This window comes from Streptomyces sp. NPDC046557, from assembly GCF_040645975.1.
GTDB lineage: Bacteria > Actinomycetota > Actinomycetes > Streptomycetales > Streptomycetaceae > Streptomyces.
In genome coordinates, this window is sequence record NZ_JBEYZH010000004.1 from 1 (window position 1) to 57,671 (window position 57,671).

Annotated in this window: 48 protein-coding genes and 3 pseudogenes (1 of these 51 running past the window's edge); 32 read left to right on the forward strand and 19 right to left on the reverse strand. The window is 71.4% G+C overall.

The features are described 5' to 3' along the window. Positions 1 to 437: 437 nt before the first annotated feature. Positions 438 to 1,028, reverse strand: coding sequence for a TetR/AcrR family transcriptional regulator (locus ABZ934_RS11095; RefSeq protein ID WP_361311414.1), 591 nt, complete (start codon positions 1,026 to 1,028; stop codon positions 438 to 440). A 234-nt stretch (positions 1,029 to 1,262) separates the two neighbouring features. Next, positions 1,263 to 2,101: pseudogene (locus ABZ934_RS11100) on the reverse strand (NAD(P)H-binding protein). Positions 2,102 to 2,182: 81 nt separating this feature from the next. On the opposite strand from ABZ934_RS11100, the gene ABZ934_RS11105 reads away from it, so the two are divergent. Continuing rightward, entirely contained in the window at positions 2,183 to 2,836 is a 654-nt protein-coding gene (locus ABZ934_RS11105; RefSeq protein WP_361311416.1) for a maleylpyruvate isomerase N-terminal domain-containing protein, read from the forward strand. Positions 2,837 to 2,932: 96 nt separating this feature from the next. On the opposite strand, the gene ABZ934_RS11110 is transcribed toward ABZ934_RS11105, so the two are convergent. Both ABZ934_RS11110 and ABZ934_RS11115 read right to left on the reverse strand, forming a co-directional pair. Continuing rightward, complete coding sequence (locus ABZ934_RS11110; RefSeq protein ID WP_361311418.1) at positions 2,933 to 4,018, reverse strand: LuxR C-terminal-related transcriptional regulator; 1,086 nt, start codon at positions 4,016 to 4,018, stop codon at positions 2,933 to 2,935. A 411-nt stretch (positions 4,019 to 4,429) separates the two neighbouring features. Further along, complete coding sequence (locus ABZ934_RS11115; RefSeq protein WP_361311421.1) at positions 4,430 to 5,197, reverse strand: DeoR/GlpR family DNA-binding transcription regulator; 768 nt, start codon at positions 5,195 to 5,197, stop codon at positions 4,430 to 4,432. A gap of 170 nt (positions 5,198 to 5,367) precedes the next feature. Here ABZ934_RS11115 and ABZ934_RS11120 point away from each other — a divergent pair, with 170 nt between their 5' ends. From ABZ934_RS11120 to hisC, 17 genes are all read left to right on the forward strand, one after another. After that, the gene (locus ABZ934_RS11120) at positions 5,368 to 6,600 is read left to right on the forward strand and encodes an MFS transporter (RefSeq protein WP_361311423.1); all 1,233 of its coding nucleotides are present in this window, start codon (positions 5,368 to 5,370) and stop codon (positions 6,598 to 6,600) included. A gap of 49 nt (positions 6,601 to 6,649) precedes the next feature. After that, complete coding sequence (locus tag ABZ934_RS11125) at positions 6,650 to 7,252, forward strand: HAD family phosphatase (protein WP_361311425.1); 603 nt, start codon at positions 6,650 to 6,652, stop codon at positions 7,250 to 7,252. Beyond that, positions 7,249 to 7,863: a GPP34 family phosphoprotein gene (locus ABZ934_RS11130; RefSeq protein ID WP_361311428.1), complete on the forward strand. Its 615-nt coding sequence runs from the start codon at positions 7,249 to 7,251 to the stop codon at positions 7,861 to 7,863. Before ABZ934_RS11125 ends, ABZ934_RS11130 begins: the two co-directional genes overlap by 4 nt. Before the next feature lie 282 nt (positions 7,864 to 8,145). Beyond that, positions 8,146 to 9,414: an aspartate aminotransferase family protein gene (locus ABZ934_RS11135; protein ID WP_361311431.1), complete on the forward strand. Its 1,269-nt coding sequence runs from the start codon at positions 8,146 to 8,148 to the stop codon at positions 9,412 to 9,414. Beyond that, a complete protein-coding gene (locus ABZ934_RS11140) occupies positions 9,411 to 10,382 on the forward strand; it encodes an inositol monophosphatase family protein (protein ID WP_361311433.1) in 972 nt (323 codons plus the stop codon). Before ABZ934_RS11135 ends, ABZ934_RS11140 begins: the two co-directional genes overlap by 4 nt. Then, positions 10,379 to 11,416 (forward strand): alcohol dehydrogenase catalytic domain-containing protein, encoded by a 1,038-nt coding sequence (locus ABZ934_RS11145; protein ID WP_361311435.1) that lies wholly within the window; start codon positions 10,379 to 10,381, stop codon positions 11,414 to 11,416. Before ABZ934_RS11140 ends, ABZ934_RS11145 begins: the two co-directional genes overlap by 4 nt. Continuing rightward, positions 11,413 to 13,347: a beta-galactosidase gene (locus ABZ934_RS11150; protein WP_361311437.1), complete on the forward strand. Its 1,935-nt coding sequence runs from the start codon at positions 11,413 to 11,415 to the stop codon at positions 13,345 to 13,347. Before ABZ934_RS11145 ends, ABZ934_RS11150 begins: the two co-directional genes overlap by 4 nt. Positions 13,348 to 13,506: 159 nt before the next feature. Next, positions 13,507 to 15,708: an aminotransferase class III-fold pyridoxal phosphate-dependent enzyme gene (locus ABZ934_RS11155; RefSeq protein WP_361311440.1), complete on the forward strand. Its 2,202-nt coding sequence runs from the start codon at positions 13,507 to 13,509 to the stop codon at positions 15,706 to 15,708. Then, complete coding sequence (locus ABZ934_RS11160; protein WP_361311443.1) at positions 15,705 to 16,130, forward strand: nuclear transport factor 2 family protein; 426 nt, start codon at positions 15,705 to 15,707, stop codon at positions 16,128 to 16,130. Before ABZ934_RS11155 ends, ABZ934_RS11160 begins: the two co-directional genes overlap by 4 nt. After that, entirely contained in the window at positions 16,127 to 22,321 is a 6,195-nt protein-coding gene (locus ABZ934_RS11165) for an amino acid adenylation domain-containing protein (protein ID WP_361311445.1), read from the forward strand. The genes ABZ934_RS11160 and ABZ934_RS11165 overlap by 4 nt, the downstream gene beginning before the upstream one ends. Then, entirely contained in the window at positions 22,311 to 23,579 is a 1,269-nt protein-coding gene (locus ABZ934_RS11170) for a cytochrome P450 (protein WP_361311448.1), read from the forward strand. Before ABZ934_RS11165 ends, ABZ934_RS11170 begins: the two co-directional genes overlap by 11 nt. Before the next feature lie 99 nt (positions 23,580 to 23,678). Next, positions 23,679 to 23,891: a ferredoxin gene (locus tag ABZ934_RS11175; RefSeq protein ID WP_361311451.1), complete on the forward strand. Its 213-nt coding sequence runs from the start codon at positions 23,679 to 23,681 to the stop codon at positions 23,889 to 23,891. Next, complete coding sequence (locus ABZ934_RS11180) at positions 23,888 to 25,300, forward strand: FAD-linked oxidase C-terminal domain-containing protein (protein ID WP_361311454.1); 1,413 nt, start codon at positions 23,888 to 23,890, stop codon at positions 25,298 to 25,300. The genes ABZ934_RS11175 and ABZ934_RS11180 overlap by 4 nt, the downstream gene beginning before the upstream one ends. Next, a complete protein-coding gene (locus ABZ934_RS11185; protein WP_361311457.1) occupies positions 25,290 to 26,555 on the forward strand; it encodes an MFS transporter in 1,266 nt (421 codons plus the stop codon). The genes ABZ934_RS11180 and ABZ934_RS11185 overlap by 11 nt, the downstream gene beginning before the upstream one ends. Further along, entirely contained in the window at positions 26,537 to 27,376 is an 840-nt protein-coding gene (locus ABZ934_RS11190; RefSeq protein WP_361311460.1) for a TauD/TfdA family dioxygenase, read from the forward strand. Before ABZ934_RS11185 ends, ABZ934_RS11190 begins: the two co-directional genes overlap by 19 nt. Before the next feature lie 56 nt (positions 27,377 to 27,432). Further along, positions 27,433 to 28,710 (forward strand): phosphoribosylglycinamide synthetase, encoded by a 1,278-nt coding sequence (locus ABZ934_RS11195; protein ID WP_361311463.1) that lies wholly within the window; start codon positions 27,433 to 27,435, stop codon positions 28,708 to 28,710. 76 nt (positions 28,711 to 28,786) lie between these two features. Beyond that, positions 28,787 to 29,866, forward strand: a complete 1,080-nt coding sequence (gene hisC, locus ABZ934_RS11200) for a histidinol-phosphate transaminase (protein ID WP_361311466.1) — start codon at positions 28,787 to 28,789, stop codon at positions 29,864 to 29,866. A gap of 50 nt (positions 29,867 to 29,916) precedes the next feature. Here hisC and ABZ934_RS11205 read toward each other — a convergent pair whose 3' ends face one another. Together ABZ934_RS11205 and ABZ934_RS11210 are read right to left on the reverse strand one after the other, a co-directional pair. Continuing rightward, positions 29,917 to 30,042, reverse strand: a complete 126-nt coding sequence (locus tag ABZ934_RS11205; protein ID WP_361311469.1) for a hypothetical protein — start codon at positions 30,040 to 30,042, stop codon at positions 29,917 to 29,919. Positions 30,043 to 30,178: 136 nt separating this feature from the next. Beyond that, entirely contained in the window at positions 30,179 to 31,807 is a 1,629-nt protein-coding gene (locus ABZ934_RS11210; protein ID WP_361311472.1) for a putative glycoside hydrolase, read from the reverse strand. A 204-nt stretch (positions 31,808 to 32,011) separates the two neighbouring features. Here ABZ934_RS11210 and ABZ934_RS11215 point away from each other — a divergent pair, with 204 nt between their 5' ends. Next, on the forward strand, positions 32,012 to 33,022 hold the full coding sequence (locus ABZ934_RS11215) for a polysaccharide deacetylase family protein (protein WP_361311475.1): 1,011 nt from the start codon (positions 32,012 to 32,014) through the stop codon (positions 33,020 to 33,022). Between the two features lie 25 nt (positions 33,023 to 33,047). On the opposite strand, the gene ABZ934_RS11220 is transcribed toward ABZ934_RS11215, so the two are convergent. From ABZ934_RS11220 to ABZ934_RS11230, 3 genes are all read right to left on the reverse strand, one after another. After that, positions 33,048 to 33,383 (reverse strand): YnfA family protein, encoded by a 336-nt coding sequence (locus ABZ934_RS11220; RefSeq protein ID WP_361311478.1) that lies wholly within the window; start codon positions 33,381 to 33,383, stop codon positions 33,048 to 33,050. Positions 33,384 to 33,477: 94 nt separating this feature from the next. Continuing rightward, positions 33,478 to 35,559: a SpoIIE family protein phosphatase gene (locus ABZ934_RS11225; protein ID WP_361311481.1), complete on the reverse strand. Its 2,082-nt coding sequence runs from the start codon at positions 35,557 to 35,559 to the stop codon at positions 33,478 to 33,480. Positions 35,560 to 35,706: 147 nt separating this feature from the next. Further along, positions 35,707 to 35,988: an alpha/beta hydrolase fold domain-containing protein gene (locus tag ABZ934_RS11230; protein ID WP_361312176.1), complete on the reverse strand. Its 282-nt coding sequence runs from the start codon at positions 35,986 to 35,988 to the stop codon at positions 35,707 to 35,709. 2 nt (positions 35,989 to 35,990) lie between these two features. Here ABZ934_RS11230 and ABZ934_RS11235 point away from each other — a divergent pair. The 5 genes and pseudogenes from ABZ934_RS11235 to ABZ934_RS11255 form a co-directional block, all read left to right on the forward strand. Next, positions 35,991 to 36,278 (forward strand): annotated as a pseudogene (locus tag ABZ934_RS11235) (RNA polymerase subunit sigma-24); the annotation flags it as partial. Positions 36,279 to 36,342: 64 nt separating this feature from the next. After that, on the forward strand, positions 36,343 to 37,407 hold the full coding sequence (locus tag ABZ934_RS11240) for a hypothetical protein (RefSeq protein WP_361311484.1): 1,065 nt from the start codon (positions 36,343 to 36,345) through the stop codon (positions 37,405 to 37,407). Between the two features lie 28 nt (positions 37,408 to 37,435). Next, complete coding sequence (locus ABZ934_RS11245) at positions 37,436 to 37,945, forward strand: hypothetical protein (RefSeq protein WP_361311487.1); 510 nt, start codon at positions 37,436 to 37,438, stop codon at positions 37,943 to 37,945. Positions 37,946 to 38,076: 131 nt separating this feature from the next. Next, positions 38,077 to 39,249, forward strand: coding sequence for a UDP-N-acetylglucosamine--N-acetylmuramyl-(pentapeptide) pyrophosphoryl-undecaprenol N-acetylglucosamine transferase (locus ABZ934_RS11250; protein ID WP_361311490.1), 1,173 nt, complete (start codon positions 38,077 to 38,079; stop codon positions 39,247 to 39,249). Between the two features lie 667 nt (positions 39,250 to 39,916). After that, a complete protein-coding gene (locus ABZ934_RS11255; protein ID WP_361311493.1) occupies positions 39,917 to 40,537 on the forward strand; it encodes an NAD(P)H-dependent oxidoreductase in 621 nt (206 codons plus the stop codon). 39 nt (positions 40,538 to 40,576) lie between these two features. On the opposite strand, the gene ABZ934_RS11260 is transcribed toward ABZ934_RS11255, so the two are convergent. From ABZ934_RS11260 to ABZ934_RS11275, 4 genes are read right to left on the reverse strand one after another with little or no spacing between them, the layout of a single operon-like run. Then, positions 40,577 to 40,924 carry a hypothetical protein gene (locus tag ABZ934_RS11260; RefSeq protein WP_361311496.1) on the reverse strand — a complete coding sequence of 116 codons (348 nt, stop codon included), beginning with the start codon at positions 40,922 to 40,924 and terminating at the stop codon, positions 40,577 to 40,579. 35 nt (positions 40,925 to 40,959) lie between these two features. Then, complete coding sequence (gene xdhC / locus ABZ934_RS11265; protein WP_361312178.1) at positions 40,960 to 41,769, reverse strand: xanthine dehydrogenase accessory protein XdhC; 810 nt, start codon at positions 41,767 to 41,769, stop codon at positions 40,960 to 40,962. Between the two features lies 1 nt (position 41,770). Beyond that, entirely contained in the window at positions 41,771 to 44,155 is a 2,385-nt protein-coding gene (xdhB, locus tag ABZ934_RS11270) for a xanthine dehydrogenase molybdopterin binding subunit (protein ID WP_361311499.1), read from the reverse strand. Beyond that, entirely contained in the window at positions 44,152 to 45,627 is a 1,476-nt protein-coding gene (locus ABZ934_RS11275; protein WP_361311502.1) for an FAD binding domain-containing protein, read from the reverse strand. The genes xdhB and ABZ934_RS11275 overlap by 4 nt, the downstream gene beginning before the upstream one ends. A 1,135-nt stretch (positions 45,628 to 46,762) precedes the next feature. On the opposite strand from ABZ934_RS11275, the gene ABZ934_RS11280 reads away from it, so the two are divergent. The 6 genes and pseudogenes from ABZ934_RS11280 to ABZ934_RS11305 all read left to right on the forward strand — a co-directional run. Beyond that, the gene (locus tag ABZ934_RS11280) at positions 46,763 to 47,176 is read left to right on the forward strand and encodes a phage holin family protein (protein WP_361311505.1); all 414 of its coding nucleotides are present in this window, start codon (positions 46,763 to 46,765) and stop codon (positions 47,174 to 47,176) included. Then, a complete protein-coding gene (locus ABZ934_RS11285; protein ID WP_361311508.1) occupies positions 47,173 to 47,571 on the forward strand; it encodes a DUF3618 domain-containing protein in 399 nt (132 codons plus the stop codon). The genes ABZ934_RS11280 and ABZ934_RS11285 overlap by 4 nt, the downstream gene beginning before the upstream one ends. Positions 47,572 to 48,105: 534 nt before the next feature. Beyond that, positions 48,106 to 48,537 carry a GNAT family N-acetyltransferase gene (locus ABZ934_RS11290; protein ID WP_361311511.1) on the forward strand — a complete coding sequence of 144 codons (432 nt, stop codon included), beginning with the start codon at positions 48,106 to 48,108 and terminating at the stop codon, positions 48,535 to 48,537. Positions 48,538 to 48,847: 310 nt separating this feature from the next. Next, positions 48,848 to 49,651 (forward strand): methyltransferase domain-containing protein, encoded by an 804-nt coding sequence (locus tag ABZ934_RS11295; RefSeq protein WP_361312180.1) that lies wholly within the window; start codon positions 48,848 to 48,850, stop codon positions 49,649 to 49,651. Between the two features lie 96 nt (positions 49,652 to 49,747). Then, entirely contained in the window at positions 49,748 to 50,188 is a 441-nt protein-coding gene (locus ABZ934_RS11300; protein WP_361311513.1) for a glutaredoxin domain-containing protein, read from the forward strand. A 384-nt stretch (positions 50,189 to 50,572) separates the two neighbouring features. Then, positions 50,573 to 50,827, forward strand: a pseudogene (locus tag ABZ934_RS11305) (DUF4188 domain-containing protein); the annotation flags it as partial. A gap of 25 nt (positions 50,828 to 50,852) precedes the next feature. Here the strand turns inward: ABZ934_RS11305 and ABZ934_RS11310 are convergent. From ABZ934_RS11310 to ABZ934_RS11325, 4 genes are all read right to left on the reverse strand, one after another. Continuing rightward, positions 50,853 to 52,352, reverse strand: coding sequence for a protein kinase (locus tag ABZ934_RS11310; RefSeq protein ID WP_361311516.1), 1,500 nt, complete (start codon positions 52,350 to 52,352; stop codon positions 50,853 to 50,855). 314 nt (positions 52,353 to 52,666) lie between these two features. Further along, complete coding sequence (locus ABZ934_RS11315; protein ID WP_361312182.1) at positions 52,667 to 53,146, reverse strand: flavodoxin family protein; 480 nt, start codon at positions 53,144 to 53,146, stop codon at positions 52,667 to 52,669. Between the two features lie 156 nt (positions 53,147 to 53,302). Further along, positions 53,303 to 53,692 carry a GNAT family protein gene (locus ABZ934_RS11320; RefSeq protein ID WP_361311518.1) on the reverse strand — a complete coding sequence of 130 codons (390 nt, stop codon included), beginning with the start codon at positions 53,690 to 53,692 and terminating at the stop codon, positions 53,303 to 53,305. A gap of 122 nt (positions 53,693 to 53,814) precedes the next feature. Next, the gene (locus ABZ934_RS11325) at positions 53,815 to 54,459 is read right to left on the reverse strand and encodes an Hsp20/alpha crystallin family protein (RefSeq protein ID WP_361311520.1); all 645 of its coding nucleotides are present in this window, start codon (positions 54,457 to 54,459) and stop codon (positions 53,815 to 53,817) included. A 231-nt stretch (positions 54,460 to 54,690) separates the two neighbouring features. Between ABZ934_RS11325 and ABZ934_RS11330 the strand changes: the two genes are divergently transcribed. Continuing rightward, positions 54,691 to 55,140: a hypothetical protein gene (locus tag ABZ934_RS11330; protein ID WP_361311522.1), complete on the forward strand. Its 450-nt coding sequence runs from the start codon at positions 54,691 to 54,693 to the stop codon at positions 55,138 to 55,140. A 1,036-nt stretch (positions 55,141 to 56,176) separates the two neighbouring features. On the opposite strand, the gene ABZ934_RS11335 is transcribed toward ABZ934_RS11330, so the two are convergent. Both ABZ934_RS11335 and ABZ934_RS11340 read right to left on the reverse strand, forming a co-directional pair. Continuing rightward, a complete protein-coding gene (locus ABZ934_RS11335; RefSeq protein ID WP_361311525.1) occupies positions 56,177 to 56,758 on the reverse strand; it encodes a DUF3291 domain-containing protein in 582 nt (193 codons plus the stop codon). 32 nt (positions 56,759 to 56,790) lie between these two features. Beyond that, positions 56,791 to 57,468, reverse strand: a complete 678-nt coding sequence (locus ABZ934_RS11340) for a transcriptional regulator (protein WP_361311527.1) — start codon at positions 57,466 to 57,468, stop codon at positions 56,791 to 56,793. 180 nt (positions 57,469 to 57,648) lie between these two features. Here ABZ934_RS11340 and ABZ934_RS11345 point away from each other — a divergent pair, with 180 nt between their 5' ends. Continuing rightward, positions 57,649 to 57,671, forward strand: partial view of a hypothetical protein gene (locus ABZ934_RS11345; protein ID WP_361311530.1) — the 5' portion only. 445 nt of this gene lie beyond the right edge of the window; the window shows 23 of its 468 coding nt (coding positions 1-23); it begins with the start codon at positions 57,649 to 57,651; the stop codon falls past the right edge of the window.

Sequence of the window (57,671 nt, forward strand, 5' to 3'; positions counted from 1 at the left end):
ACTAACGATGTCCTGCGGTACCCGGGCCCTCATGCTCACGCCCGGGCGATCCTGATGGCGCTCGTCCCTCCGCTCTTCCCTCTTGATCAACTACTTACCTGCGGGAACTGCGTACTGCTCTACTGCGGGTACTGCTCACGGCGGCCCCTGATCACTGCGGGCCACCCGGTCCGGTCGCCGGTCCCGTCGCCGTCCTGCACAAACCCTGGCTTCGAAACCCCACCACCGCACCGTCCTGCTGTACTGCACTCGCGGGTACCACCGCCCGGCAGTTCGTCTCTGCCGGGCCCTTCGACCTTGCTGATTACGAGAGAAACCATAACCACACCGCCACGCAATGTCTACTCCGAGCACCACAGATTTCTGGGTGTTCGACAGGGAGGTAATCGGACTCGAACAGTGGCGGGCCCCCACCTGGAAGAGTTTCGGGACTGTCGTCAGGCGGCGTCGGCGCTGTTGCCGAGCACGTTGTCGAGGTAGGCCGCGAGGGAGGCGCGCAGGCTTTCCGGCGTCTTCTTCCGATCGTCCAGCAGGTAGGCGACCAGATCGGCGCGGATGGCCGCCAGCAGGGCATGGGCGGTGTAGTCCGGATCGTGGGTGCCGGGCACTTGGGCCAATGCGGCGCGGAGGTTTTCGTGCCACCAACCGTAGTGCTCGGCCCGGTAGGGGCTGCTGCTGAGCCCGGCGTCTTCTGCCGCGGACATCAGGTTACGATTCTCGATCTTGAAGCGGAGCGAGATGTCGAGGAGGTCCAGCACCCGCTGCCGCGGTGACGCACCGGCCTCGTCCCACACTTCCCGCACGGCGTGCCGCAGGGGTTCCAGACGGGAGGCGATCACGGCGCCGATCAGGCCCGCCCGGTCGCCGAAGTGACGGAAGAGCGTGCCTTTGCCCACGCCCGCGGCCGCGGCGATGTCGTCCATCGACACGGTGTGGGGGCTGCCGCTGGTGGCGAAGAGGGCGTCCGCGGCCGCCAGGACGGCCTCTCGGTTGCGCAGGGCATCCGCTCGCTCCGGGCGCTGGGTCACGGGTCCTCCTCTTGGTCCGCCTGGCGGGTTCGCGCGGCCGGCGGCTCGCGCCCGGCAGCGCCGCTCTCACCCGGCCACCCGGCCAGGCGTCCCGGGTCGCGTAGAGACGGGTCGGGGTGGTGTCGTCGAGCCAGTCGAAGATACGCGTTGTCGTGGGGCGGATCGCGCCGGGGTGGAGTGATCGCATCATGGATACGGGCCGGCCCACGCGCGTAGGAGTGGAGCACAGCCGCGTCATACCACCTCCCTTTCCACGAACGCGCGGAACGTGCCCGCTCGGCGGCCGGTGAAGCGCTCGACCGTGTCCGAGACCCGGTCCTCGGCGCCGGCGGCGATGCGGCGGTCCATGCCGGCAAGCATGGTGGCGAACTCCAGCGGTAGCTCGGCGCCCAACGGTCGCGCAGTTGCTCGAACGTCAGATGACGGTGCACCACGGGTCGGACGGTGATCTCGGTGATGATCGTGGCGACCTCGGCGTAGCTCAGTGTTTGTGGCCCGGTCAGGATGAGGTCGCCGTTGGCAGCCTGCCCGTCGGTCAGGGCGCGTACCGCGACTGCGGCGATGTCCTGCGCGTCGACGAACCCGACGCGCCCCTCCCCCGAGGCCGACCAGATGGCGCCGTGGGCGCGGATGCTGCGGGCGTGAGGGCTGTGGCCGACGAAGTTCTGCATGAACCAGGACGGCCGCAGGACCGCCCACTCCTCGAACAGGCCGGGTAGCGCCTGGTGGACCTGGCCCACGACCGGACCTCCGGAGGGTATCGCCGCGGAGCTGAGGAGCACCGCGCGGCGCACACCCACGTCGCGGGCCCGGCGAAGGAAGGGCAGCATGGCCGCGGCCGGGTCGGCGGAGCCGATGGGCGGGACGAGGTAGACGCGGCCGGCGCCGGCCACAGCCTCGCCCCAGGTATCGGGCTCGTTCCAGTCGAAACGGACCGCCTGCGCCCCTTCGACGGGGCCGGCGGTTCGACTGGCGGCTTTGACGCGGCCGCCTTCGGCGACGAGACCGGCGGTCACCCGGCTGCCGGTGGTGCCGGTGGCCCCGATGACCAAGGTGGTGTTCAGGTCGGCCATCGGTTCGTTCCGGTGTTCGGACCGACGGTCCGCTTTGCAGCCTGCGAGGTCGGGGCCGGCAGTTCGCGGTACGGTCCTGCCATGTCCCGATCAGCTGAGAACAGCCTCCCGGCCCCCGTCACCCCGGACGATCTCGACTTCGCCCTACAGCTCGCCGTGGCGGTCCTGCGCGAGGCGCCGCCATCGGCGTGGGACGGAAAGGCGGGTTCGCTGGAGTGGGACTGTTGGGAGACCGTCGAGCACCTCAGCGACGACCTCTTCGCCTACGCCGCCCAACTGGGTCCCAAAACACCGCCCTTGGACGGCGACGTGCCATTCGTGTGGCTGAGTCGGCGGCCCGGCGGCCCGGCGAACGTCATCCACGCGGACCGTACGGCGGGGCCCAGCGGCCTGCTGCAGGTACTGGAGGCCAGTGGCGCGCTGCTGGTCGCCATGGCACGCGCGACGCCCCCGCGGGTTCGGGCCCACCACGTCTTCGGCGTCTCCGATGCCGAAGGCTTCGCCGCCATGGGGATCGTGGAGACCCTGGTGCACACCCACGACCTGGCCCAAGGGCTCGGCCTTGCCTGGAGCCCGCCCGCCGATCTGTACTCACGGGTGCTCGGCCGACTGTTTCCGAACGCCCCGGCAGCCACGGATCCTTGGCCCACCCTCCTGTGGGCCACCGGACGCGCCGAACTGGACGGGCACCCTCGTCTGACCACCTGGCGCTGGGACGGCACGCCCCGTACATAGCGGGCCGGGTGCCTGCGGCGAAGTGCCGGACGGCGGACGGCGGACGGCGGCGGACGATGGCGGCAGGCGGACCATACCGGCAGGCGCCTGGCGGGTTCACGCCGGCCGGAGAGTGGGTTCGGGCCGCGGGGGTGCCGATGGGGTGAGGGCAGAGGGCGCCGGGGTCGGGCCGTCGTATGCGAGCAGGCCGTGGCGGTGGGCCAGGTAGCCGAGTTGGAAGCGGCTCGTCGCGCCGAGCTGACGCATGAGGGCGGAGACGTGGCGCTGGCAGGTGCGTATGGAGATGCCCAGGGCGCGGGCCGTGGCCCGGTCGTCATCGCCCTGGACCAGGTGCTGCAAGATGGAACGTTTCGCCTGGTCCGCGACGTCCTGGATGAATGCCTTTTCGCGCGGCTTGCTGAGGTGCTCTCCCATGGCCCAGAGCAGTTCGATCATCTCGGCCACGAACGCGACCAGGTCCGGGCTGCGTACGAGCAGCGCTCCACCCGTCGCGTCCTGGAGGGGGAGGACGAGCAGGGTCCGATCGAAGACGAGGCAGCGGAGCAAGCCTCCGGAGACCGTTCTCGCCTCGGCTCCGAGATCCGCCATCTCCGCTTCGTACCGCACGGTCGCCGGGTCGAAGCGGGCCGAGTGCTGGTAGAGGGTGCGGACACGGACGCCGCGAGTCAGCAGGTTCCGGTTCCGTTCGCGCGCACGGCGCAGGGAGGCGGTCGACTGGGGGCCGCCGGGTTGGGCGCCGAGCATTTCCTGGGCGCATTCGGCGGCCTGTTGGTCGAGTATGCGTTGCAGTTCGGCTGGAGACTCGATCCGTTCCAACGGCGGTCCCTGGAGGGTGCGTTGGCGGGCGGCGTGAACGATCGCGAGTTCTGCCAATTGACCCCGCATGCGGAGCAGGTCGAGTTGGGCCCCCTGGACCCGCTCCTCCCAGCGTTTCAGTAACTCCTCCGACACGTCCGTAGGGTTGGCTGCTGCGAAGCAGTCGGGCCCGATCTGCTGGACCAGGCCGGCGGCGAGGAGTGCCTCAAGGGTCCGGGGATAGCTGTCGGGAGCGTGGTTGGTGAACAACTGGCTGGTTCGGAGGGGGCCTTGTTCAGCGAACTCACGATAGAGGTTCATCTCCTCGGCGGTCAGTTCTCTGGGCCGGTCGCGGTCCTGCGGGCGCTGCAGTGCGGCTGTTTCCATGTCGCTGCTCTCTCGTTCGCATCCGTCGCGACCGCGATGCTAGAAGACTCCCGGCCATCGCGCCCGCCCCGGGAACATGTATCGGACACACTTCCCCAGGCGTGGCGGCGAGCCCCCTACGGACCCGCATCGGCTCCCCGCAGGGGAATTGAGGGGGCCTGCGCTGCGGATCACCGGACGTCGCGCCTACGCAGGATTGGCCGGGATGCGCGGAAATGCGGCTGAAATTTTCTGCAAGTCCTTGCCGTCGTCTTTCCGACAGTCCACAACACGACGGTCGAACACCGTTGGCGACGGGCGGCCGCTCCTGAATGCTGAACACGGCGCACCGATCCCGGATGTGCGCCGCGCACGAAGGGCATACCGACGTGAACCCCAGACGTCCGGCCGGACCCGTTCCGGCGCCACCGCTCAGTCGTTCCCCGGATGGACCACCTCGACCCCCTGATCCCGCAACACCTCGACGGCGGGAGAGTCGGCGGGGGCATCCGTGACGACGAGGGCGATCTGCTCCATCGAGCAGATCCGCCCCAACGCGCTACGGCCGATCTTGTCGGCGGTGGCCACGAGGATCACCCGCTGCGCCGCGGCCACCGCGGCCCGCTTCACCTGGACGTCGTCGAGGTTGTAGGCCGTGGCGCCGTGGACCGGGTCGACGCCGCAGCAACCCAGGATGAACGTGTCGAAGCACAGGTCCTTGAAGGTCTGCACCGGGGCGTGGCCGTAGAACGAGAGCTCCTCGGGCCGCACCTGTCCCCCGGGCATCACCATCTGGATACCGGACTGCCCGGAGAGGGCGAACGCGGCGTGCAGGGAGAGGGGGGCGACCGTGAACTGGCGGCCGGCCATGGCCTTGGCTACGGCCACGGCGGTGGTGCCGGTGTCCAGGGCCACGGTCTCGCCGTCGGTAAGGAGCGCGACCACGGCGCGGGCCAACCGCTCCTTGGCGTGCGCCCCGGACATGGCCCGGATCGCATAGGGCGGCTCGACGCCACCGGGCAGGCTGCTCACGGCGCCGCCGCGCACCCGGCGCAATGCCCCCCGGGACTCCAGGACCTCCAGGTCGCGCCGGATGGTCATCTCGGACGCCCCGGTGGCCTGGGCCAGCTCGGCGACGGTCGCACGGTTCTGCTTCACGAGCAGTCCCACTACGAACTTGTGCCTCTCCATCACGTTCATGTGTCTGCTTTTAGCACAGACGGGGCACCGAAGGGCTTCGGATGTGCGTTACGGACAGGCGATCTGTTGAAACGAACACGCTGTCTGCGTATGGTGAGCGGAGCAGTGTGAACTTCAGGCCGTTATGAACGTGGATCGTGTTCATGCGAATCCGAACGATGAGGAGAGCGATGTCCGCCACCACTGAGGCCGACCCGCCGGGAACGGGAAAGCCTCTCCTCACCAACCTCGCGATCGTCGCCTCGTGCGTGGCGTTCGTGGTCATCGGTGCCCTACAAGCGCTGTACGGACCCGCGATCCCGGCCCTGCGGGAGGAGTACGGCATCAGCCCCGCCGTGGCCGGGCTCAGTCTGAGCGCCCACTTCATCGGCGCGCTGGCGGGTGTGCTGATCTACCACCTCCTGCGGGGCCGTCTGAACAACCGGGTGCTGCTCGGCGGCTCCTACGTGCTCATGGCCGCCGGCGCGGCGGCCTTCGCGTTTTCGCCGAACTGGATCCTGGCCCTCGTCGGCACGTTCGTGATCGGTCTCGGCTTCGGCGGCATCGACTACGGCCTCAATCAGCTTTTCGCCGTCGGCTTCGGCCGCCGCAGCACCGCCATGCTCAACCTGCTCAACGGCCACTTCGGCATCGGCGCCATCGCCGGACCGGCCCTGATCGGATGGCTCGGGGCGGACAAGTACCCGCAGATCTTCCTCGGCATCGGCGTGGTCAGTCTGCTGATCATGGTCACCCTGGGCGGGGTGGCCGCCCGGGAGCCGCAGCCGGCCCCGGCAGCGGGCGCCACGACCACCGGACCCCGCGTGCTCCCGATCATCGCGGTGTTCATCGGGATCTACGTCCTGCACGTCGCCATCGAGACCGGCGTCGGCGGTTGGGAGCCCACCCATCTCGAAGCCGTCGGATACGGCGCAGCCACCGCCGCCACCGCCACATCCGCCTACTGGGCGGCCATGACCATCGGGCGCTTCGTCGTCGCGCCCCTCAGCCTCCGCTGGTCCGCGCCCTCGATCCTGATCGTCTGCTGTGCGGGCATGGCCGGCTTCCTCCTCCTCGCGACGATCCCCGCCGTCGCCCCCTACGCGTACTTCGGCGTCGGCCTGATGATCGCGCCGATCTTCCCGACCTGCCTGCCCTGGCTCAACCGCGCCGTCCCCGGCGTCGCCGCGGCCGGCGCCTATGTGATCGCCGCCTCCATGATCGGAGGCGTGGCCTTCCCGCCGCTGCTGGGAGGAGTCATCGACACGATGGACGTGAAGACCGTGCCGCTGGTCCTGTTCGTCCTCGCCCTGCTCTGCGGCGTCCTGAGCCTGTGGCTGCGGCGCAACGCCCCCGATCCCGGCGGGGTGGAAGCGCCCCGCGAGACGGGTCACGCCGACGCCGTCGCCACCCCCCGAACCTGACGAAGACGAGGAACACGATGAAGGTGAGGAACGTGAGGAAGCCCAGCTCATGAAAGCCGTTCTCTTCGACCTGTTCGGAGTCATAGCCCGCGTCCAGTCCGCCGAGTCGCAAGCAGTGCTGGAACGCACCGCCGGCGTCGATCCCGAGCGCTTCTGGGAGGCGTACTGGTCGCAGCGCGCACCCTACGACCGTGGCGAGGTGACGGGACCCGGCTACTGGCAAAAGGTATCCGCCCAGCTTGGAATCCCACTCGACGCCCGCTTGACCGCGGACCTGATCTCCGCCGATCTCGACAGTTGGAGCGAGATCGACCCGCACGCCGTGGAACTGCTGGATCACCTCGTCGACCGGGGGCTCGTCCTGGGGCTCCTCTCCAACATCCCCGAGGAACTCGCCGCCCGGTACGAGGCCACCCAGCCCTGGCTGGAGCGATTCGCCGTCCGCTGCCTCTCCTGCCGCATCGGCAGCGCCAAACCCGAGCCGGCCGCCTACCAGTGGTGCGTCCGCGCCCTTGAACTCGCCCCCGAGGACATCCTGTTCGTCGACGACCGGGCCGACAACGTCCGGGCGGCACGCGAACTGGGTCTCCAGGGGCATCTCTTCACCTCCCCAGAGGAACTGCGCGCCGCGCTGGAGGCGGCGTCGCCGTGACGGCGACACCCCGGCTGTACACCCTGTGTGCCGCCGCCGTGGACGGCCACTTCCCGCCGGCGCGCCGGGAGATCGAGGCCGGCCGGGGGCTCGTCGGCGCCCTGCTGGTGCAGGGCGCGCTGGCGGGTCGGCTGGAACTACGTCGGGACCGCGTCCGATTGACCGGTCGCGGCGGATCGGGCGATCCGGCGCTGGACGAGTTCCTGGACCGTCTCCGCTCTTCCTCCCCCGGCTACCGGACACCGGCCGACTGGGTGCGCGCGCTGGGCCTTTGGGCCCTCGCCGCCCTGCACCCCGGGTCGCGTCCACCAGGCCGTCCGGCGCCCCCCAGCCACCTGCGCATGCGACCCGGGGAGGCGCTGCGCACGGTGCGTACGGCCGTCGAGGAGCCGGGCCCCGACGTCCTGACCGCGGTGGCCGCGGGCGCCCTGCTCACCGCCACCGGCCTGCACGGGCCGGCCTGGCCGGACCTCGCCCGAGCCGAGGCGGCGCGCCGCTCCCTCCGGTCCGCGGCCGCTCTCGGGCCCGCCGGAGTGCCCGTCGCCCTGGCCGCGACCGCGGTCTCGGACTCGCTCAGATCCTCGGCCACCGCCTTGGCCTTTCCAGGTTAGGGCCTTTCCCGGTCCGTCTTTCCGGTGCGGCATGTCCCGGTGGGGTCATGTCCCGAGCGCGAAGTGATTCACATCCCCAAAAGCCCCACTTGTCAGGGGCCGTTGGAATGTGATCGTATGAATCCGAAGGCGCTGCCGCGAGATCCCTGTCTGAAACGGGTGAAGTATTCCGGGCCGCCCCCACCGACATCAAGCCGATTCCCATCCCCGACCTGTCGGACGTGAGTTGTCTTTCGCCGTCCACCCCGTGATGTTTTTCAGTGACCCGCGTGAGAGGGACCGATGGAAACCAAGGATGTTACCGAGCACATCTATTACCCCGTCAGTGACTACAAAATGGCGCGGGGTGAGGGTGTCTACCTCTACGACGAGGACGGGAAGAGTTACCTCGACTGCGCATCGGCGACGTTCAATCTGAGCCTGGGTTACTCCCACCCGGCCGTTGTCGCCGCCATGAAGGACCAGCTCGACAAGGTGATCCACATCACCTCCTCGTACCAGAGCGACCCGGTGAACGGACTCGTCCAGCGACTGGTGGAGGTCTCCCCCGCCAGCCTGACCAAGGTGCACCCGAAGGTGTCCGGTGGCTCCGTCGCCAATGAGGGCGCCATCAAGATGGCGCAGCTCGCCACCGGGAAGTCCGAGGTCATCACCCTCTTCCGCAGCCACGTGGGCCAGACGATGATGATGACATCGATGTCGGGCAACTCGTTCCGCCGGGAGCCGTTCCCGACCCTCTTTCCCGGCAGCCTCCAAGTGCCCGACCCGTACTGCTTCCGCTGCTTCTACGGGCAGGAGAGGGAGACCTGCGGACTGATGTGCGTGGATCGCCTCGAGGACTTCGTCGATTACGCGAGTTCCGGCCGCGTCGCCGCCGTCCTCATCGAGCCGATTTCCGGTAACGGCGGCAACATCGTGCCGCCGGACGGCTACATGCAGAAGTTACGCGCCTTCTGCGACGAGCAGAACATCGCCCTCATATTCGACGAGATCCAGACGGGTATCGGCCGGACCGGTCACATGTTCGCGGCCCAGTATTTCGGTGTCGAACCCGATGCCATCACCACGGCCAAGGGGCTCGGCGGGTCGGGCGCCCAGGTGGCGGCGATCCTCACCAATGAGCGGCTCGCCGGTCTTCCCGCGAGCCACCATTCCTTCACTTACGGCGCCAATCTGCTGGCCGCCGCGGCGGCGAACGTCACCCTCGACATCGTTCGACAGCCGGAATTCCTGGCGAACGTCACGCGAACCGGCGATTACATCATGGAACGCCTCGCGGACATGAAGCGCCGTTATCCGGCCATCGTCGACGTCCGCGGCGTCGGCCTCATGATCGGTTTCGAGATCGCCGAAGCGGACGGCAAGCCGGCCGTGAAGCTCACCAACCACCTGGCCGCCAAGGCCATGGACCACGGCCTGATCCTGCGCACCTCGCGCTACGGCTACGGCAACGTCCTCAAGATCCGCCCGCCGCTGATCCTCACCATGGACCAGGCAGAGGAGATCTGCGACAAGCTGGAGAACCTCTTCCTCGCGGAGCTGGCCCGATGACCGCCGCCAACCCGATGAAGCAGCTCCTCACGTCCCTCGGCCAGTACGTCCGCTCCGAGCTGCTGGCCTACGAGGCCGGTGGCCGTGAGCGACAGGTCCACGGCGACTCCCCGGGCGGTGACGCCCAGTTCGACGTCGACGAGGTGGCCGAGAAGGCCGTACTGGACTACCTCCGCGCCCACGCCGACGTACCGACGGCGCTGTACACCGAGGACGGCTCCTACGTCGAGCTCGCGCCGGACCCGCAGATCCTCCTCGTCGTCGACCCGATCGACGGCACCCGCCCCACCTCGGCCGGGTTGGAGATGGGCATGGTGTCCATCGCGGCCGCCCCCTACGGCGACGGGGCGCCCACCCTCGCCGATGTCGACGCCGCATGCCTGGTGGAGATCAAGAGTGGTGCGTGGCTCTACGGGGACGACGCCGAGGGACTCGACAGCGGGGGGTTCGCCGCCCCGGTGCCGCGACTGAGCCGCAACACCGACCTGACCCGGATGTTCTGGTCGATCGAGTTCAACGGCCACCCCATGGACCTGATGACCGAGGCGTACGGTCACCTCGTCGACCGGTCGGCGAACACCGGCGGCATCTTCGTCTTCAACAGCAGCACCTTCTCCATCTCCCGGATCATCACCGGCCAGCTCGACGCGTACGCCGACATCGGCAACCGCGTCCTGCGCGACCACCCGGACACGGAGGAGGAGTTCCTTCGGGCGGGCCGCGGCTCGATCCTGCACCTGTTCCCCTACGACATCGCCGCCGTGGTGTACCTCGCCCGGCTGGCCGGCGTCGTCATCACCGACGCCTACGGTGACGACCTCGGCAGCACCTCCCTGGTGGACCTCGGCCCGATGAACCAGAAGTCCTGCATCGCGGCGGCCACCCCCGAACTCCACAAGCAGCTGCTCGAATCCATCCGCTGGGACCTCGGCCGCGGAACCGACGCGTCCGCGAGGGAGGAATCATGAAGGCCCTGACGCTCACCGCCGAACGCACGCTCGCCCTCGTCGACCACCCCAAGCCCGAACCCCTGGCCGCCGACGACGTCATCATCCGCGTCACCCAGAGCGGCATCTGCGGCACCGACCGCAGCGTGCTCGTGGGCAAGTTCCCCGCCGAGACCGGCGTGGTGATGGGCCACGAGGCCGTCGGCGTCGTCGACGCCACCGGCCCGGGCGTCACCCGCTTCGCCGTCGGTGACCGGGTCATCGTCAACCCGACCCTGTACTGCGGCAGCTGCCCCAGTTGCCTGGAGGGCCACTGGAACTTCTGCGGCCACAAGGCTGGCACCGAGGTCGGACTGGACTACGACGGCTCCTTCGCCGAGTACATACGCCTCCCCGAGCTCTTCTGCCACGCCGTACCCGAGGGCATGAGCTTCGACCGCGCCGTCGTCGTCGAGCCGCTCGCCTGCGCCCTCAACAACATCGAGGCCGGCCGCCTCGTGGCGGGCGAGACCGCCGTCGTCGTCGGTGGCGGCCCGATGGGCGTGGTCACCGCCATGGCCGCCCAGCTCCACGGGGCCACGGTCCTCCTCGTCGAGCCCGACCCGGTCCGACGCAAGCTGGCACAAGAGGTCTTCGACGCACCCGACTTCGGCGACCGGGTCACCGTCCACACCCCCGACGACCCGGCGCTCGTCGAACGCGGCGACCTGGTCGTCGACTCCGTCGGCAACCTCCTGGAGCAGAGCATCGGCTACGCCGCCGTGCGCGGCCGGGTCGTCATCATGGGCTTCAACAGCAACGCGTCCGCCACGGTCCGTCCACTGGCCCTGTTGCAGCGCGGGCTGCAGATCATCGGCGCGGGCGACTACAACAGCATGATCTTCCCCAAGGCCGTCGAGCTGGCCCGCAGGCTGCCGCTGGAGCGCGTGGTCACCCACCGCTTCGCCCTCGCGGACCACGAGGAGGCGTTCAAGGCACTGGCGGCCGTTCCCGGCGCCGAGTACGCGGCGCTGAAGGTCGTCCTCGTACCGCCGCACGCAGGGGAGGACGCATGAGCCCGTCCCCTCCCACCGCGCTGGCCGAGGCGCTGGTTCCGGGCACCACCCGCCCGGTCGTCGTGGGCGAGTACCCCTACTACCGGGCCGACCCCGCCAAGTGGGCGTCCAACCTGCGCGAACTGCGCGGCCTCGGCGTGGACGTGGTGTCCTGCTACCTGCCGTGGCGGTTCCACGAGATCGGTGAAGGCGCCGACCGCTCCTTCGACTTCACCGGCAAGACCGACCCCCAGCGCGATGTGGTCGGGCTGCTGGAGCTGGCCGCCGACGCCGGGCTGGGCGTCCTCCTCAAGCCCGGCCCGTTCATCCACGCCGAGGTTCAACTCGGCGGCCTGCCCGACCGGCTGTGCGGCCCCCCGCACACCCCGTACCGGGGCCTGGACGGCACGGTCCTGACCTCCCAGGGCAAGCCGCTGCCCAGCCTCCTCGATCCGAAGGTGCAGGCCGAGACGGAGGCCTGGCTGCAGGCCGTCGCCGACGAGGTCGTCGCCGGGGCCGTCGCCCCCGACGGCCCCGTGGTCGCCCTCCAGCTCGGCAACGAGGGCACCTCTGGAGACGCCCACCTGCCCGTGGACGCGCAGGACGCCTCACCGGCCGCCCGTGAGGCGTTCTCCCGCTGGCTTACCGGGCGCGGTCTGCACGACGAGGCCGCGCGCACCGGCGATGACGTCGCCCGGTGGACCAGTGCCCTGCGGCAGTTGTGGTCGCAGTGGTCCGGCTACGCCATCGTCGGCCTGTGGGACAGGATCTCCGCCCTGTTCCCGGCGGGACCGGTCCGGCTGGTCAACGTACCCCTGACCGGTCTCACCGCACCGCGCGCCGCCCTCGACGCCTGGGCCGCCCGGCAGCGCGCCATCCGGGGCTCCGGCCACCTGATCGGCCACACGGAGTGGGTCGGCAACCCGGCCCGGGACACCACCGCGTTCGGCTCCCACCTGGCCGGGATCCTGCTCGGCGGCACCGACGTGGTCGAGGCCAACTGGGGCTTCACCTGGACCGACGAGACCTTCGCCGAGCCGGCCACCCCGGTCTTCAACGCCCTTCTGGCGCTCCTGCTGGGCTCCACCACCCTCAGCGTCTACACGGCCTGCGCCACGGGCAACTGGGGCGATCTGGTGGACATGGACGCCGACGGGCTGCGCTCCGAAGGAGTCGACCCGGCCCTGCACGCGCCGCCGTACAGCCCCGGGGCGCCGCTCGCCGAATCCGGCGCCCACCAGGCCAACGCCGAAGGGCTGCGCCTGCTGTCCCGGTTCCTGGAACGTTTCGGCGACCTGCTGATGACCGGCACGCCGGACCACGACGCGATGGTTCTCGTCGACCGGACCCTGCCCGAAGCGGGAGCCTGGCAGCGCACCGGCCGCACCGTCCTCGCGGAGGTCGCCGACGCCGTGCACGAGCAGTTGACCGGTTCCGGCCGGCAGCTCGGCCTGGGCTGGCTCGACGGCCACTCCGAGCCGGCCGCCGAAAGGGACGGACTCCCCGTCGCCGTCCTGCGCGCCGGACAGCCCGACAGCCCCGACGGCCCCGACGAGTTGACGGTGCCGGCCGGGAAGTCGGCCGACGGAGCGGTCTCGGCCTTCGTCGCCTCGTTCGCCGCCACACTGCCCGTCCCGGACGGGCCGCGCTGGACGACGGCGCACGGCAGGGCGCGCGTACTGAGCCGCTCCGGGCCCGGGGGCGTCCGTATCGTCGGCGCCTTCAACCCCACCGACGGCGATGAGCGGGTCACCGGGGCCAGTACCGGCACAGGAGGCGGCACCGGAGGCGGCTGGACCCTGGACCTCCCCGCCGGGACCGCCGCCGTGACCGTCACCCGCGACGGCGAACTCCTGGGCTGGCTGGCCACCCCGGAGTCGGCGTCCACCTCCCCCGTCGTCCTCACCTGGGACGGCGCACAGGCCGACGCGACACGCGTGAGGGCCTCCTGAGAACGCGGGCGGCGGGAGAACGTACCTGACAGCGCGCCTCCCGCCGCCCGCTCCCCCGGGCTCACCGCCCGCCCCCTTGCCTTCCTGGCCTGCTTCCTGCCCTTCTGCACCCCGCGGACCACCTTCCCGCCGGGCCCCTCCCACGAGCGAGACGGCACCATGCCCCCGAACCCTCCCGCCACCACCGGCCCCGAGCCGCACCTGCGCCCGGCCGGCCCGCAGACCCTCGGCATCCTGGCCGAACTCATCGCCCAGGAACAGCCGGTGTTCGCGATGCCCTCCTGGTTCGTGACCACAGAGGCCGCCCAAGCCGGCCATCTCATCAGCGAGTTCGTCGGGGAGTTGGGCATCCGCCCCGCCGGCGCCGACGCCGACTACCGCAGCTTCTTCGCCAACTCCCGCTACGAGGCCCTGCACGGCGCCGTCAAGCTCCTGCGCCACCGGGCCGCCGCGACATCGGCCACCCACCGGGGTCGCGTCCTGGTCCTGGACCCGGACGGCACGCTCACCCGCCGCGCCGACCCGCTCGGCGAAGGCCCCGACCGCGCCCTCGTCCCCGGCCTCCTGACCCACGCCACCGTCGCCGAACTGGGCGCGGCCCTACGCGGTACGGCGGTCTGCGGGCTCGTCGTACGGGCCCCCGAACGGCTCGACCAGAGCGCCCTCGACGCCGTCACGGAGGTCGCCCGTCGCGCCCGGGCCACCGGGGCCCGGATCGTGGTGGACCTCAGCGACATCGCCCCCGACAGCCCGGCCGTCCCCGCCGTCACCGCCCTGCGCCCCGACCTCGTCGTCCTCGGCGAGTCCCTGACGGGCTACGAGGTCCCCTTCGGCTCCTTCACCGGCACCCACGACACGTTCGCGCCGTGGACCACGCCGAAGACCGGCTTCCTGCACTCCAACACCTACGGCGGCAACACCGTCGCGATGCGCGCCGTCATCGCCCGGCTGCTGCCCCGCTGGGACGACGGCGCCCCCGTACACCGCCGGCTCGCCGAGGCCGCCGCCGACCGCCGGGCCACCCTCGACCTCTACGCCCGGCACGTGAACCCGATGACGGTCCGCATGCACCGCAAACTGCACGGCGCCCTGAATGTCGTACGCGCCAAGGGCTCCCGGCTCACCGTCCGCCTCGACTCCGGCCGCGAACTGGACCTGGTGGACGGGTTGTGCGGGGCCGGGCTCGGCGTGGCCGGCCACAACCCCACCGACGCGCTGACCGAGGTCGTACGCGGCCACGACCCCGCCCGCGACCACGTCCGCGAGCTGGAAGAGGTCCTGGCCGAAGAGACCGGTCTGCCCCGCGCCTTCCCCGCCGTCAGCGGAGCCTCGGCGGTGGAGAGCGCGCTCACCCTGGCCCGCCTCGCCCGCCCCCGGCAGCGGCGCATCGTCGTCTTCAAGCACAACTACGGCGGCAAGACGCTCGTCTCCCTGCTGGCCACCGCCGCCGAGCGCACGCGCGCCCCCTTCGGGCCCCTCTACGACGACATCCGCTACATCGACCCCTTCACCCCGCACGCGGTGGACGAGTTCCGCGCGGAGGTGGCCGGCGGCGCCGTCGCACTGGTGTGGATCGAGCTGGTCCACGGCAGCTCCGACGCCTACGCGCCGATCCCGGGGCCGCTCCTGGACGCCGTCACCGAGGGCCGGGCCGCCCACGGCTACCTCATCGGCGTGGACGAGGTCCTGACGTCGTACTACCGCTGTGGCACCCGCTTCGCCCACCACGGCCGGCTCCCCCACGTCGACCTCATGAGCCTGTCCAAGGCGCTGAGCTACGGCTGCTTCCCCACCGGCGCCGCCCTCGTCTCCCAGGAGGTGTACGACGCCGCCCGCGCGAGCAACCCGCGGCTGGTCGAGGAGCTGCGCGCCCACCACGCCCACGCGCTGGGCGCGCACTTCGCCCTCCAGGCCATCGCCCAGGTAGACGCGCTCGGCCTGCCCGAACGCGTCCGCGCCCTGTCCCGGACGGTGCGCACCGGGCTCGCCGCCCTGGACACCGGCCCGCGCGGCGTCGTCGGCCGCCGTTTCGCCGAGGGCCTGCTCGGCAGGCTGGAGCCGCGGGTGCCCGGGCCGCTCGGCCGCTTCGTCGACCCCGAGGGCGAGTGGATGACGTACGCGTTCATCGTGTGGTGGATCACCCGCGCCCGTGCCTTCGTCGTCTACGACGTCTTCCTGCTGCCGCTGACCGCGACGGAGCGGGAGATCCGCCAGGTCATGCTCGGCGCCCGCCGGCTCTCCCGCACCGGGCCGGTCCGCCTGCTGGGCCGGGCGGCGCTGTTCCGCCTCGGACAACGCCTGTCCCGGCGACCGGCCCCCCACCCGTCCCGCATGCCCGCGAACCCGAGGAGCACGACATGAGCACGCAGAACGTCGAAGTGATCCGCCGTTTCTTCCGGCTCTTCGAAGAGGGTCGGCTGGGTGACATCGAGCCGCTGCTGGCCCCGGACTTCGAGTGGGTCTACCACGGCCCCGCCTCGCTGCCCTGGGCCGGTGTGTACCGCGGTGTCGCGGGCTTCCGGAAGTTCTTCGCCATCGTCCGCGAGCTGATCGAGGTGCAGGAATGCACGGCGTACGACTACCTCGACGCCGGGGACCGGGTCGTCGTGCTGGGCCTGAGCCGGACCCTGGTCCTGGCCAACGACGCACGCTATGAGGCCCAGTGGATGAACGTCTTCACCGTCCGGGACGGGCTCATCTCGCGCTACCTCGACCTCTACGACACCGCCGGCGTCGTAGAGGCCCTGCAACGCGCGCCGCTGGAGGTGACCTCGACGCCGTGAACGCTTCCGCCACCTCCTCCGGCGCCACCTCCCTCGGCGCGGCCTTCACCGCCGTGGCCCGGGCCCACCCCCACCGCATCGCCCTCGTCCAGGGCGACCTCCGGATCGGTTACGGCGAGCTCGCGACCCGCGCCGCCGCGGTCGCGCGCCGACTCGACGGCCGGCCGGCCCCCGACGAGCCCATCGGGATATGTGCCGGTCGCTCGGTCGGCACGATCGCCACCCTGCTCGGAACGGTGCTGGCCGGGGCCGCGTACCTGCCGCTCGACCCCGACGCTTCCGACGAGCGGATCCGCGCCCTCGTCGCCGACAGCCTCCTGCGCACGGTGTTCGCCGCCGAGCGGGACGTCCCGCGACTGCGGGCCGTGCTGCCGTCCGGTGTGACGGTGCTGCCCGTCGAGGAGCGCGCGCCGGAGCCAGGCGCGCGACCGCCGTACGCCGTACCGGCAACGGGCTCGGGGCAGGGCCCGGACTCCCTGGCGTACGTCATCCACACTTCGGGCAGCACCGGCACGCCCAAGGGCGTCCAGGTCGCACACCGCTCGGTCCTCGCGCTGGCGCACGCCCCGGAGGCCGGACTCGGCCCCGCCGACGTCGTCCTGCAGCTCGCCCCGCTCCACGTGGACCCGTCGGTCTTCGAGGTCTGGGGGGCGCTGCTGAACGGCGCACGGCTCGTCCTGCCGGAGGCCGAACGGCCCGGCGTGCACGAGATCGGCCGGGAATGCGCCCGGCACGGGGTGAGCGTGCTCCGGCTCGCCGCACCGCTGTTCCGGCTGGCGATCGAGCACATCACGGCCGATCTGCGCGGGCTGCGGCTCTGCATTTCCGGCGGCGACCGGGCCGATGTCCACGCGGTGCGCACCGCCCTGCGCGAGCTGCCCGGTTGCCGGATCGTCAACGGCTACGGCCCGACGGAGACCACCGTCTACGCGTGCTGGCAGACGCTGGACGGACCGGAGGACTGGGACGGCGGCCGGCGGGACGTGCCGATCGGCCGCCCGTTCGGCGGTGCCACCGCGCACGTGCTGCGCCCCGACCGCACTCCGGTCGCGCCCGGCGAGGAGGGAGAGCTCTGCGTCGGCGGCCCCGGCGTGGCCCGCGGGTACCTCGGCCGGCCCGGGCTGACGGCCGAGCGTTTCATCCCCGAGCCCGGCCGGCCCGGCCGCACCGCCTATCTGACGGGCGACCGGGTACGGGTGCTACCCGGCGGTGAACTCGCCTTCCTGGGGCGCTTCGACGACCAGGTCAAGATCCGCGGCCACCGGGTCGAACCCGTGGAGACCGAACGGGCGCTGCTGGACCACCCGGCGGTTCGGGAGGCCGTCGCGGTCCCGTACGGCACCGCGGACAGTCGTCGGCTGGCGGCCTTCGTGGTCCTGGCGCCGGAGACTGTGCCCGACGGCGACGGCCCGGGTGTCCTCGCCGCCCACGCCGCCCGGATCCTGGCCGCACCGGCGGTACCCGCGGTCGTCACCGTCCTGACGGCGCTGCCTGCCACCGCCAACGGCAAGCCTGACCGCCGGCTCCTCGCCGCCCTCGCGGAGCAGACGGCCCGCGGAACCGAAGCGACGGCCCGCGACGCGGAGACCCGCCGGGCGGCGGGCGGTGGGGCCCGACAGGTCGTCACCGCGCACTGGGAAGCCGTACTCGGCAAGGCCGCCGGCCCGGACACCGACTTCTTCGCCGCAGGCGGCGACTCCCTGTCCGCCATGGCGATCCTGGCCCGTCTGGAACGCGACCAGGGCGTGACCCTCACGCTCGCCGACCTCTTCGAGGCACCGACGATCCGGGCCCTGACCGCCCGCGTGGCAGCCGCGACGGAAGCGCCCACAGCCACCGCCGAACGGGCCGTCGCCCCGGCCGTGCCCGCGCGGGGCGACACCGACTGGCTGCCGCTGTCGGCCGGACAAGAGGGGATCTGGTTCGAGCAGGAGGCCGCCGCGAGCCCGGCGCGCTACGTCATCTCCCGTGCCTTCCTCATCGAGGGGCCGTTGCACCTCGCGCGGCTCCGGGAGGCGCTCGACCGGCTGGGACGGCGACAGGCCGCCCTGCGGACCGTGGTGCGCCGCGACGCCGACGGCTGGCGACAGCGCCTGTCCGCCGACCCGGGCGCCACGATGCGCCACCTCGACCTCGCCGGAATCCCGGCCGAGGACCGTGAGACCCGGGCCCACGCCCTCGTCGCCGAGGAGACGGCCGCCGGCCCCGACGCCGACGGCACCCCGCTCCTGCGCTCCCTGGTGCTCACCCTCGGCCACGACCGCACCCTGGTCCACTTCGCCATCCACCACGCCATCGCCGACGACTGGTCCCTTGACCTCTTCCTCACCGAACTGTCCACCCTGTACGCGGACCCGGACGCCCGCGACGCCGACGCCCTCCCGCCGCTTCGCCTGACCTATCCCGACCACCTGCGCCGCGTCCTCGCCCCACCGCCGGAACAGCTCACCTCGGCAAAGGAGTTCTGGCGCGGCGCCCTCGACGGCGGCGCCGCGGCCCTCGACCTCGTGACCGACCGACCCCGGCCGGCGGTGCTCAGCGGCGCCGGCGACCGGGTGCGGCTGCGGATCGGTCCCGAGCAGTGCGCCCGCCAGGCCGAGGCCGCCCGACGGCACGGCGTCAGCCCGTACATGTTGTGCCTGGCCGGGGTCTACACCGTCCTGGCCGCGCACGCCGAACGCGACGCCCTGACCCTGGGCACCCTCACCGCCGGCCGGAGTCTGGCGGGCGCGCAGGACCTCATCGGCTGTTTCGTCAACCTGCTGCCCGTGCGCGTCGAGGCGGACTCCACCACCACGGTCGCCACCCTGCTCGGTCGGATCCGGGCCGCCTGTACCCGGGCCCTGGGCCATCAGGACGTGCCCTTCCAGACGGTGGGACGGGAACTGGCGCCGGCCACCGCCGCGCGCGCCGCCGTACCGTTCCAAGCCGTCGTCAATTACCGTCGACGACACCCTCGTTCGTTGGACCTGCCCGACGCGCGGGTGGGCCCCTGGGACACCGGGGAACGCGACACCGCCACCTTCGAGCTGGCCTTCACCTTCCAGGAGGTGGGCGACGGCCTCGATGTCGAGGTGGAGTTCAGCACCGACCTCTACCGTCGTGCCACGGCCCGGAGGCTCGCGGGCCAGGTGGCCGCCGTGCTCGACCGCCTCACGGACGGCGACCCGACCCTGCGGGACGTGACGCTGTTCGAGCCGGGAGAGTACGAGCGCCTGTGCCGCGGGCCGGAACCGGCGCCGGAGGGCACGGACACCACCCTCACCGCCCTCGTCGCCCGGCAGGCCGCCGTCCGCCCGCACAAGACCGCGGTGGTCGGGCCGGGCACCAGCCTCACCTACGCGGAACTCGACCGCCTTTCCGACACCGTGGCCGCCCGTCTTAGCGCCCGGGGCATCCGGCCCGGCGACCACGTCGCCGTGTGCCTGGAACGTTCCCCGCTGCTCGTCACCACCCTCCTGGGGGTCCTGAAGACCGGCGCCGCCTACGTCCCGCTCGATCCGGCGTACCCCGCCGAGCGGCTGCGCCACTGCGTCGCGGACGCCGGCGCCGGCGCGCTGGTCTGCGCCAAAGACACCGCCGACACGCTGTTCCCACACGGCCCGGACCCTCGGCCCGGACCACCGGTCCTGGACGTCGAGACGCTCACCGCCCCCGGTGAAGCGGCCGGTCCCGCATCCGCGCCGGCCGATCCCGGCGCGGCGGCGTACCTCATCTACACCTCCGGCAGCACGGGCCGCCCCCGTGGCGTCGGCGTCCCGCACCGGGCGGTCGTCAACACCCTGCTCGGCTGCCTCGACCGGCATCCGTTCACCGCCGACGACGTCTGGCTCCAGTTGACCTCTCCCGGCTTCGACGTGGCCGCCTTCGAGCAGTTCATGCCGCTGGTCAGCGGCGCCACCCTGGTCTACGCGGACGACGCGACCCGGACCGACGGCGGGGTCCTCACCCGGACCCTGCGCACCGCCGGTGTGACCGTCATGGTGACCGTCCCCTCCCTGTTGCGCGCCCTGGACCGGCCCGACCTGGCCTCCGTACGGGTCCTGCTCGTCGCCGGCGAACCCGCGGACCTCCACGACACCCGCCGTTTCGCCCGGGACCGGGTCGTCATCAACGGATACGGCCCCACCGAGGCGGCTATCCTCGCGACCACGCACCAGGCGCTTCCCGACGACAGCCGGGCCCGGGTCCCGGTGGGCAGCGCCCTGCCCGGTACGGCCGCCCACGTCGTCGACCGTCACGGACGGCTCAGCGCCACCGGGGTACCCGGCGAACTGTGGCTGTCGGGCGCCGGGCTCGGCGCCGGCTACCACAACGATCCCGCGCAGACGGACCGGCTGTTCACCACCCATCCCGCGCTCGGTCACGCCGGGCGGTGCTACCGCACCGGAGACCGGGTACGGAGGCTGCCCGACGGCGCCATCGACTACCTCGGTCGGCTCGACCACCAGATCAAGCTGCGCGGATTTCGCATCGAGCTCGGGGAGATCGAGGCCGCCCTCGCCCGACACCCCGGGGTCCGGGAAGCCGTGGCGGTCCTCCTCGGCGCCGGACCCGACGCCGAACTCGCCGTGGGCTACGTCGGGCGGGCCACGCCGCACGAGGCCCGCGGCCACCTGACCCGGCTGCTGCCCGACCACATGGTGCCGCGCCTGGCCGTCGCCGTCCCCGCCCTGCCGACCGGCAGCCACGGCAAGGCGGACCGCCCCGCGCTGGCGGCCCGACTGGCCGTGCTCCGGCAGCAGCCGCGGCCCGCCGGCGCCCCCGCCCCGGACGACCCGGCGAACGACACCGAGCGGCGGCTGCTGGACCTGTGGGCCGAGATCCTGGGCGGCCCCGCGGGCTCCCCGGAGGACGACTTCTTCGCGCTCGGCGGACACTCCCTGCGGGTCGTCCGGCTCCTCGGCCGCATCGAGCGCCAGTACGGCATCCGGATCGCCGTCGCCGACTTCCTCGCCGCGCCGACCGTACGCGCGGTCGCCCACCGGCTGCGGGGAGCCGTCCCGGCGGCCACACCGGTGGGTCCCGAGGACGCACCCCTCGATCCCGGCGTGGTCTTCACCGCCCGGCCCGGCCCGACCAACCCCCACGACCGCGTCCTGCTCACCGGGGGCACCGGATTCGTCGGCTCCCACGTACTGGCGGAACTGCTGGACCGCACCACGGGCCCGATCCTGTGCCTGGTCCGGGCCGCCGACTCGGAAGCCGCCCGCGCCCGGCTGACCGCCGCCCTGCGCCGCCACGGGCTGCGCCCCGACCCGGCGGACCCGCGTATCGTCGCCGTCCCCGGCGACCTCTCCCTGCCCGGCCTCGGCCTGAAGGGCACCCGGTGGCACAACGAGGTCCGCCGAGCGGCCACCGTCCTGCACTTGGGCGCCGAGGTCCACCACCTGTCCGGCTACCAGCACCTGGAGGACGCCAACGTCCGCGGCACCGCCGAACTCCTGCGGATCTGCGCGGAGGGCCGACCGGCCCGCTTCCACCACATCTCCACCCTCGGGGTGTTCCAGGACGGCCCCCACGGCGCACCACCGCGCACCATCACCGAGGCCACCTCGGCGGCCGGTGAACGGCACCCGCGCGGCCGCGGCTACGCGGCCGGCAAATGGGCGGCGGAACACCTCGTGGCCCAGGCCCTCGACCGGGGCGCCGACGCGCGGATCTACCGGCTCGGCCGGGCCGGCGGGAGCACGACGGGAGCCGTCAGCCACGACGACTTCCTCAGCCGCCTGCTGCTCACCTCCACTGCCTTGGGCTGCCATCCCGACGATGCGCGGCTGGCCACCGACGCGCTGCCCGTGGACACCATGGCCCGCGCCCTGGTGGCCCTGGCCCTCGCCGAAGGCGAGCCGGGCGCCGTCCACCACCTGCACCATCCGAGGCGCACCCCGCTGTCGGAGCTGGTCGCCGTGTACGACCGGCGCACCGGCCGGACCACCCGCGCCGTCCCCCTCGACGCGTGGCTGCGCAGGCTGGACGAGGCCGCGGCCGCCGGCGCCGCCCTGCCCGCGCTCGCGTACCGCGAGCACCTGCGGGACCTCCGCGACAACCCGGGCGCGGGCCGCCTCGACCACCGCAACGACGCCACCCTCACCGCCCTGCGCACCCTCGGCATCACCGCGCCCGCCTTGGACGACGCCCTGGTCGGCGGCTGGTGGCAGAACCTCGACCGGAGTGCCCATGACGACTGACCCGAAGACCGGCTCGAAGACCGGCTCGAAGACCGGCTCGAAGACCGGCTCGACGACCGGCTCGACGACCGAGCTGCGGTACCCCATGGACCGGCAGTGTCCGTTCGCCCCGCCTCGGGAGGTCACCGCCGTCCGGGACGCGGGCGCCGTACCCCGGGTGACGCTGTGGAACGGCGTCCGGCCCTGGCTGTTCACCCGTTTCGAGGACGCCCGCGCCGTCCTGTCCGACCCGCGGTTCAGCGCAGACAAGAGCCGCCCCGGCTACCCGCTGTCCAGCGCCGTCGCCCTCGCCGAGACGGCCGTGGAACCGACGCTACTGGTCATGGACAACCCGCGGCACGACGCCGTACGACGGCTCGTGCTGGGCGAGTTCACCGTCAAGAGGGCCGAGCAGTGGCGGCCCGCCGTGCGCGCCGTCGTCAACGGGTGTCTCGACGGGATGCTGCGCGGCACCGAAGCCGACCTGGTGGCCGACCTGGCGCTGCCCGTCGCGCTCACCGTCATCTGCGAGTTCCTCGGCGTGCCCTTCGAGGACCGCGAGTTCTTCCGCGACCTGACCCACACCATGAACGTGGTGGCGGGCAGCACCGAGAGCGCCGCCGGGGCCCGCCAGTCACTTCAGGACTACCTGGAGGAACTGGTGGCCGCCCGCGCACTGCGGCCGACGGACGACTTCATCGGTCGGATGGCGGCCCGACACCTGCCCGACGGGTCCATGACCCGCAGCGGGCTGGCCGCGATGGCGCTGCTCCTGCTCACCGCGGGACACGACACGACCGCCAACATGATTTCCCTGGGCGTGCTGACCCTGCTGCGCCACCCCGCGCACTTCGCCGCCCTTCACGCCGGGGAGGACCCCGTACTCCTCGCCGGGACCGTCGAGGAGATGCTGCGCCACCTCACCGTCGTCCAACGCGGAATCCGCCGGATCGCCGTCGAGGACGTCGAGGTCGGCGGCCACATGGTCCGGGCCGGGGAGGGTGTGGTCGCCGTGATCAACGTCGCCAACAGGGACCCGGAACGCTTCCCCGCCGGCGAGGAGTTCGACCCCTCGGCCCGCGCCCGGGGACACCTCGCCTTCGGGTTCGGATCCCACCAGTGCATGGGCCAGTCGCTGGCCCGGGTGGAACTCCAGGAGGTCTATGCCGCCGTGGCACGCCGGATACCGACGCTGCGCACCGCCGTGCCCGTCGAGGACATCCGCTTCAAGTCCGACATGGCCGTCTACGGGGTCCACGCGTTGCCCGTGACCTGGTGAGACCCCGGCCCCCGTGCCGGCAAGCGCCCCTCCTCCGCCCCAGCCCCCCTCCCTTTTGCCCCATGCCCCCATGCCCCCATGCCCGAAGGAGCCGACCCCGTGAAGGTCACCCTCGATCCCGAGCGCTGCGTCGGCGCCGGCCACTGCGTACTGTCCGCCCCGGAGGTCTTCGACCAGGACGAGAGCGACGGCGTCGTCCTCCTGCTGGACCCCGAACCGGCAGCATCCCTCGCCGATGCCGTCCACGAGGCCGCCGACCTGTGTCCCGCCCGGGCCATCCTCGTCGCCGGGCCCGACGGACTGACGGCATGAGCGCCACCCTCCTGGCCGCCCTGCGCTCCGCCGTGGGCAACGGCGGACTGATCACCTCCTCGGAGGCCACCGCCGGGTACGCGCACGACATGATGCCGCTCGCTCCGCACGGCCGGCCGCTCGCGGTCGTGCTGCCCACCTCGACCGAGCAGGTCCGGGCATGCGTGCGCGCCTGCGCGGCGGCCGGCGTCCCGATCGTGCCCCGCGGCGCCGGGACCGGGCTGACCGGGGCCGCCAACGCCGTTGACGGGTGCGTCGTCCTGGCCACCACCAGAATGAACCGCATCCTGGAACTCGACCCCGACAACCGGCTCGCGGTCGTGGAACCCGGCGTCGTCACCCAGGACCTGAAGACGGCCGCCTCCGGCCACGGCCTGTTCTACCCGCCCGACCCGTCCAGCCTCGACACCTGCACCCTCGGCGGCAACCTCGCGACCAACGCCGGCGGCCTGTGCTGCGGCAAGTACGGGGTCACCGGCGACTACGTCCTGGGCCTGGAGGCCGTCCTCGCCGACGGTTCCCTGCTGCGGACCGGCCGCCGCACCGTCAAGGGCGTCGCCGGGTACGACCTCACCCGCCTCCTCGTCGGCAGCGAGGGCACGCTCGGCATCATCACGCGGGCCACCCTCGCGCTACGCCCACTGCCCGCCGCGCCCGGCACCGTCGTCGCCGCATTCGACTCGGCGGCCCGGGCGGGCGCCAGCGTCAACCGGGTCGTGCGGGCCGGCCTGGTGCCCTCCCTCATGGAAATCATGGACGCGACCTCGCTGCGGGCCTCCTCCGCCTACCTCGGCACCGACCTGACCGGCCCGGAGGACCAAACCCTGCTGCTGTGCCAGTCCGATGCGCCCGGAGCCGCCCGCGAGGCCGAGCTCGCCGAGCTTGAAAAGCTGTTCCGAGAGGCCGGCGCTGCCTACACGCACGCCACGCAGGACGCGGCGGAGGGCGCCCTGCTGCTGCGTGCCCGCCGGGTGAGCCTCGCCGCCCTGGAGGCCCGGGGCGCCTGCATGACCGAGGACGTCGCCGTGCCCCGTACCCGCATCGCCGAACTCATCGAAGGCTGCACACGGATAGGCGACGACGGCGGGCTGACAATCGCGGTCGTGGGCCACGCCGGTGACGGCAACATGCACCCCACCGTCCTCTACGACCGCTCCAGCACCGACCAATACGCACGCGCCCGCGTGGCGTTCGACGCGATCCTCGCCCTCGCCCTTTCCCTCGGCGGGACGATCACCGGCGAACACGGCGTCGGCAAACTCAAACAGGAATGGCTGGAGAGGGAGCTGGGTCCGGTGGGCCTGCGCGTGCACCGCGCGGTCAAGGACACCCTCGACCCGGCAGGTCTGTTCAACCCCGGAGGCATGCTGACGCGACGGGCGGCGGCCGGGGCCCACCGTGATCGCTGAGACCTGGCGGACGGTGGCCGGGCTCGCACCGCCCCTGCGGACGCTGTTCCTGACCACCCTGGTCTTCCGCACCGGCACCATGGCCTACCCCTTCCTCACCCCCTACCTCCTGCGGAGCGGCGGACTGGACGCGGCGTCCACGAGCCTGACCGTCACCGCCTTCGGCGTGGGCGCCCTGGTCGCCGACCTCGCCGCCGGCCGGCTCCTCGGCCGGCTGCGCCCGTACGCCCTGATGCGAGGCGGCTTCCTGCTGGGCGCCGCCGCGGTCGCGGTGGTGCCACTGCTGCGCGGCCTGCCGGCGCTCGTCGCGGGGGTGTTGATCTGGGGGTTCGCGTACGAGATCGTCACCCCCGCCGCGTACGCGGCGACCATCGCCGGATCGCGGCCCGCGCAGCGCAAGGTCGCCTTCTCCTGCTACCGCCTCGCGATCAACCTCGGTCTGGCCGCAGGCCCCCTGATCGGCGCGCTGGTCTTCGCGATCGACTCGTACGCCGTGTTCTGGGCCAACGCCCTGTGCGTGCTGGCGGCCGCCGCCTTGCTGCATGCCCGCTCCCGCCCCGACGCGCGGTCCCACCACGGTCCGGGCGAACGGGAGGACGACGGACCGGGTGGGCGGCAGGACGACCTACCGGGTGGGCGGAACCGGGTCCGGGACCGGCTGACACGGCCCGAACGCATCCGGTTCTGGACGGTGTTCGGCCTTTCGCTGCCCATCCAACTGGCGTACGCCCTGCCCTCCGTCTTCGTTGCCGGGTACGTCATCGTCGGGCTCGGCCTGCCCGGCTACTGGGCCGGTGCCGTCTTCACGGTCAACGCCCTCGGGATCGTCCTCTTCGAAGTCCCGCTCAACGCCCGGATGGCACGCGTCGGGGACCTGACGACCCTGGTGACCGGATACGCGACGGCCGGTGCGGGCTTCCTGCTGATGGCCCTGGCCACCACCGGGCCGGCGCTGGTCCTCGCCACCCTCGTGTGGACGGCCGGGGAGATCGTCGTCTTCCCCGGCCTGCTCGACTACGTCAGCCGACTCTCCGGTCCCGCGGCCGACCGGACCATGGGCCTGTACTCCGGCGGCGTCAACCTGGCCTTCATCGCGGCCCCGCAACTCGCCCTGCATCTCACCGGCCCCGGCCACCCGGGAACCCCGTGGGCGGTCGCCGGAGCGGCGGTCTGCGCCGCCTGCCTGCTGCTCCTCGCCGCCCGCACCCACCCGTACACCTGGCACAAGGAGAAACCGTGCACAAGCGCGACCTGACCCCCTTCATCGGCGTCGAATACACCGGCCTCTCCCACGGCGAGCTGGCCGGCCCCGAGATCTTCGACGACATCGTCGCCTCCCTGCACCGACGCGACCTCGTCGTCGTCCGCGGCATCGACCTCACCCCGCGGCAGCAGATCGACCTCGCCGCCCGCATCGGCCGCCCCGTCCCCTTCCTGCTGGCCGACTGGCGCCACCCCGAGTTCGCCGAGATCCTCGTCTCCTCGAACGAACGCAGGGCCGGCCGGCCGGTCGGGATCGAGCGGGTCGGCCATTTCTGGCACCAGGACTCCTCCTTCGATGCCGACCCGTCCGCCTACACGGTGTTGCACGGCGTCAACGTGCCCCAGGACTGCGGCCACACGGTCTTCGCCGCCGCCGCCGACGTGTACGACCGGCTGCCGCAAGAGTGGAAGGTGCTGCTCGACGACCGCGTCGGGCTGCACACCCTCACCAAGCAGCAGCGCATCGCTCCCGAACACGTGGGCCTGACCATCGCCGAGGTGCGCGCCCTGGTCGCCCGGCAGTACCCACCCGTCGAGCATCCCGTGGTCCGCCGCGACCCGCACACCGGCCGTCGCTTCCTGTACGCGGCCCGGGCCTACACGGACCGGGTCGTCGGCCTCGACGCCAACCAGAACGAGGCGTTCTTCGACCTCGTCGACACCCTCCTCGCCGACCCCGACCACACCTACACCCACCGATGGACCCCCCACGACCTGCTGCTGTGGAAGACCGCCACCACCTACCACGTGGCCACGGACCTGCCGCCCGGCGTCCGACGCACCGTCCACCGGGTCAGCGTCGCCGCCGCGTGACACGACCGGCGCCCTCCCCCGACGCCCTTCCCCACCCACGCGAGGACAGGAACCCCATGCCCCCTCCCGGCAACCACCGGCCGCCCGTCGGCGTGATCGTCGACGGCTACTCGGTCGGCAAGTACCTGCCCGCCGCCTTCGAGCGGCTCGGCGCGGACGTGGTCCACCTACAGAGCACGCCCGCGTTCCTGGACTCCGTCCCGCCGCCGGACCTGCGCCCGTACCGAACCAACGTGGTCCAGGACCCCTCCGACCTCGGCCGCACCGCCGCGGAGTTGGCCGCGTACGGTCCCTGCGGCGTGCTGCCCGGTCAGGAGACCGGCGTCCCGCCGGCCGACCGGATGGCCGAACTCCTGGGCCTGCCCGGCAACCCCTCGGCAACCTCCGCGCTGCGCCGCGACAAGTACCACATGATCGAGGCGCTGCGCGCCGCCGGCATCCGGTGCGCGGACCAGCTCAAGTCCGACGACCTCGACGAGGTGCTCGCCTGGGCGCGGACCACCGGGTATCCGGTGGTCGTCAAACCGCTCAGCTCGGCCTCGACCGACATGGTCTCCGTCTGCCACGGCCCGGACGCGGTGCGCGCCGGGGTAGGTGAGATCCTCGGCAGCCACGACATCTTCGGCCGCCACAACACCGAAGTCCTCGTGCAGTCGTTCCTGGACGGCACCGAGTACATCGTGGACATCGTCAGGGTCCCGGGCGCCGGACGGCGCGTGTGCGGCGTCTGGCGCTACGAGAAGACTCTCATCGGGTCCCGGCCGGTGTACGACCGCGATGTGCTGCTCGACCCCGACGCGCCGCAGGTCGCGCCCCTCGTCGCGTACCTGGACACCGTCCTGGACGCGCTGGGCATCCGCTTCGGCGCCGCCCACGCCGAGATCATGTTGACGGCCGCCGGGCCCGTACTCGTCGAGGTCGGCGCACGGTTGGACGGCCTCATGGACCCGGGCCACCACGACTCCTGCCTGGACGGGAACCAGGCCGATCTGCTCGCGCTGGCCTGCGTACGTCCAGATGAGTTCGCGCGCAGGTACCCCGGCGACACCCTGTACGGCAAGCATCGGGAGGGAATGGTCATGCACGTTCAGACCAGCCGCAGCGGTGTGGTCGAGGCCGTGGACGAGGATGCCCTCGCGCGGATCAGCGCCCTGGACACGGTGCACCTGGCGACGCCCCGGTTGGCCCCCGGCGACCGGATGCGACCCACCACCGATCTGCTGTCCAGTCCGCTGCGCGTCTTCCTGACCGGGGACAGCCGGGAGGAACTCCTCGCCGACCACCGCCGGATCCGGCGGATGGCCGACGACGTGTTCCTACTCGCCCCGCACTGACCGCAGGACGGACGACACAGCGCTGTCCGTCACCCTGCCCGTCGCCTCACCCCACCCGCCACCACCGAGGAGCCCCGTGGCCGTTTCGATCCGCGCCGACCTGGCCGCCGTACCCGACCACAACATTCCCGCCGCCGCGCCCGACGCCGTCCGGCTCAACTCCAACGAAAGCCCGTTGCCGCCGCCACCCTCGGTGGTCGAGGCCATCGCCCGCGCCGCCGTCGAAGGCCATCGCTATCCCCAGTGGTTCTCCGACACCCTGGTGGACCGGCTGGCGTCCGGCCTGTCCGTCCCCGCCGGCCGGATCGCCGTCGGCTGCGGATCGACCAGCCTCTGCCGCGACCTGATCCAGGCGTTCTGCGGCCCCGGGGACGAAGTGCTGTGCGCTTGGCGCTCGTTCGACGCCTATCCGGTCTTCGCTCGCGTCGCCGGAGTCCGCGCGCGCACCGTCCCCCTCGACGCGGAACACCGGCACGACCTCGCAGCGATGCTCGAAGCGGTCACCGCGGCCACCCGTGTCGTCTTCGTGTGCAACCCCAACAACCCCACGGGCACGGCGGTACGCAGGCGTGAACTGCTGGACTTCCTCGACCGTCTGCCGGAACGGATTTTGGTCGTACTGGACGAGGCGTACCGGGAGTTCGTCGACGACCCCGATGTGCCGGACGGCGTCGCGCTGGCCCGGGAGCGTCCGAACGTGGCCGTGGTCCGCACCTTCTCGAAGGCTTACGGACTGGCCGGAGTACGCATCGGCTACTGCGTGGCCGCACCCGCGGTGGTATCCGCCGTGCACAAGGTGTCCGTGCCGTTCGCGGTGAGCAGGCTCGCCCAGGCCGCCGCACTCGCCGCACTCGACTGCGCCGACGAGGCCCCCGCCCGCTCGGCGACGGTGGTCCGGGAACGGAGACGGCTGTACGCCAGGCTGGTCCACGGCGGACATCCGGCGACCCCCTCGCAGGCCAACTTCGTGTGGATGCCGTTGGCGGAACGGGCCGTCGACTTCGCGGACTTCTGCGCCCGCCACAACGTGTTGGTGCGCGCGTTCCCGGGAGACGGGGTGCGCGTGACGGTCGGGCTGCCCGAGGAGAACGACGCCTTCCTCTCCGCGGCCGCCCAGTACCTGGCCCACGTCCCCTCTGCCGCCCGCACGGGATGACTGGCGCCCGCCCTTGGCCCCGCGCCGCGGCGGGCGGCGGGGCCGGGGCGTCACTGCTGCTCGAAGTATGTCTCCAGCCACGTGAGCAAGGCCGCGAACGCGGGGGTCATGGCGGTGTCCGACTGCTTGAGGACCGTCGGACCGCCGCCGTCCTCCACCCTGACCGGGAGGGTCACCGGCCTGTCCCGGACCTCTTACCAGGGCCTGTTCCAACAACCCGCGCGTGACCGGCCTCCGGCCGCCGGCGCCGGAGGCCGGGGCGGGGACCGGCGCGTGAGGCGGCCCGGGGGTCGCCTCACGCGCCGGGGTCGGTCAGTGCTTGGCGATCTGTTGGAGCGCCGCGCCCTGGTAGCGGGCACCGGCGTTCCACAGGATGAAGGAGTTCATCTTGTTGGCCGCGGCGGCCTTGATCTGTTCGGCCACCTCGGCGGGCCCGTAGGTGCTGCCCATCGAGAAGTCCTGGAGCCACGGGACGATCTCGGTCTGCGTGCCCTTCGCCTGGCGGGCGAAGTCCGCGAGCGAACGCTGCACGATCGCGTACGGGGCGGTGTCGGGCTGCGCGACGCCGTACTCTCCCGGCCCCCAGTGGGACGGGTAGACCATCGGTGCGATGTAGTCGGTGACCTTGACCAGCGCGCCGATGTCCTGGGCGATCTCGGTCGGCCGGGTGGCGGCGATGCCGAAGACCGAGACGCCGAGGTACTTGGCCTGCGGACGCAGCGCGGTCCGGGTTTCGGCGACGAACGAGGTGATGGACTGCTCGGGCGTGGCGGTACCGATGCCCGGGAAGCGCATGTGCGTCAGCGGGCCGTCCGGGCGGCGCACGTAGTCGTAGAGGATGTCGTCGAAACCGAGAGTCGCCGCTTCGACGGCGAGGTCCTGGTTGTACTTGCGGACCGCCGCGTTGGCGAAGTTGGTGAAGGACAGGGCGCCGTAGTGGCCGCCGTCGTAGGGCTGTCCCGCGGGGGTCAGCACGAGCTGGTCCCGCTTGCCGGACTTCCAGGAGGCCGAGGCGAGCTTGGGGTCGCGGAAGGCCACGATGCGGCCGATGACCTGGGCGCCGGCGGCGTGCAGCTCGGCGACCGCCTTGCGGGCGTCGTAGTAGCCCTTGGCGGCGCCGATCTGGCGGGCCAGCGGTACCTGGGACGCGTACCCGACCTCGCCGTCCTCGTCCTTGACGTCCAACTCGACGGCGTTGAGCTTGCCGCTGCGGACCAGGGCCAGGATGCCGCCGCGCAGCGTGTCGTCGCCCCAGCCGATGGCGGTGATGTGCGCGGCCCGGATCATGGGCCGGCGTCCCCGGGCGGACACGTCCTTGGTCGTGGTGTTACCGGCGCGGTCCACCGCGGTGACCTTGACGACCGGTGTGCCCTTGGGCACGGTGACCTTGAAGGCACCGGCCTTGTCGAGGGGGACCTTCTTTCCGTTGACGGTCACCTCGGCGTCGGTGGAGGCGTTGCCGGTGATGGTCACGGGGGCGGCGACGTTCTTGATATCGGGGTCGGCCACCTTCAGCTCGGGAGCGGTGGCGTCCACGCTGAAGCCCACGACCTCGCGGTACGAGGCGAAGGGGAGACCGCTGTCGCCGGCCACCACGAGTGTGTGCCGTCCCTCCTTGAGGTGCGGGAAGGCCAGTCTGAGGCGGGCGCCCTCGGCTGTGACGGGGACCGCCGCGCCGTCCAGGGTGGCGCGCAGCTTGTCCCTGCCGCCGGCCTCGTCGGCGGCGAGGTAGGCGCTGACCTGTGCGGCCTTGCGCGCGTCGAGGACCGCGCCGTCGCCCAGACCCTGGATGCTCGGACCGGGCGCGAGGAACGTCCAGGCTCCGACGCCCGCTCCGGCCAGTGCGAGCGCCCCGGTCGTCGCTATGAGGGTGCTCCGGCGGGCCGGGCGGCGGAGTCGGAGGGAGGGGAGGGAGCGCGATATGCGTGTAGGGGACATCATGACGTCCTTCGTGCCGTGGGCCGGATGCTGCTGCCTCCATTCATTGCCGCCCTATGTGCCGTTCGCCTCGTTCTGACCGTATTTCACACGAACGGCGGCGTTCGGGCCCGGCGTGGCGGCTACGCCATGCAGGGGACAGTGCGGTATGCGGGCTCCCGTCGCAGGTAGGTATGGCGCGACACATCCGCTTCGGAGGGGCTTCCCATGCGCCACCCGCTCGTCCCGCTCGGCGCCCTGGCCGGCGCCGCCCTGCTCGCCTCCGGCTGTTCCACGGGGTCGTCCCCGGCCGCCGGGGAACACCACGCCGCCGCTTCACCGGCCGCGGTCAGCCCCGTCGCCGCGAAGGCGCCGGCGGAGGTCGGTGCCAACGAACTCGGCCAGGTGCCGGTGTTGATGTACCACCAGCTCACCCAGAAGCCGGCGAGCGTCTACGACCGTACCCCGGCCGATTTCAGGGCCGAGTTGGAGCGCCTCGCCCGGGAGGACTACGTACCGGTGACCGCCCGGGACTTCCAGACGGGCCGCATCGACATCCCGGCGGGCACGCACCCGGTGGTCCTGACGTTCGACGACTCGACCAACAGTCAGATGCGCCTGAACCCGGACGGCACGCCCGCACCGGACACCGCCGTCGCCATCTTGACGGAGACGGCGAAGAAGTACCCCGCCTTCAAGCCGGTGGCGACCTTCTTCGTCAACGCGGACGCCTTTTCGGCCACCGGTTCCGCCAAGGCCCTGACCTGGTTGAAGGAGCACGGGCACGAGGTCGCCAACCACACCGACCGCCACGAGAACCTGCGCTCGCTCGACCAGGCGGGCGCCATGCGGGCGATCTCCGCCGGACAGCAGGCGATCGAGAAGGCCGTGCCGGGGACGCGGGTCACCTCGCTCGCCCTGCCCTTCGGTGCGATGCCGGAGCCGGCGACGGTCGCGACACGGGGAACGGGCTACCGCTACGACGGGGTGTACCTGGTGGGGGCCAACCCGTCGCTCTCACCGTTCGCGAAGGCGTTCACACCCGACGCGATCCCCCGGATCCGCTCGGCGGGACCGAAGGACGAGGACGCCGAGTTCGGTTCGTCGCGCTGGCTGGACAAGCTCGCCGCCGGGAAGAACCGTTACGTCTCCGATGGCGACCCGAACACCGTCGCCTTCCCGAGCGCCTCGCGGAACGAGCTGTCGCCGACCTTCGCGAAGCGGGCTCGGCCGTACTGACGCGTGCGGGTGGACCCGTACGCGATCAGTTCCCGCGGGGCGCGTACATGATCACGGCCATGCCCGCGAGGCAGACCAGGGCGCCGATGACGTCGTAGCGGTCGGGGCGGTAGCCGTCGGCGACCACACCCCAGGCGATGGAGCCGGCGACGAAGACACCGCCGTAGGCGGCGAGGATGCGGCCGAAGTCGTCGTCGGACTGGAAGGTGGCGACCACCCCGTACAGGCCGAGCGCGATGACGCCGGCGCCGACCCAGGCCCAGCCCCTGTGTTCGCGGATGCCCTGCCACACCAACCAGGCGCCGCCGATCTCGAACAGGGCGGCGACGACGAACAGGGCGACGGAGCGGGCGACGGTCATACCGGCCGACCCTACCGGCGGCCGATGCCCGTGATCTTCACCTTGCATGCTGTCCGTCCCGGGCGAGGCCGTGGGCCACTTCCCGATCGCCGAGTCAGGAGGGAGGCAGGGGTGTGGCTTGGGCGATGAGGATGGCGACATCGTCGTGGTCGTCCGGATGCCGCAGTTCCTGCACGAGCCACTGGCAGGTCGTCTCCAGCGGCCGGCGGGATTCGTCGAGGGCTCGGAGCAGGACGCCCAGGCGTTCGTCGATGGGGTGGTGGCGGGTTTCCACGAGGCCGTCGGTGTAGAGGACGAGCCGATCGCCGGGGTTGAGGTCGAATTCGGTGGTGCGGAAGGAGATGCCGCCGACGCCCAGGGGGGCGCCGGTGGGCACGTCGAGCAGTCGGGGACGGTGGCCGGCCGGGACGAGGGCGGGTGGGAGGTGGCCGGCGTTGGCGATGTGGCAGCGGTGGTCGTGGGGGTCGTAGACGGCGTAGATGCAGGTGGCGATGTAGTGCTCCAGGCCTTGGGTGATCTTGTCGAGGTGCTGCAAGACCTGGTCGGGCGCCAGGTCGAGATCGGCGAAGGCGTTGGTGGCGGTGCGGAGCCGGCCCATCGTGGCGGCGGCGTCGATGCCGTTGCCCATGACGTCGCCGACGACGAGGGCGGTCTTGTCGCCGGAGAGGGGGATGACGTCGTACCAGTCGCCCCCGACTTCGCTGGAGGCCTGGGCGGGCTGGTAGAGCGAGGCGAGGTCGAGGCCGTGGGCCTCGGGCGGGTGGCCGGGCAGGAGGCTTCGCTGGAGGGTTTCGGCGGCGTTGCGGACGCTTTGGTGCCAGCGGGCGTTGTCGATGGCGATCGCGGCCCGAGCCGCCAGCTCCCCGGCGAGGATCACGTCGTCTTCGTCGAAGGGCAGCGGATTGCGCGTGCGCAGCAGGTCGAATGCGCCGAGGACCTCGTTGTGGGCGATCAGCGGCACGGCGAGGTAGGAGTGGACGTCGGCCCGTGCGAGGGAGGCGGCCGCATCGGTGTCGCGGGCGATGCGCAGGAGGTCTTCCTCGCCGACGTGGGCGACGAGCACCGGTTGGCCGGTGTGGACGCACTGGGTGATCAGCCGGTCGGCCCCGTAGGCGGACAGGTCGCCGACCCGGCCGGCGGCGGTGGCCTCGGTGGGGTGGACGGCGGCCACGGCGAGTGCGCGGAACACCTCGGGCCCCTCGTCGTGGTCCGCGGTGCGGCGGAAGGCCAGGACCGCGTCCAAGACGTCCACCGCTGCCACGTCGGCCAAATCGGGCACGGCGACCTGGGCGAGCTCTCGGGCGGTCTTCTCCACGTCGAGGGTGGTGCCGACCCGTGCGGAGGCGTCGGCGATCAGCGTGAGGCGGCGGCGGGCCCGGTCGGCGGCGGTCGCGGCGTGGTGGCGTTCGCTGACGTCGACGATGGAGTTCGCCACCCCGATCACCCGGCCGCGCGGTCCTTCGAGGCGGTAGTACGAGACCGACCAGGCGTGATCGTGTCCCGGGTCGGCGGGTGTGCGCCCGACGGTGTACTGGTCGAGCAGGGGCGTGCCGGTGACCAGCACCTGGCGCAGCGCGGACTCGATGGTGTCGGTGTCGAGGAACGGCAGGATGTCGTGCGGATGCCGGCCGATGTGGTCGGCGGAGCCGAGGCCGTTGATGCGTTCCAGGGCCGGGTTGACCAGCAGGTAGCGCAGGTCGGCGTCCAGGAGGGCGATCCCGATGGGTGACTGCGTCACCAGGCGCTCCGACAGGGCCAGCTCCGTCTCCACCCGCTGCAGGGTGCTGTGGTTGGCGGCGATGCCCAGGGCATATACGTCGCCGAGGTCGTCCAGCAACCGCATGTTGCGGAACTCCACCAGACGGGTGCTGCCGTCCTTGGACCGGATGGGGAAGGCACCGGCCCATCTCGCGCCGGTGCCCATCACCTCGGTGAACAGCTTGATCACCAGATCCCGGTGTTCTTCGTGGACGAAGAGGTCGGCCGCGTACCTGCCCAGGGCCTCCTCGGCGGTGTAGCCGAACACCTCGTCGGCCTGCGGGCTCCAGAACACGATCCGTCCGCGCGTGTCCAGCACGATCGCGGCCACGCTGAGCAGGTCGAGCAGCCCTCCCGGCGGCGTCGCCCCCGTCTGGTGGTCCGGCTCCGACTCTGGGAGCGGCTCGGGTGTTCCCATCGGTGACGGCTCCTTCCTCCACGGAGACCGCTCGGGCCGCCCGCCGGCGTAGGGCTCCCTTTCATGCTGCGCCACATCGGTCGCCGGTTCCTGCTGGATGGACCGCCGGGACGGGTCGGGCGAGCCGCCGCTCATGTGAGGCCCTGCTCAGACGAGGCGCCTTTTTAGCTGGGCGAACAGCTCGGTGACGGCCGTGTCGGCTGCCGTGGAGATGCGGAAGAGGTTGAGGAAAGCGTGGATCAGCCCGTCATAGGTGCGGGCGAAGACGTCCCCGCCCGCAGCGGTGAGGGCGGTGGCGTAGGCGTTCCCCTCATCGCGCGGTGGGTCGTACTGGGCCGTGCCGATGACCGCCGGGGCGAGGCCGGCGAAGTCGGCCGCACGCAGCGGGGAGACGGCGGCGCGGGCGCGGACGGCGGGGTCGTCGCCGATCGGTCGACCCGGCCGCCGTGATGACCGCCGACGGCGGCGGCATGGTCGGTGCCGCCCCGCGCCCGGTCGAAGATGGTGCGCGCATCGCCCAGTACATGGTCGCGATCGCCGACAAGGCTCCGGGGCTCGAACTTCTGGAACGGTCGGTCAACGGTGTGCCGGGTCTGGTGGCGCAACGCGCGGGCACCGTCATGACGGTAGCGTCGTTCGAGGTCACCGACGGCCGCGTCACCCGGATCTGGGCGGTCCGCAATCGGGAGAAGCTGCGGCCGTGGGTAGGGTGCCGGTGACGCCGGCGAAGGGAACCGCGACCGATGGGGACTGTCATCACATGGTCGGGGTAGTCGGAACGCCATGGGATCTCTGAGCTCACCTGTGCTGTTGCTGCTGTTCCTGGCGAGTGCGGGGGTGATCTGGGTAGCCGGCATCAAGCTGTCGGACACCACCGACGTGCTCGCCGAGCGGCTGCACCTGGGCTCCGCCATGGGCGGACTGATCCTGCTGGCGATCGCCACCAACCTGCCCGAAATCGCCATCACGGCCAGTGCCGCCCTGGTCGGCGAACTGGACGTGGCGGTGGGCAACATCCTGGGCGGCATCGCGATCCAGACCGTGGTCCTGGTCGTACTGGACGCGGCAGGAGTACGTCCCCGCGCGCCCCTCACACGGTTGGCGGCCAGTCTCGTCCTGGTCCTCGAGGGCGTACTGGTCATCGTGATCCTGGCGGTCGTCGTCATGGGCTCCCAGCTCTCCCCGGGCCTTGTCTTCGCCCGGCTCGACCCGGCGTCGGTGGCCATCTCCGTCCTGTGGATCGTCGGCCTGATCCTGCTGAACCGAGCCGGCAAGGGACTGCCCTGGCGTGAGGGCGGCGACGCCCCCGACAGTCAGCCCGAACCGCGCGGCCACTCCCGCGGCAAGAAGGAGAAGGCCGCCGGCGACAAAGGCGTCAGCACCGCCCGCGCCGCCCTCGTCTTCTCCCTCGCGGCCCTGGCGACGCTTGTCGCGGGCGTCGTCATCGAGCGCAGCGGCGAGGAGTTCTTCACCCGCCAAGGGTTCAGCGGGATCCTGTTCGGCGCGACCGTGCTCGCCGCGGCGACCTCCCTGCCCGAGATCAGCACCGGCCTGACGTCGACACGGCTGGGCGACTACCAACTCGCGATCAGCGACATCTTCGGCGGCAATGCCTTCCTGCCCGTCCTGTTCCTGCTCGCCGCGGTCATCTCCGGCAAACCGGTCCTTCCGTCCGCGCACCACACCGACATCTATCTGACGGCCCTGGGTATCGTGCTGACCGCGGTGTACGTCTCCGGCTTGGTCTTCCGGCCCCGCCGGCAGTTCCTCCGCATGGGTGCGGACAGCATCGCCGTCCTCGCCATCTACCTGTTCGGGGTCATCGGCCTGGCCACGATCGGAGGCTGATCGGGCCGACGGAACCGAAGGCGGATCGATGGATGCTGCGGAGAAGCCGTTCCTGATGGTCGTCGAGGATGTCTTCCTTCTGAACCAGGGCACGGTGGTCCGAGCGACCGGCCGGATGGAGCGCGGGCGGGTGCGCGCGGCCGACGACGTGGAGACCGTTGGTTTCGGCGGCGGCTCGATCATCCGTGTCGCCGGTGTCGACGGATACCGGGTACGCCCGGGTGAGGCGGTCGCGGGCATGAACGTAGGGCTACTGCTTCCGGGTGTGGAGGCGGGGGCGGACGCACCGGGGCAGGTGCTCGCGGCCCCGGGCTCGATCGGCGCTCACGCCGCCTTCGGCGCGGACCTCGCCCTGTTCTCGCAGGAGCAGGGCGGTGCGGAAGTGCGCACCGGTGACGGCCTCTCCTTCTCCATACGCGGGGCAGCGGTGACCGTCACGCTCGAACAACCCGCCGCTCTTGAGGACGGCCGGTCCTTCGCCTTCCGTCACCATGCTCGCGCCGCCGGCTCGGGGACCGTGACCCGCCTCGTTCCCTGAATCTCACCGGACAGTGGACCGAGAGTGCCGTTCGTCATCGGTCGGGCCCTGGCCCATGGCGCAGGACGGCGCCGGCCTCGGTGCCCTGCGACGCGCGGTCCGTCGTCCTGCCTGCACAGTAGGCTTGCCGGGTGGATACTTCTTCGCTCCCGCGTTCCTTCCGGCTGCTTGTGACAGGCGGAGGGACGGGCGGTCATACCTATCCGGCGCTGACCGCGGTCCATGCGCTCCAGAGCCGGCTCGCGGCTTCGGGCAGCACGTTGGACGTTCTGTGGATCGGCACGGCGGACGGTCTTGAGGCGCGTGTTGCCCCGGCGGAGGGGATCGCGTTCAAGACGGTGGCGACGGGGAAGATCCGTCGATCGTCGAACCCGCTGAAGATGCTGTCCGCCGCGAACGTGAAGGACATGGCGCGGGTGCCGCTCGGTGTGGCGCAGGCCCGGGCGATCGTTTCCGAGTTCCGGCCGCATGTCGTTCTCGCGACCGGCGGGTACGTCGCGGTGCCTGCCGGGTTGGCCGCGCGACTGTGCCGGCGGCCGCTCGTACTGCACGAGCAGACGGTCAGGTTGGGCCTGGCCAACCGCAAGCTCGCCGGCTCGGCCACGCGGATCGCGGTGTCCTCCGAGTCGTCGCTCGCTCTGCTGCCCGCCGAGGTACGCGATCGTGCGGTCGTCACGGGGAACCCCGTGCGGCCGGAAGTCCTGGCCGGTCACCCGGACAAGGCGGTCGAGGCGCTGGCCCTGCACGGATTCGACCGGCGGCTGCCGACGGTCTACGTCACCGGCGGCGCCCAGGGTGCCCAGCAGATCAACGGCATCGTGCGGGACACGCTGCCGTGGCTGCTGAGCCACGCCAACGTCATCCACCAGTGCGGTCCGGCGAACGTGGACGAACTCCGGGGCGCCGCCGCCGCTTTGGAGCCGGTCCTCGCCGGGCGCTACCACCTCACCGGCTTCGTCGGGCCGGAGCTGCCCGACGTGCTCGCGTTGGCCGATGTGGTGCTGTCGCGGAGCGGCGCCGGGACGCTGGCCGAGTTGACCGCTTTGGGGAAGCCGGCCCTGTTCGTACCGCTCGCCACGTCGGCAGGCAATGAGCAGGCGCACAACGCGCGGCACTTGGCCGACGCGGGGGCGGCGGTCGCCCTGCTCGGTGAGGTCACCGCGCAGAGCCTGCAGCAGGCGATCGGCCCACTGCTCACCGACCCCGCTCGGCGGGCGGCGATGGCGGAGCGGGCCCGCTCGTACGGGAGGCCGGACGCCGCGGAACGGCTCGTTGACGTGCTCTTGGCCGCGGCAAACGGCTGACCGTCACCGGCGACCGGCCACCGTTACGGGGACGCCGCGTCACAACCTGCCCGTGCGAGGAGCCGATCCACGTCCGCGGATGGCAGGTCGGGGTTGCCGGCCGCCGTGATCGCGACTGCTTTCCGACGGGTCGGGCAGATCGTCGGCCGGCCGCCATCGGGGCATCTTGTCCGGGCGAGGGCTGCGGTCGATGCGTTCGGCGGTGGCGGGATCGATCCGGTCACGGGCGCGCAGAGCCATCGCGTACGAACGCTGCTCTCCTCGTCGTCGAGGAGTCGGGCCATGTCCGGCGCGGGGAGGGAGTCGGACATCGCGGCCGAGGCGCGGAAGCAACCGTACGGTGACTCCACGTACGGCAATAGGTCCGCGGTCACCGCGTACGCGCGGGTCGGGGTCGCCGAGCAGCCCCTCCAACAGCCCGCGCGTAAGTCGCTGTCCGGCGCAACCGGATCGCTCGAGCTCGCGGGCACAGATCGTTGGCCCGCAGCGTCGTGTACGAGGTCGACATACCAAAACCGTATCCGCGCCCACTGACAACCACCGCCGGGTGCTGCGGGCCACCAAATCGCACCCCCGTGAGGCTGTGGTGCGCGCCGGCTCACGGATAATTGACGATCAGCCGGTGGCGGATCCGCCAGGAACGGCTCGTATCGACGGGGGACGGACCATGCGCGTAGGGGTATATCTCGCACACCCGCGGCCGGGGAGTTTCAACCACGCCGTGTTCGACGCGGTCGTGCAGGAACTGCGCGGGCGAGGATGCCGGGTGCTGGCGCACGACCTGTACGCCGAAGGATTCGCACCGCAGCTCTCCGCCGCGGAGACGGGGACGGTCCAGTCGGCGTCACGGGCCCATGACGCGCAGGTGGCGCTCCACCAGGAGGAGGTGGCGACCCTTGACGCCATGGTGTTCGTCCACCCGAACTGGTGGGGCATGCCGCCCGCTGTTCTGGTCGGTTGGGTGCAGCGCGTGCTCGTCCCCGGCGTCGCCTACAAACTGGGCACCGCCGAGGGCGAACCCGTGGGGCTCCTGAAGGCAGGCCGGGCCCTTGTCCTGAACACCTCGGACACTCCGGCGGACCGGGAGGAGAGCGAGTTCGGCGACCCGCTGCACAGCATCTGGTCGGCTTGCGTCCTGCCGTACGTAGGAGCTGCCGACGTACGGAGGGTCGTGTTCCGTACGGTCACCGATTCGGACGACGCAACGCGCACGGGGTGGCTGGACCAGGCACGCCGGCAAGCCGCCGCGCTGCTGGACCCGATCGCCGTTCCCGGGCTTGGCGGCTGACTTGTTTCGGTAAGGGCCGCCACGTGGATAGGCCACGGGTCAACGAGGTACGGCGTAGCCCGGTTCGCGCGGGGAGACCCCGCGCGGCCATGCGCCGATCGCCGTGTGGGCGATCAGGACGACGACGGCTGCGGCCGCCACCGCACGAACGAGGCTCCACGTCGTGCCGACCACCGGCGCCCGCGATGCCGCTTCGACGTCGAGACGCCTGGACGTCTCCACGATGGCGATCACCGGCACGAGCAGCCGGAAGCCGAGCCCACGCAGCCGGCGCCCACCGGCCAGGCTGCCGAGCCGGTTCTTCCATACCGCCCGTGTCGGCCGCCCCGCCGCGAGATCGGCGACGATGCGGGGAAGCGTGACAGGCGGTGGTCGGCGAACCGTCAACCGACAACCGCCGTGCCCGGCCGCGTACAGACCGCTCAGTGGCGGTCCTGTTCCACCGCCCGGAGCAGGTCCGCCGCGACGCTCACCGCGATCGTGGCGGGTTCCTTGCCGGTGATCTCGGGGATCCCGATCGGCGTCTTGATCCGGTCGATGGTGGCGGCGTCGTGGCCGCCCTCGGTGGCCAGGCGGTGCCGGAACCGCGTCCACTTGGCGGACGAGCCGATCAGTCCGATCGAGCCGAGGTCGGGGGTGCGCAAGGCGGCGTCGCACAGCGCGGCATCCTCGGCATGATCATGGGTCATGATCAGGACGTGGGTACCGGGCGCCAGCTCCGCGAGCACCTCCTCCGGAAGCAGCGGTACGTGGCGCACGTGGACCTGCGCCACCGCGTCCGCGAGCACGTCGAGACGCTCGTCGGTGAGCATGTCGGAGCGGGTGTCGACCAGGTACAGATCGAGGTTGTGGCGGGCGAGGATGCGTGCCAGCTCCAACCCGACGTGTCCGACCCCGAAGATCGCCACCGTGGGGACGATCGGCAACGGTTCGAGCAGTACGGTGACGGCTCCGCCGCAGCACTGCACGCCGTGTCGGTTGCTGACCTTGTCGTTGAGGGCGAACTCCATCAGCTCCGGCTCGGCGTCGGGCTTGCCGATCAACTCGCGGCCCCGGTCGATGGCGACGGCCTCGATGTTGCCGCCGCCGATGGAACCCCACGTCTCGGTGCGTCCCACGACGAGTTTGGCACCGGCTCTGCGGGGCGCGTGGCCGCGCACGGTCGCGACGGTCACCAGCACGCCGGGTTCCCGGCGTGCTCGCAACCGCGCGACCGCGGCCACCCATGTCATGTCAGGCATTGCTCAAAGCGCTTGCGGAGCTGAGGATTTCGACGTCCTCGCCCTGCGCCTCGCCCTTGCGGGCCGCTTCGATCGCCCAGTACACCGCTTCCGGCGTCGCGGGAGCGGCGAGTTCCACGCTGACCCCGGCCGGTCCGAAGGCCGCGGCGGCCTGCCGCAACGCCTCGCGCACCGAGAACGCCAGCATGAGCGGGGGTTCACCGACCGCCTTGGACCCGTACACCGCGCCCTCTTCGGTGGCGTTCTCCATCAGCGTGACGTTGAACTCCTCGGGCATCTCCGAGAAGCTCGGCAGCTTGTAGGTGCTCGCGGCCTGGGTCAGCAGTCGACCGCGGTTGGGCCCGTCACCGGTGTCCCACCGCATGTCCTCGAGCGTCAGCCAGCCGGCGCCCTGCACGAAGCCGCCCTCGACCTGACCGATGTCGATCATCGGGGACAGGCTGTCGCCGACGTCGTGGACGATGTCGACGCGCCGGATGCGGTACTTACCGGTGAAGCCGTCCACCTCCACCTCGGCGGCGGCGGCTCCGTGGGCGAAGTACTTGAACGGCGAGCCCCGGAACGTCTTCGCGTCCCAGTGCAGCCCCTCGGTCCGGTAGTAACCGGCCGCCGACAGTTGGACCCGCTGGAAGTACGCGGTGCGCACCAGGTCGTCCCAGGCCAGCTCTTTGTCGCTGCCGAGGACGCGCGCGACGCCCTCGACGATGCGTACGTCCGAGCCGTTGGCACCGAGCTGGGAGGCGGCCACCTGCACCAGCCGCGCGCGCAGTTGCTCACAGGCGTTCTTGATCGCCCCACCGTTGAGGTCCGCTCCGGAACTGGCGGCGGTGGCAGAGGTGTTGGGCACCTTGTCGGTACGCGTCGGGGCCAGCCGCACCTTGTGCAGCGGGATGCCCAGCGTGGTCGCGGCCACCTGCATCATCTTGGTGTGCAGGCCCTGGCCCATCTCGGTGCCGCCGTGGTTGATCAGGACGGAGCCGTCCCGGTAGATCAGCACCAACGCGCCGCCCTGGTTGAAGGCGGTGAGGTTGAACGAGATGCCGAACTTGATGCCCGTGATCGCGAGCGCCCGCTTGGTGTGCGGGTGCGCCGCGTTGAAGGCCGCGATCTCGCGCTTGCGGTCGGCGAGGCCGCCGTTCTCCTTGACCTGGTTCCAGACCAGGGAGATGCGCTCCGGCTGGGTGACCGGCTGCCCGTACGGCGTGTGCTGGTCCCGCTGGTAGAAGTTGCGCTCCCGCAGCTCCATCGGGTCCATGCCGAGCAGCGGCGCGACACGGCCGAGGATGTCCTCGATCACCAGCATGCCCTGGGGTCCGCCGAACCCGCGGAAGGCGGTGTTGGAGGTCTTGTTGGTCTTGGCGATGCGGCCCGCGATGCGCGCGTTGGGGATCCAGTACGTGTTGTCGATGTGGCACAGCGCACGGGCCGTCACCGGCTCGGACAGGTCCAGGCTCCAGCCGCCGTCGGCGGTCAGGGTGGCGTCGAGGGCCTGGATGCGGCCCTCGTCGTCGAAGCCGATCTTCCATGTGGCGTGGAACCCGTGCCGCTTGCCGGACATGGTCAGGTCCTGCGTGCGGTTGAGCCGCAGCCGGACCGGCCGGCCGGTCAGCTTGGCGCCGAGCGCGGCGATCGCCGCGAACCCGTGCGGCTGCATCTCCTTGCCGCCGAAGCCGCCACCCATCCGCAGGCACTGCACGGTCACCTCGTGACTGTGCAGGCCGAGGACGTGCGCGACGATCTCCTGCGTCTCCGAGGGGTGCTGGGTGCTGCTCTGGACGAACACCTGCTCGGCCTCGTCGATGTGGGCCAGCGCGCAGTGCGTCTCGAGGTAGAAGTGCTCCTGGTCGGAGAACTGGAACTCGCCGGTGAACACGTGCGCGGAGTCGGCGAAGCCCGCGTCGACGTCGCCGGCCAGCATCACGGGCCGGGCTCCGTGGAAGCTCTCGGCCGCGATCGCCTCCTTCAGCGTGATCACGGACGGCAGTTCGTCGAGTTCCACCTCGACGGCCTCCGCACCGAGCCGGGCGGCCTCCAGGGTCTCGCCGAGCACCCAGGCGACCGCGTGGCCGTAGAACATGACCTCGTCGGGGAACAGCGGTTCGTCGTGCTTGATACCGGCGTCGTTCACGCCGGGCACGTCGGCGCCGGTCAGCACGCGGACCACGCCAGGCACGGCGAGCGCGGGCTCGGTGCGCAGTGCGGTGATCCGGCCGTGGGCCTTCATGACCTGGACCGGGTACGCGTGCAGTACGTCCTTGGTGCGGTGGACCAGGTCGTCGGTGTAGAGCGCGGTGCCGGTGACGTGCAGGTTGGCGCTCTCGTGCGGCATGGAAACGCCGACGACAGGCTTTTCGGGGCGTTCGGACAAATGGCTCATGACGACACCGCCTCGGTGGTCTCTGCGTGCAGCTTCAGCAGGCTCTTGCCGAGCATCGCGGCCCGGTACTCGGAACTTGCGCGGTGATCACTCATCGGCGTGCCCTGGGCGCGCAGCACCTGGGCCGCTGCCTCGACGGTCTCCTCGTTCCAGGGCTTGCCCTCCAGGGCCGCCTCGGTGGCGAGAGCGCGGATCGGGGTGGCGGCCACGCCGCCCAGGCCGATGCGCGCCTTGCGGACGATCCCGTCCTCGATGTCGAGCGCGAAGGCGACCGCCACGCTGGAGATGTCGTCGAAGCGCCGCTTGGCGATCTTGTGGAAGGCCGTGACCGGCGACAGCGGCAGCGGGATGCGCACGGCGCGGATCAGTTCACCGGGACGGCGGACGCTCTGCCGGTAGCCGGTGAAGTAGTCCGCGAGCGGGACCTCGCGCTCACCGTCGGCGTCGGCGAGGATCAGCGACGCCTCCAGCGCGAGCAGCACCGGCGGGCTGTCACCGATGGGAGAGCCGGTACCGAGGTTGCCGCCGAGGGTGGCGCTGTTGCGGATGAGCCGGGACGCGAACTGCGGGAACAGCTCTGCCAGTAGCGGGACGCTGCCGTCGAGACGGCGCTCGATCTCGGTGAGCGTCTGCGCGGCCCCGATGAGGACGTGGTCGGACTCGACGCGCAGCTCCCGCAGTTCGGGCAGCCGGTCGACGGCGACGACGTAATCGGCCCGGCGGGAGCGGATGTTCACCTCCACGCCCCAGTCGGTGCTGCCCGCGACGACGACCGCGTCGGGCCGCTCGCGCAGCAGCCGCAGCGCGTCGGCCAGGGTGCTCGGCCGCAGGAACGTGCGGTCGTCCTGGGTGTACTCCGTGGCCACCGGTTCGGGCGGGGACTGCTCGCGACGCTGCGCCAGCGGGTCGTCCTCGGTGGGCGCGCCGACGGCGAACGCGGCATCGCGAATCGGGCGGTAACCGGTGCAACGACACAGGTTTCCGCTCAGCGAGTGCAGGTCGAAACCGTTGGGACCGTGCTCGGAATCGGATTCGGCTTCGGCGCCGTCCGCCGATTCCGCGTGCGCGCAGCGGTCGGGCCGGTAGTACTCGGAGGCCATGCTGCAGATGAACCCCGGAGTGCAATAGCCGCACTGGGAGCCGCCACGGACCGCCATCTCCTCCTGCACCGGGTGCAGGGTGGGCGCGGTGCCGGGCTCGCCGGCGGTGGCGAGACCTTCCGAGGTGATGATCTCCTGGCCGTCGAGTGCCGCGGCCGGGACCAGGCAGGCGTTGACCGCCACCCAGTCGGTGGGCTTGTTCACCCCCGGACGGGCGACCAGGACCGAACAGGCGCCACATTCACCCTCGGCACAGCCCTCCTTGGTGCCGGTGAGGCCACGCTCGCGCAGGAAGTCCAGCACCGTGGTGTGGGGCGCGTCGGGTGAAATCGGTGTTTCTTTTCCGTTGACCGTGATCCGCGCTGCTACCATTGCGCAACCTCATTTCGGTGCGCGATCAATCTGTTTATCCTAGTCGCCATTTCAGGAGCTTTCTTTTTCGGTGGCGCAGCTCGAGAACCCAGAGCACAAATGAGCACGGAGAATACGTGCCACAGGCGAGATGAAAGAGAGCGGAAGACGCCGGGGCCCACGATCGGGCACGCCGGAGAGGGGCTGATCAGCAGCCGTGCGCTACACGACCCGGAACCCAGGCGGCCGTCTGAGCGAGGCGATGCAGGTCGGAGATGGTCGACATCCGACTTCGCCTCCTTTCGACAGCTCACGGGTCGGTTCGCTCGAAATTACGGTGCGGCAGCCCCATCGGTCAAGCGGAACGGCAGCCACCATTAGCCCTGGACAGGAATCTGCGACAAAGCGACCAGTCGCCGCCCAAAGACTTGGCTGATCACACAAAGGGGCGCGTCGGTGGTGGTACACAGGGTAAATGCGCGGTCGCTGTGCGACCTGGTTCCCGTGGTGCCGTTCACAACCTGGTCACGGGATCGACACCGTCCGGCCGTGGGTCCGACACCCCCCGGTCACACAGCCGGCACCGTCGGGCCGATACGGAGGGTGGGGGGCGACGTTCCGCCCAAATCGCGACCGGGCCGTCGCCGGGTCCCATGCCGGCATCGTCGAGCATCAGTCGAATGCCCAGACGCCCAGCCGTCGCGCAGAGCCAGTACGAGGGTGCTGAGGGTGGTGCTGAGGGCGCTGACGTCCATTCGGTGAACTCCCCCGTCTCAGCTCCGGCGACCCAGACGTGCAACGGGTCCTCCGGTCCGTGTCATCGGTCACGGTGATCCGGCCGACGGCGGCGTCCCGTTCGGCGACGGTGGGCTTTCGGACGCCACGGCGCGCGCCAGGGAACGGGTGATCCGCTGCCTCATGTTGTTTGCAGCGTCCGTCCCTGCGGATAGGCACCCGGGGTGGCCCTCGCCCCTGGGCGAGACCCCCGAGTCGTTCCCCTGCCCAGAGGCGATCGCGGTGACGCGGCAAAACCCGCCGCGGGAGGGGTGATCGGGCGGTTGGCGGGTAGCCGCGCACCAACAGGGCGGCTGACGTCGCACGGCTGCCGGCTGTCGCCCCGTCAAAGCCCCAGGAAGGAAGGCACGGTGACCTCACCATGACCACGGCAGAGCGGCAGGCCCACGCCACCGACGACTCGGTGAGCGTGCTGGTCTCGCGCGCCTCCCAACAGATCTCGGAGTTGGTCCGCGAGGAGATGCGGCTCGCGCGGGTTGAAATGACGCAGAAGGGCAAACGCTTCGGCAAGGGCGGCGGTCTCTTCGGGGCGGCCGGCCTGATCGGCGTCTTGGCCGCCCAGGCGCTGGTGGCGACGTGTATCGCGGCTCTCGCGTTGGTGCTGCCGGTGTGGGCCGCGGCCCTCATCGTCACGGCGGTGCTGGGAGCGATGGCCGCATGGGCGGCGATGTCAGGTAAGAAGCAGATCGCGAAGGCCGGCGCGCCGACGCCCGAGCAGACCATCGACAGCGTCAAGGCCGACGTGGCCGAGATCAAGGAGAGGGCCCAGCGATGACCGACGACCCCCGTACCCACCTCGGCACGCCCACGCCCGAGGAACTGCGCGAGGACATCCGGCACACGCGTGACGATCTCGGTCAGACCGTCGAGGCGTTGGCCGCCAAAGCCGATGTCAGGGCACAGGCCAAGGAGAAGACTGCGGCGGTGAAGGAGCAGGCCGCGGAGAAGGCCGCTCTGCTCTCCCGACGGATCCGCGCGAAGGCGGAGCAAGCCGCCTGCCTGGTGAGGGACGTGGCGAAGGACAAGACACCCGCCCCCGTTCTCGACACCGCGACGCAGGTCGGCCAGAGCGCCGCTCGCACGGTACGGACGAACCGCGCGCCCGCGGTGGCGGCCGGTGCGGCCCTGATCGTGATCCTGCTCCTCCGTCGCGGCCGGCGCCGCCGGTAGAGGCACCCGAGACGGCGGCGGCCGACACCGCCGCCGATCGGCGCGACAGGCCCCCTGGCGGCGGCCGGATCGCTCCCGTGGGGCGGACCGTTCCGATCCCGCGCGTGGTCGGTCACGGACGGCGCGCGCGGCGCGGTCCCTCCTCTCTGGACCTCCTCGTACGCGCAGTCGGTGAAGTCGATGTATGGCGGGCAGGCCGGCATTGGGCCGCGCGGTGGCCGAGCCTGGGCGGCCGGCCGGGCGCGAGGGATCGGTCGCCGAATTGGACGTCACGCTGGGGGAAGGGCGGTTCTCGCTGCTGATGGACGGGGCCGGGCGGTCGGGGAGATCTGCCACGAGGTGCGGGGCACGTCCTCTCGCGGCGCGCGGTGGCCCTGGACGAGTGGATCGGCGCCCTGGCACGGGCGCTGGCGGACGCCGCGGCCTCGAATGCCCGTGCCGGCGAGGCCGTCGAGCGTTTCCTGGCCCGACAGGGTCCGACGGCCTCGCCGAAAACCTCTGGCCCGGAGGTCATACGACTGCTTGGATACGGCCATGAACAGCGCGCTTCCGGACGGATACGAAATCTCCACCGACCCCGAGCGGCTTGATCGCGAGCTGATCCACCGCTGGCTCTCCCAGGACGCGTACTGGGCCCTCGGCCGACCTCGGGAGAAGCAGGACCTGGCCATCGCCCAGTCGCTCAACTTCGGTCTGTACGAGAGCGCTTCGGGTGCTCAACTCGGCTATGCCCGGGTGGTCACGGACCTTTCCACCTTCGCCTGGCTCTGCGACGTCTACATCGATCCCGGCGTACGCGGCAAGGGCCTGGGCACCGCCCTGGCCGCCGCCACCAGGGACCATCTCGCCCCCTACGGACTGCGCCGCATCATGCTGGCCACCGCGGACGCCCACGCGGTCTACGCCAAGGTCGGTTTCGCATCGCTGGAAACGCCGGAGAAATGGATGGCGCTCGGCGAGCAGTGAGCCCTCACGGCAGCTGAGCGGACCCGGCAGCCGGATTCCACACCTGTCCGTTCCGGCGGGAGGGCCTGAGGCTACGGTGCGTCGGTCGGGGTGGTCGCGGCCCGTAGGGCGCCGTCGCGACATCCTCGGCGACGCGGGCCGTACCGACGCCCGGATCGAGACGCTCCCGCACCTGACCCACTACGCGCTGCCCACCGCCACCCCTACGACAACGAACCGACTGATCGCGGGGTTCCTCCGGCCGCCGGGCGGCGGGCGCCGGTCATCAGGGGCTTGACCGCCTCTCTGTCAGAATCGCCCCATGGCTCATATGGCTGAGGACGACACGGATCACGGTTACCTGCTGGACAATCGGCAGTCCGAGGCCGGAATCCGGTTCGGCGCCCTCAGCGAGTTGTTCGACCCTGTGACGTTCCGGCATGTCGACGAGCTCGGGATCACCGCCGGCATGCGGTGCTGGGAGGTCGGTGCCGGTGGCCCGTCCGTACCCCTCGGGCTGGCCGAGCGCGTCGGCCCTACGGGAACGGTGATCGCCACCGACATCGACGTTTCCTGGACCCGGGACATCGCCGGTGGCGAGATCGAGGTGCTGCGTCACGACGTGGCCGCCGATCCTCCGCCGCCCGGCGGCTTCGACCTCGTCCACGCCCGACTGGTCCTGGTCCACGTCACCGACCGCGCCGAGGCGCTGCGCCGGATGGTCCAGGCGCTGCGACCCGGCGGTCGGCTGCTCTTGGAGGACGCCGACCCGGGGTTGCAACCGCTTTTGTGTCCGGACGAGTCGGGTCCCGACCAGCGGCTCGCCAACCGGGTGCGCTCCGGCTTCCGCGCGTTGATGGCGGCACGTGGGGCGGATCTGACTTACGGGCGAACCCTGCCCAGGCTGCTTCGCGAGGCGGGTCTGGAGGACGTTCGGGCCGATGCGTATTTCCCGATCACCTCGCCGGCATGCGCCGTCCTCGAAGCCGCGACCGTGCGGCAGATCCGCCGTCGTCTGGTGGCGGAAGGGCTCGCCACCGACGAGGAGATCGACCGCCATCTGGCCAACGTCGCCGCCGGAGGCCTCGACCTGGCCACCGCCCCGATGATCTCCGCCTGGGGACGCCGTCCGTAGTCGTCGTAGCCGTCCATGCCGTCCGTAGCCGTGCGCAGCCGTCCGGCGGGTGGTCCTACCCTCGGTCGAGATTCGGCCCGTCGGTAGCCTTGTCACATGATGCGCGCCTGGATGCTGCCGATGCTGCTCCTGCTCTGCGGTTCAGTCCCGGCGATCGGACTGGTCGTCGGGGAAGGCAGCCCCGGGGCGGCCACAGCGCTGCTGGTGGGGTTCGTATTGCTCGCAGGGGTGAACTCGCCACTGATCTTCCCGCGGTCGATCGGTGCGGAGGAGGCACAACGGCGCAGCGCGGCCGACGGCCGGCCCGTCGTCTACTGGCGGTCGGGGTGTCAGTTCTGCCTCCGACTGCGCATCCGGTTGGGCCGCAGTGCTCGCCGGTTGCACTGGGTCGACATCTGGCGTGACCCGGCCGGCGCGGCGGTGGTGAGGGCGGCGAACGACGGCAACGAGACCGTACCGACCGTCGTCGTGGCGGGTCGGCCGCACGTCAACCCCGATCCCGCTTGGGTACGCGAGCAGCTCGCCCGTTCCCTGTGAAAGGCCGGCCCCCCTCCGTACCACGTCCCCGACAGAACTCAGCAGCCTCCGAACCGCCGGGCCGATTCCTGGCCGTGCGCCAGCCTGCGCAAGGCTGAGCAGCACCGGTTCGTACAGCACGGTCAGCGCGACCGCCGCCTCGATCTGTCCGGCGGCCGTTGGTTGTTCCTCCACCACGCACCCGGCGACCGGGTCTCCACCACCCAGGCCGCGTACGGCGAGAACCATGGATAGCGACGCTATCCAACCGGACGGGCATGGGGGCGCGGCATGGGTACGGCACCGATACAGGAGCGGGTCACGACGGGATGCTTTCGCGCGAGGAGGGCAGGGGGCTGCTGGGGTTCCAGGGGTACTCGTCCGGGCCGCGCACCTACACGCTCGGAGTCACGCGAGAAGTTGCTCGCCTACGCCTCGGCCCAGGACGGGGAGCACCGCCCCGCGTGGGCGGCGTTCAATCGCCGCGTGCGCAACGGTGCCGGCAGCGTCGGTATCTGGCACGAGACCTACATCGTGCCGGCGGGTTCGTACGAAGCGATCTACCACGCCATGCCGCCGACGGGGCTCGGCAAAGGGGCGCACGGCGTGGTGCCGGTCGGGCGACGGGGTGAGCGGGCCGCGGAGCGGCTCGCCGGCTAGTGCAGTGGCATGCCCGGATGGACGCTCACCCCGACGGCTTCTTCTTCTCCTTGGCTTCCTTCTTCCCGTCGTTGCCGGCCCTTCCGTCGTTGCCGGCCCTTCCGTCGTTGCCGGCCTTCCCGTCGGTGTCGGGTTGGCGCTCCTTGTCCTTGGCCTTGGCCGCCGGGCCGTGGGCCGCGGGGCCGTGGGCCGCGGGGCGGGGCGCGCCGGGGGCCTCGTCGGCGGTGGCGTCAGTGGCGTCAGTGCGTAGCACCGGGGTGCCCAAGGTCATGGCCACGGGTGCGGCGGGGGTCGCGGAGGGCCCGGTGGGCGTCGACGAGCCGGGAGCCGTGGACGGGCCGGGGGTGGTGGACGGGCCGGGGGTGGTGGACGTGGGGGACCGACGCGCGGCCGCCTCGGGGGTCGCCGGTCGGCTGCCCGGCGGCGCGAGGGAAGACGCGGTCGCCCCAACCAGGAGCACGGACGCGCCGACCACACTCGCGGCCATCACGGCGACAGCCGCTGTACGGCGACCGGCTCGCGGCTTCTCGCCCCATGGGACACCCGGGGCACGGGCGTGGCCGCCGCCGTCGCCGTCCTCGCCGTCGAGCGGAACAGGTGCGCGGTGCGTGTCTGACGCCGGATCCGCCGGAACGACGGCAGGAGCCGGTGTCGGTTCCGACGTCGATGCCGGCGTCGGAACCGGGCGCGGGTTTCGCGCCGCGCCGAGGCTCCGTAGCGTCAGGTGGATCCGGGCGGCGTCGGGGCGTGCCTGCGGGTCTTGGTCGGTCATCGCCTTCAGCAACCGCCCCAGACCGTCGGGCAACAGGTCGGGGACCTCGGGAGAACGCAGCAGCGGGGCTACCCCCACCTCGGCGGGTGTTCCCACGTACTCGCGGACGCCGGTGAGCGCTTCCAACAACGTCAGCCCCAGGGCGTAGACGTCGCTCGCCATGCCCGCCCCTTGGCCGCGCAGTTGCTCGGGGGCCATGTAGGCGAGGGTGCCGACGAGCGTGTCCGGTTCGCTACGGGAATGGTCGTCGACGGCCCGGGCGAGCCCGAAGTCGGCCAGGAAGGGTGAGGCGTCGTCGCCGAGCAGGACGTTGGACGGTTTGATGTCCCGGTGGATGATGCCGTGGGCGTGGACGTGGTCGAGCGCGGAAGCGATCTCGGCGCCGAGCCGGATGACGCGTACGGGGCTCAGGGGGCCGGCATCGATGCGAGTGCGCAAGGTGATGCCGGGTATCAACTCCGTCACCATGTACGCCTCGTGCCCATGGCGCCCGACGTCATACACGGTGACGAGGGCGCGGTGCGACAGCCGGGCCAGGGTCAGCGCCTCGTCGCAGAAACGGTCGGCGGTGACGGTGTCCGCTCCGGGGCGGAAGAGTTTGACCGCCACTTCGCGCCCCAGGACTTGGTCGACGCCCCGGAAGACGTCCGCGGTCCCACCGGAGCCTATGAGGGCTCGAATCCGGTAGCGGCCGCCCAGCAGTGAGCCGAGGGGGATCTGCTCCGTGGGGGCCGGACTCGGGCGCGCCGACATGTGGGACCTCCTCGATTCGCCGGCAGTACACCGCGCTTACCCCACAGGCAACGGCCTACGCAGTCTCACGCGGACGGCGCGAGACGGCTGCCCGCCTACGAACGGGCCGTGCGGGGCGCCGTCATGAGCGGACGGCGCGTGAGGAAGCCCCGGGCCGCCGACCTACTGGCGCCCGAGGCAGCCGCGACCGTCCTCAAATCGGCGCCCCGCCGTCCCGCGCCGCATGAGCCGCCATTTGGGTCAGGAGCGCCCCGACCGAGGCCGCCGAAAGGGGTCCCGCCGGCCCCTACCCCCGTAAGGGTCCGGCGGGAGGTCTACTGGCGCTGGCGCGCGGTCGCGGCGGCCTTCATGACGCGCTCGGCGAAGTCCCGCGCGGCGCTCAGGTCCCCGCCGTTCGGCCGCTCTTTGTGAATGCCGCCGACCAGCTTGAACGGCGCCCAGGTATCGAACGCCCGACACGAGAAGGTGCCGTCCACCTCGTAGCCCTTGGCTACGAGGAGGCGAACCAGGGGGCGGCTGAAGGGCGCCGACGGTAGCTCGGGAAGTCCACTGGTGGCGAACACGAACGCCCGCCCCCGCCTCGGGGGCAAGGCCTTGACGAAGCCGGTCAACCGGGGGTGGAGCTTGCCGTAGAAGACGCCCGAGCCGAATCCTACGAGGCCGGCGTCCGCCGCCTCGGCAGGGTCGGCTTCCTCGGGGGTGACGACCTTCGCCCTCAGTACCCCGGCCATGGCGTCGGCGATACGACGCGTGTTGCCGTGCGAGACGGAGGTGCACACGATGATGTTCTTCATGGTTTCCACGGTCGGGTCCTCCTCGGGTGTCTGCGCCTGCCACCACTCAGACCCGTCGGAGCCGACGGAACGTGACAGTTCCCCGCTGTGACCTGCCTCACGTGGCATGTATCAGGGGGCCGGTGTGCCGGTGGTTGTGGAACCGGCGGCTTCCCGTTACCCGGGATGGCCGCGGTGCACGAGCCGTTCCGGCGCCAGGATCGACATCACCACCGCCTCCACCCGCTCGCCGTCCCGGAGCAGCGCATCGCGCAGCACGCCCTCGGCGACGAACCCCACCTTCTCGTGGACGCGACGAGCCCGCGGGTTGAAGGCGTAGACCTCCAACGAGATCCGTGCAGACCGTGGAGAACCGCGCGCCGAGAACCGCTCGCCGACGACGTTCCCCGTCGACGGCTCGACCACGGCAAGGTCCAGCCTGTCGTCCTGGTTCCCGCGAGTGTCGTACCAGGTGCGGATCCGCGCTTCGTCGGGCTCGCCGCCGCCGTGGCTGCCGGTCAGCCGCCTTGCCTCCGCGTCCCGGAACATCGGCATCAGCGCGGGCACGTGACGTGATCAACCATCGCCGCATTGTGTCCGGCCGCGTCTCCCGTCGTCCTCCCGTTATTCCCGACGGACTCCGCGCCGCGCCCGCCCGGTCAGTCTTCTCCGGGCGGGGCGCCGGGTCGTCAGGTGCCCGGGGGCCGGGGCTCGGGCCGGGATCCGCCGGGAGCGGTGCCGTCAGGGGCCCCGCCGCGGCGCTCACCTCGGGTGGCATCGTCCGCGCCGCCCGCCACGAAGGCGTTGTGCTCTTCGGCAGGAGTCATCGCCCTCTCCCCCGCGAGCTCGGTCGGGCTCTTTCCTTCCATGGAGTGCCGCCCATGCCCGATCTCGATCTTGCGGCGTGGCTGCTGCCGAGTCGCCTTGGGGATGGTCAGGATGAGGACACCGCTGTCGAGATCGGCGTCGCAGTGCTCGGGGTCGACCCCGGCCGGCAGGCTGGTGCGGTACATGAAGCTGCCCTGCCTGCGCGTGAGGACCTTCCCGTGGTGTTCCTCGGACAGCTCGCCGCTGATGACGAGCTGGTCGCCTTCGACCTCGATGTCGATGTTCTCGGCCGGGTAGCCGGGGAGCTCCAGCTTGACCGTGTAGGAGCTGTCGTTCTCGTTCTCCTCGGCCATCGGCAGCCAGGCCGCGCTGCTCGCGGTGGGCGCGGCAGCATGTTCCAGGAACCGGCCCATCTGGTCCCACATGCGCTCGAAGTCCGTGAACGGGTCCAGGCCCCTCAGCACTGCACCCGGACCGCTTCCGTGTCGTCGGATCGGCAGTGCCATTGTTTTCACCTCCCGTCGTGGTCCGGGGACGGCCGCGCCGCCCCCGGTATAGAGGTGACTAACCGCACCACCTGGAACTAAACCACTCAATATGCGCGAATCTGGCGAGCCAGGACGGGCGGAGCGACCGGCGGAGGAGACCGGCACGGGGCCCCGACCGCCCTTTTCAGCCGGCGACGCCTGGGTAGGCGGGTGAGCGACAGGGGCACGGCAGGCAGGCGAGGAGCAGCGGTGATCACTCAGGAGCAGTTGTCGGCACTGGCCACCTGTGCGGCCGAGACGGAGCAGGGTCAACGACTCGGCGGGGTGGAGTACGTCCTGGTGGACGACACCACCGGCAGGCCGGAATGGGCACGGATCGTCGACCGCTCGTCGGGGCTGGGCGGCGTGTTCGTTCCGCTGCGGCAGGCTTCGCTGAAGGAGCAACACCTGGTCCTCCCGTATTCCGTGTCCTTGATCGAGCAGGCTCCGTGTGCGGCGCTGGATTGCGGGAGCGTCCTGACCGTCGCCGAGGAGGAAGAGTTGTTCGCCCACTACGGCCTCCGGGACGTGCGGGAAGAGGTGAACGCGGCGAGCGGCGCCGGCTGGGGACAGATGGACCGGGCGCAGAGCATCCGGAAGGGCACGGCCGGACACGAGCGCGGCGTCTCCCGCCTCCGGCGCGCCGAGCCGGGGCAGTAACGGGGGCGGGTGCGGGCCGGCGCTTGAGGCCGGGAACACCTGATCCTGTTAACTGCCGTGCGGCGCCGCGTAGGTGGCTTCGAGGCCGTGTTGGTCGTCGTCGGCCCGATACGGCTAGCGCCCGTACGTACCGCGACAGAGGCCGGTGATCGACGGGTTGGTGACCCCCTGGGACGCCCTGCACAGCTCCGCCATCTCGATGCGCCCGGCGGCGGATCGGGCGCTCGGGGCGGGCGCCGGGCGAGACCGGTGCTGCTCCCTGTGTCTGGGTTTCGAGGGCGGGACCTGTGTGCGGGAGCGCTGGTTGCCCGGGTCGGCACGGTGGTGCCGACCTGCCTGGTCGCCGCCGTCCCATTCGGCACCGTCGCGGGCCCGACCCGGATCCGGCCGGATCGGACCTGTCGGCTCGCTGTCCCCACCACTCGCGAGGGACGGTGCCGGGGCGGGTTCCGGCGGCAACTCCCCGAGTGGCCACGCGCCGAACGGGACGTCCGCGGCTGCGTGCGGGACAGAGACACTGGGCGCGACGCTGACCCCGGCCGGTTTGCCATCAGTGCCGTTGATCGTCACACAGCCGGAGACGGTCAGCAGTGCGGTGAGTACAAGAGGCAGGAACCGGCAGCGCATTCCCTCACTGTGTCCGACCCTTGGCGGCGATCGGGCGCCGGCTCGCGGACATGCCACCAATGAGTGACCCGCCGGGTGAGGCGGCCCGCGCCTGATCTGCGAGCGGCGCGTCTTCAGGGGCACTCGACCCGGGGGGCCGGTCGGCGGCCCAGGTCCGGCCCCGGGTTCCCGGACCCGTTCCCTGCGTCTGCGTCTGCGTCTGCGTCTGCGTCTGCGTCTGCGAATGGAGAGTACGCGATGCCACGTATGCGAAACGACCGCCCTCTGCCCAGGGGTTGATGAGCCATCCCCACTCCGCGGCTCAGGCGCGAGCGCCCGGCCCGGTGCGAGGCAAGGCATCCATCGTCAATGCCTGGTTCAGCGGGTCGCCGAAGCCGATTCTCTCCGCCGGTTCGACCAGGACCCCTTCCTATAGCGCCGCCGGGCCCCCGGTCGGCATCGGCCGCGCGCCCCCGGCGGAGGGTTCGGGGTGCGCCTGCGGCACAGTCCGGAGCTCTTGGGTCCGGAGATATTGCGCGGCCTCGGCGGCTGGGTAGGAGGAGGTGAAGGTGAACGCGCGGGGGGACGGCCCGTTCGCCCGCAGGTCCGCCAACCGCTCCAGGGCTTCGCCGACGGTCGGAAGGCGGCCGGCGGGAACCCACCAGAGCACCAAGTGTGCCTCGATGTGCCGCTCGAACCATTCGCGACGCCGCCGCATCACCTCCAAGTGCCCGCTGCGGTAGGTGAAGTCCCACAGCGCCTCCCGCGTCTCCCAGACCGTCAGGTTCACGATGACGTCCTCACCCGCCGGGCGCAGCTCCGTGGCGTCGGCCGCGCCCTCGTCCACGAGCCGCCAGACGAAGCCGGGCGTGCCGTCGGCGACGGCGTTGACCGGTTCGAGCATCTCGACGAACGACGCCATGCGCGGGTCGTCGAGGGGGTGTCGGAGCGTGGCGACGTTGAGCTGGGCGAGGTGCGCGAAGGGGACTGAAGGCGCGTCGGATGCGGTCATGGCCATATCCCAACACGACCCGGTTTTCTATGTCAATGAGAATTGTTTTTAGAACTCACCACCACACAACACTCCCCCGGTCGGGCGTCCATGCGGGCGTGTACGGGGCCGTCCGCGCCGAACAGCCCTTCCAGCAGCGCCAAGTTCATGCCGCAGACGAGTGGCGGGAAGCGCTCGGCGACAGCGTGGAAGGGGCAGTTGCGCATGCGGACGACGCGCGCGTCCGCCCCGGCCGTCTCCTCGCCGTCTTCGATGTGCGGTTCGTAGCCCCGGGCAGCCAGGATCTCCACGGCTTCTTCGAGGCCGGTGCAGGGTGCCGCCGAGCCGCGCAGCGCCTCGCCCCGGCGGCGCGCGGCCGCGCAGAGCGTGGCGTCCAGCCCGGCCTGCTCCGCGGCCTCGGCGAGCAGATCGGCGGCTGTGCGGTAGTCACGCGCGGGCAGCGACACCGCCCACTCGGTCCCGGTCCGCGTGTAGACCTTGGCGGGACGCCCCGCCCCCGGCCCCGAGCGGCCCGTCAATCGGCGGCTGCCGGTCTCCAGCAGTCCGGCCTCGACCAGCCTGTCCAGATGGTGTGCAGCGAGCGTACGGGCCACCCCGGCCGCCTCCGCGGCCTCGTTACGGCCGACCTCGTGGCCCTGCCTCACGACGTACTCGTACAGACGGCGCCGCACCGGATCCTGCAACGCCGCGATCGCTTCGATGTCTTCCACACCGCCATTCTAAGAACAACACAGGTTCGAGATAGAGGGCGGAAGGAGAGCCCGAACCACCAGCACTTCGACACCTGCCATGACAGCTGTCATATGGCACACGTGACCCGAGACCCTGCCGACCGCGGCTCTCCCCCGGGCAAACTGACGATCACAACACGACCACGGGGGACAACGACCATGAACATCCTCGGCAAAAAGAA

Coding starts and splice junctions, on each gene's coding strand:
- ABZ934_RS11335 (WP_361311525.1), bottom strand. CDS start 56,758: ATGACCGCATCCGACGCGCCTTCAGTCCCCTTCGCGCACCTCGCCCAG.
- ABZ934_RS11135 (WP_361311431.1), top strand. CDS start 8,146: ATGGAAACCAAGGATGTTACCGAGCACATCTATTACCCCGTCAGTGAC.
- ABZ934_RS11195 (WP_361311463.1), top strand. CDS start 27,433: ATGCCCCCTCCCGGCAACCACCGGCCGCCCGTCGGCGTGATCGTCGAC.
- ABZ934_RS11125 (WP_361311425.1), top strand. CDS start 6,650: ATGAAAGCCGTTCTCTTCGACCTGTTCGGAGTCATAGCCCGCGTCCAG.
- ABZ934_RS11115 (WP_361311421.1), bottom strand. CDS start 5,197: ATGAACGTGATGGAGAGGCACAAGTTCGTAGTGGGACTGCTCGTGAAG.
- xdhB (WP_361311499.1), bottom strand. CDS start 44,155: ATGAGCCATTTGTCCGAACGCCCCGAAAAGCCTGTCGTCGGCGTTTCC.
- ABZ934_RS11215 (WP_361311475.1), top strand. CDS start 32,012: ATGCGCCACCCGCTCGTCCCGCTCGGCGCCCTGGCCGGCGCCGCCCTG.
- ABZ934_RS11290 (WP_361311511.1), top strand. CDS start 48,106: ATGAACAGCGCGCTTCCGGACGGATACGAAATCTCCACCGACCCCGAG.
- ABZ934_RS11245 (WP_361311487.1), top strand. CDS start 37,436: ATGGATGCTGCGGAGAAGCCGTTCCTGATGGTCGTCGAGGATGTCTTC.
- ABZ934_RS11325 (WP_361311520.1), bottom strand. CDS start 54,459: ATGGCACTGCCGATCCGACGACACGGAAGCGGTCCGGGTGCAGTGCTG.
- ABZ934_RS11315 (WP_361312182.1), bottom strand. CDS start 53,146: ATGAAGAACATCATCGTGTGCACCTCCGTCTCGCACGGCAACACGCGT.
- ABZ934_RS11170 (WP_361311448.1), top strand. CDS start 22,311: ATGACGACTGACCCGAAGACCGGCTCGAAGACCGGCTCGAAGACCGGC.
- ABZ934_RS11240 (WP_361311484.1), top strand. CDS start 36,343: ATGGGATCTCTGAGCTCACCTGTGCTGTTGCTGCTGTTCCTGGCGAGT.
- ABZ934_RS11180 (WP_361311454.1), top strand. CDS start 23,888: ATGAGCGCCACCCTCCTGGCCGCCCTGCGCTCCGCCGTGGGCAACGGC.
- ABZ934_RS11225 (WP_361311481.1), bottom strand. CDS start 35,559: ATGGGAACACCCGAGCCGCTCCCAGAGTCGGAGCCGGACCACCAGACG.
- ABZ934_RS11150 (WP_361311437.1), top strand. CDS start 11,413: ATGAGCCCGTCCCCTCCCACCGCGCTGGCCGAGGCGCTGGTTCCGGGC.
- ABZ934_RS11110 (WP_361311418.1), bottom strand. CDS start 4,018: ATGGAAACAGCCGCACTGCAGCGCCCGCAGGACCGCGACCGGCCCAGA.
- ABZ934_RS11155 (WP_361311440.1), top strand. CDS start 13,507: ATGCCCCCGAACCCTCCCGCCACCACCGGCCCCGAGCCGCACCTGCGC.
- ABZ934_RS11120 (WP_361311423.1), top strand. CDS start 5,368: ATGTCCGCCACCACTGAGGCCGACCCGCCGGGAACGGGAAAGCCTCTC.
- ABZ934_RS11145 (WP_361311435.1), top strand. CDS start 10,379: ATGAAGGCCCTGACGCTCACCGCCGAACGCACGCTCGCCCTCGTCGAC.
- ABZ934_RS11105 (WP_361311416.1), top strand. CDS start 2,183: ATGTCCCGATCAGCTGAGAACAGCCTCCCGGCCCCCGTCACCCCGGAC.
- ABZ934_RS11220 (WP_361311478.1), bottom strand. CDS start 33,383: ATGACCGTCGCCCGCTCCGTCGCCCTGTTCGTCGTCGCCGCCCTGTTC.
- ABZ934_RS11295 (WP_361312180.1), top strand. CDS start 48,848: ATGGCTGAGGACGACACGGATCACGGTTACCTGCTGGACAATCGGCAG.
- ABZ934_RS11160 (WP_361311443.1), top strand. CDS start 15,705: ATGAGCACGCAGAACGTCGAAGTGATCCGCCGTTTCTTCCGGCTCTTC.
- ABZ934_RS11300 (WP_361311513.1), top strand. CDS start 49,748: ATGATGCGCGCCTGGATGCTGCCGATGCTGCTCCTGCTCTGCGGTTCA.
- ABZ934_RS11140 (WP_361311433.1), top strand. CDS start 9,411: ATGACCGCCGCCAACCCGATGAAGCAGCTCCTCACGTCCCTCGGCCAG.
- ABZ934_RS11210 (WP_361311472.1), bottom strand. CDS start 31,807: ATGATGTCCCCTACACGCATATCGCGCTCCCTCCCCTCCCTCCGACTC.
- ABZ934_RS11285 (WP_361311508.1), top strand. CDS start 47,173: ATGACCGACGACCCCCGTACCCACCTCGGCACGCCCACGCCCGAGGAA.
- ABZ934_RS11275 (WP_361311502.1), bottom strand. CDS start 45,627: ATGGTAGCAGCGCGGATCACGGTCAACGGAAAAGAAACACCGATTTCA.
- ABZ934_RS11280 (WP_361311505.1), top strand. CDS start 46,763: ATGACCACGGCAGAGCGGCAGGCCCACGCCACCGACGACTCGGTGAGC.
- xdhC (WP_361312178.1), bottom strand. CDS start 41,769: ATGACATGGGTGGCCGCGGTCGCGCGGTTGCGAGCACGCCGGGAACCC.
- ABZ934_RS11255 (WP_361311493.1), top strand. CDS start 39,917: ATGCGCGTAGGGGTATATCTCGCACACCCGCGGCCGGGGAGTTTCAAC.
- ABZ934_RS11310 (WP_361311516.1), bottom strand. CDS start 52,352: ATGTCGGCGCGCCCGAGTCCGGCCCCCACGGAGCAGATCCCCCTCGGC.